This is a genomic window from Arthrobacter sp. 8AJ, assembly GCF_902506025.1.
GTDB lineage: Bacteria > Actinomycetota > Actinomycetes > Actinomycetales > Micrococcaceae > Arthrobacter.
This window is the reverse complement of sequence record NZ_LR733289.1, coordinates 1658573-1715012: the sequence shown is the minus strand read 5'-3', so window position 1 is coordinate 1715012 and position 56440 is coordinate 1658573. Positions and strand designations below refer to the sequence as shown.

Below are 56440 nucleotides of genomic sequence, written 5' to 3'. Positions count from 1 at the left end.
GCGTTCGGCGGCTGCGGCAAAATCGGCGATGACGCCGTGGATTTGTTCCACCGTCATGGCGGCTGGCGCCTCGTAGCCCTCGAACGAGGTGGTGGACGGACCAACGGTGTCCCACCCGCCTTCCGCGGCGGGAACACTGCCGTGCCGGCCGGAGAAAGGCCAGAACGTGGACGCTTTCCGGCCCGCGTGGGCCAGTTGCACGCCGATCTTGGTGCCGGCAGTACCGTTCCGGTGGACGAAGGAAATGATCCGCTGCCAGGCTTCCGCCTGCTCGTCGTTGTACAGGCCGGCATCCCGGGGGCTGATCCGGCCTTCGGCGTTCACGGCCGCGGCTTCCGTGAGGATCATCGCCGCGCCGCCCACGGCAAAGCCGCCCAGGTGCACCAGGTGCCAGTCGTTCGGAACCCCCGGGGCGTCGTCGGGATCGCAGCTGTACTGGCACATGGGCGACACCCAGCCCCGGTGCTGCAGCTCCATGGACCGCAGCGCCAGCGGCTGGAACAGGGCCGGCACTAGAACAGCACCCGGGCCAGCGCCTGGCGCGCCTTCGCCACGCGCCCGTCACCGGCGCCCACCACCTCGAACAGTTCCAGCAGCCGGACCCTTGCGGTCTCACGCTCCGGACCGAAATTCCTGCCGATGAAGGCCACCAGCCGGTTCAGTGCGTCCTCCACGTGGCCGCCGGCCACGTCCAGGTCCGCCACCCCAAGCTGGGCTTCCAGGTTGTCCGGCTCGTTCGCCGCCAGCGTGCGCAGCGCTTCGCTGTCCTGGGCCGACACGGACTGCAGCCGGTCCATCAGCTCCACCTGGGCCAGGCCGGCCTTGGCTTCATGGTCCGACGGCATTTCCTTCAGCGCCTGGCGGTAGGCCTCGGCCGCGGCGGCGTAATCCCCGGCTTCGATCGCGTCGTACGCCGCCTGGTGCAGCGGCGGCAGCGGTGCCGGCTCCTGCTCAGCGGCGCCGCCGGCGTCAAGGCTTCCGGAGACGCCGTTGGCTGCGGCCACCTTGAGGAGTTCGTCGAAGAGGCTGCGCACCTGCTGCTCCTCCGCAGACCCCTGGAAGAGCGGTACCGGCTGCCCCTTCAGGACGGCGACGGCGGTGGGGACGGCCTGCACCTGGAAGGCCTGGGCAAGCTGCGGGAAAGCTTCGATGTCGGCGGCCCCCAGGACCAGGCGGCCACCGTAGCTGGCCACGATGCGGTCGAGGGTCTCCACCATCCTGCCGGACTCCGGCGAGTATGAAGCCCACAGCGCGAACACCACGGGAACCTGTGCGGACAGTTCCACCAGCTGCTGGAAGTTTGCTTCGGTGACGTTGACCTTGAGCTCGGGTCCGCCTGCCGCCGCGCCCGGCTGCCCTTCCTGCGCCTCCCCTGCCGGCGGCCCTGACGGCGAGGTGCCGGAGGGGGCTGTACCGGCGGGAGCTGCGGGGCGCTTCAGTGAGGAAAGGTCGACGGCGCCGCGCAGGTTAAGCAGGTTGGCAGCGGCAGGAGGGACTGGGCGGGAAGCTGGCGAACTCATGTTTCCCACTCTAGCCACTCCGGCCGCTGCCGGTGGTAATGCAGTCAGGCGCTATTTGAAGCTGGCGCCCACCAGGCCGCGGGTGGCGGCAACGAGCTTCATCGGGTCCGTCGATCCTGCCGGCGGCACGTAGACAGCCATCGATTCGGCGAAGTTCAAGACCATGCCCGTGGTGGTTTCCTTGCCACCGGCCAGGGCTGCGGCATCGTCACCGATGCTGAGCTTGTCGCCGGCAGCCTTCGGGGTGCCTTCGAAGCCGAAGTTGATCCGGCCCAGGACCAGGGCCCCGCCGTCGGAGGTCCGGAACACCACGGTGCTCTCGGGGACCACCTTGTGGGTGAAGGAGAAGTTGCCGTTCTCGCCGGCCTTGACCACCTCTGCCTGGTAGGACAGGGTGTCGGCGATGTACGGCGAGGAGTCGCCCTCGACCAGCCTGTCCTTGAACGGCGAGTCCGCGGACGTGAGCCTGTCGGCCAGGCCGGACATTGCTTCCTCGCCGCTGTAGAGCAGCCCGGACTTGTCCGACGCGGCCAGGGTGTCGGTGCCGCCCCGGCTGATGTTCGGGAACGTGGTTCCCGGCTGCAGGGGCGTGGTTTCCATGAGCTTGTAGTTCTCGCGGGGCGACTGCTGGACCAGCGTCAGGATCTGCGGGACAACGTTGCCTTCGCCCTGGGTCACGGCCAGCACCGAACGCGGCCAGTCACGGTCGCTGGTGACCACCGTGGTCAGCAGCTTGGTGGAGCGCACGGGCATGCGCGGCTCATAGGAGCCCACCTGGGAGCGGATCTTGTAGTTCTGGGTGCGGATTTCCAGTTCGGGGCCGGCAACGCGGTCCGCGAGCTTGGCGGCGTCCTTGGCCGCGTCCCCTGCATCGGTGGCGCTGGAGACCTGCTCCAGGATCCGGCGGAATTGTGCGTCCAGCAGGACAGGCGATCCTGCTGCTTCCTTGGCCGGCGATGAGGCACTGCCGGAAGGCTGGGGGCTGGGGCTGGCAGCCTGGGCGGCCGTGCCCGATGCGGCCAGCACTGCTGCTGCCACACCGGCTGCCACCATGGTGACCTTGGAGGACGACGACGGGTCCTGGTTCTGCGTCTTGCGGGCACGGGCGCGGGCAGCGAAGCCGGAGTCGCCGCCGTTGTCGCCTTCACCGTTTTTCCGGCGGGCAGAGAGCAGCGCCAGGACGATTCCGCCCACGATCAGGAGGCTGCCCAGGACCATCAGCGGAACAGCCCAGGGAGTGGACGTGTCGTTCGGAAACGTCATGGACACTGTGGCCGGTGCCGGCTTGGTGCCGTCGGAGGCAAGCAGGAGGCTCCAGTCGCCGTCGGCGGGCGGTGTCCAGGTGTATTCAAGCTCGCCGCTGGCGTTCTCGTTGGACACCCAGAGGTCCGAACCGGCCGGGTTCGGTGCCGTGCCTTCACCGTCGGCGTGCTCAACCTGGAGCGACTTTTCGTCCTCGGACACCCCGGTGATGGTGTTGTGGGCTGTCTTGCCCACCCAGGCAGCCACGTCATCCGGCCGGCCGGAGGCCAGCATGAAATTTCCGTCGCCCTGGACGTTGATCTTGACCGTCCCGCCGTGCAGGGTGCGCAGCTTCTGGTCAATAACGGTCAGCGGCGCCGCTGCGGCATCGGCCGGCGCGGACGCGGTGAACGTCTCGGAGGGAGCCCAGATGGTTCTCTGGCCGATACCGGCCAAAAGTGTCAGGAGGCCGAGCAGCACAAGTGCGGCTGCAGTCTTTAAACGCAAGGGAAACACCTATCATCAGCGGGGGTTTGCCTTCTATAGTAACCTTTTTGTTACCAGAGCCCCCTTTTTTGCCCGTCCGCCCCGGCCCGGCTGGCCAGCGCACGGCGCCTTCGGCTCGTGGTGACAAGCCTGCTGATAGTGTTTGCGATGATCATCACACCGGCCCGCGCAGGCGGTGCCACGCACGGAACAGGCCCCCAAAACCATTGACTGACAAGACGGACCCGTCCTCGGCTGCAGCCGGAAATCCAGGGGATCCCAGGGGCCCGGTTCCTGCCGCCGTTCCTCCGCTCGGCATGGCAGCACGCCGCGGGGGTTCAGCCGCTGCGGCCCTTGGCCATGTGGTCCGCCGGCTTCGCCAGCCATTGCCCGGCGCCCAGCCCAGGCTTCGGTTCGAGATGCCACCGGAATACACCGGACAGGCCCCGGAAGCGGACCACGACGGCGACGAGGAGCCGCAGTTCGGCCACCCCGGACCGCGCATGTCCCCCCAGCATCCGCTCTACATGGGCTTCATGGGCACCGTGGGCGTGGGACTGGCGCTGCTGGTCTACTGGATCGGTTCCCACACCACGCAACTGCTGCTGTGGATCGTGGCCGCGCTGTTCATCGCCCTGGGCCTGGAACCGGTGGTGGGCTGGCTCGAAAACCGGAAGATCCCCCGGCCTGCCGGCATCCTGGTCTCCGTGGCAGTCCTGATGGGCGCTGTGGTCGGATTCTTTGCCACCCTCATTCCCACCATCGTTGAACAGGTCTCCGAAATCGTGCGGCAGGCGCCGGACTGGGTGCGCAACTTCATGGATTCGGATTTCTTCCGCAGCGTTGACGACCAGTTCGGCGTGCGCGACCGGATCACCGAGGAACTGAACAAGTTCGTCAACGACCCCGCCGCGATGGGCGGCATTTTCGGCGGTGTGCTGGGCTTCGGATCCACCGTGGCCAACAGCCTCTTCGGCGCCCTGATCGTCCTGGTCCTGAGCCTGTACTTCCTGGCAGCGCTGCCCGCCATGAAGAAGTGGGGCTACCGCCTGGCCCCGCGCTCCCGGCGGAAACGGGTGGCCGCCCTCTCGGAGGAGATCACGCGATCGGTGGGAAACTACGTGATCGGCCAGGCATGCGTGGCCCTGCTCAACGCCACCTTCGCGTTCGTGGTGATGTCCATCGTGGGCATTCCATTCGCCCTGCTCCTGGCATTCGTGGTGGTCCTGCTGGCCTTCATCCCCCTGGTGGGCGGAATGATCGCGGGCATCGTGGTCACCCTGGTGTCCCTCACCGAGGGCTGGCAGGCGGCGGCCATCTACGCCATCTGCTACTTCGCATACCTGCAGTTCGAGGCGTACTTCATTTCACCGCGCATCATGCAGAAGGCCGTTGCAGTGCCCGGTGCCGTGGCGGTGATTTCCGTCATCGCCGGCGGCAGCCTGCTGGGTGTCCTGGGGGCCTTGATCGCCATCCCCACGGCCGCCGCCGTGCTGCTGCTGGTCCGGGAGATCTACATCGTCCGGCAGGACCAGCACTAGCGCTGCGGGAAGCCTAGGCTCCGGCAGTCGCCGCCGGACCGTCCCATTCCTGCGGCAGCTCCGCACGGTCGGGGTCATGACTGACCTGGGCCGCAATGTCGTTCAGCACCCGGGCCGCGTACTTCTCCCCCACCCACAGGTGCTTGGCCCCGGCCACGCCCACCACGCGGGCCTGCGGCACCAGGCTGAAGCGTTCGGCGGCCTCGGCCGGCTGCAGGAAGTCGTCATGTTCCGGCACCAGGACGGTGAGGGGCTTGCCTGATTCCGCCCACATCTGCAGGTGCTTGTCCGTGGCGCGGTGCAGCGGGGGCGAGAGCAGCACCGCGCCCTCAATCTGTCCGGCCACCGGTTCCACGGCGCCGTACATCAGCGCCAGCTCGGTCCCGAACGACCAGCCCACCAGCCACCGGTTGGGCAGGCCCCGTTCCACGGCGAAGCGGACGGCTGCCTCCACGTCGTAGCGCTCGCCCACTCCCTCCTCGAAGGCGCCGCTGCTGGTGCCGCGCGGTGAGGCGGTGCCCCTGGTGTTGAAGCGCAGCACCGCGATGCCGGCCAGCGCCGGAAGCCGGTAGGAGGCCTTCCGGTAAACGTGGGAATCCATGAAGCCGCCGTGCGTGGGCAGCGGGTGGAGCGTGATCAGCGTGGCCTTGACCGGACCCGACTCGGGCAGCGCCAGCTCCCCCACCAGCGTGTGGCCGTCCTCTGTCTGCAGCTCGATGTTCTCGCGCCGGGCAGGCAGGACAGTGGAGGCACGGATGGGAGCGGGGCCCTGGGTCGGGCTGAATTCGTACGACGCCGGATCAAAAGTCATGCCTGCCAGCTTAGCGACAGCGGAGGTTCTTCTGCCGCGCCGGGGTCAGCGGTAGCGGTAGCTGCGCGTCATCCAGCAATTGGTGTGCCAGTGCCGACGTTCCGCCAGGCCGGCGGCAGCTCCAAAGAGATGGTCGTCCTTCCACACCACCAGGTGGGCGATCCCTGGCAGCACCGCGGTGGAGCATTCGGGGCAGATGTAGGTCTTCTCGGCATTTTTAGCGGTCATGGTGCGGACCATCCACTCGCCGTCGGGCGCGCTTTCCCGGCGGGCGATTCCGGCCCGGGCACGCTCAAGGTCCAGTTCGGGAACGTCCGCACTGCCCTTCCGGCCTGCGCCCCGGCCGGAAACAGGGCCCTTGCCGGAGGCGGGACGGCGGGGACGGTTGGAACGCGGCATGCCTCCATTCTGCCCCAGCCGGTTGCCGCGCCTTACCGTGGTGCCCCCGCCCGTGGCTTCCTGCCGTCCCGCCCGGCCGCCCGGCGTCGACCATGGCCTGCCGCAGCCCACGCGATAGTCTGTACGGCGTGCGACTCGTCATAGCCCATTGCTCCGTTGATTACGTTGGCCGCCTCAAGGCCCATCTCCCCCTCGCCACCCGGCTCCTGCTGGTGAAGGCGGACGGCTCCGTGCTGGTGCACTCCGACGGCGGTTCCTACAAGCCGCTGAACTGGATGAGCCCGCCGGCAACCCTGCGCGTTACGTCCCCGGACGAGGTGGACCTCGAGCTGGGCGTAGTGGAGCAGTGGACCGTGCAGTCGGCCAAGACCGATGACCGGCTCATCATCAACATCCACGAGAAGGTCAGCGAGTCCTCCCACGATCTGGGCGTGGACCCGGGGCTGATCAAGGACGGCGTGGAAGCGGACCTGCAGCGGTTGCTGGCCGACCAGATCGAAACGCTGGGCCAGGGCTACTCCCTGATCAGGCGCGAGTACTTCACGGCGATCGGACCCGTGGACATCCTGGCCCGGGACGCCGATGGTGCCACGGTGGCCATTGAACTCAAGCGCCGCGGGGACATCGACGGCGTGGAGCAGCTGACCAGGTACCTGGAACTGCTCAACCGCGATCCCCTGCTGGCGCCTGTCCGCGGGATCTTTGCAGCCCAGCAGATCAAGCCGCAGGCGAAGGTACTGGCCAACGACCGCGGGATCGACTGCGTCACCCTTGACTATGACGCCATGCGCGGGGTCGACGACAGCGAATCCCGGCTCTTCTAGAATTCCCTTTGTTGCTTCGGGCACCTAATTGGCGCCTTTCCAGATGGCCTTCCCTGTCACCTGTTTTTTACCTAAATTTTTTCCTTTTTACTGTTCGGGCCGTTGACCTGCGGGAACGGGCATGAAATTCTTATCTCAGTCTTTGTGTAGGTGTTTTTCATGCTCGCAAGACATGTTGCGAGCGCGAAGCTCCTGCAGCGCCGGACCTGTCCCAGGCAAGGCAATCCAGGATTCTTCTCGCGGAGTGACCAAGGTCGGCACGAGGTGTGCCGGGCTTAAAAAGTTCCACAATGAGGAGAAATAAATGGCACAGGGAACCGTCAAGTGGTTCAACGCTGAAAAGGGCTTCGGCTTCATCACCCCGGACGACTCGGATGGCGATGTCTTCGTTCACTACTCCGAGATCCAGACCGGTGGCTTCAAGACCCTCGACGAGAACCAGCGCGTTCAGTTCGAAATCGGCCAGGGTGCCAAGGGCCCCCAGGCCACCGGCGTAACGCTGGTCTAGTACCGCCCGGCCGCCTGGCGCGGCTGTCAGCAAAAACAAATGATCCCCGGCGCAATTGCCCGGGGATCATTTGTTTTTGAAAATATGCGCCGCAAATATGACTTTATCGTTGAGCGGCGTATGGCCGGTGTCAGGTCACTAATTTGCGGACCAGGCGGGCGCCCTGGGCAAGGGAAAGCCCCGGCAGGTAGGCGCGCGTCAGCGCCCTCCCGATGGCGGGCAGGTGCAGCGGGTCCTGGTAGTACAGGTACAGCGCCCGGTACTCGGGCTTGAACCGGGATTTGAAGGCTGCCAGGGAGCGGAAGCCATAGACGGGCTCAAGCGCGTGGCCCACCAGGTCCAGGATCCTCACGAGGTTCTGCGCGCCTTCATCGGTGGCGGCTGCGTCTTCCTCCCTTTCGGCGTCCCCTGCTGCGTCGCCCTGGGCTGCGTCCTCCGGACGGCTGGCCAGGGGCGAGCCTGACAGCGAGATCATGTCCACTGAATCGCGCAGCTCAAGGACGGCAGAAGCGATCAGGAACTCCATGACCCCGGGAAAGCCCTCACTGCCCCTGCGCATGACGTCCAGCGTCCGGCTGACCAGCCGCCCGCCGTCGTACACCGGAAGCCAACTGGTCACGCCGTGGACCGCACCGTTGCCGTCCACGGCCAGGCAGCAGAGGACTTCCTCGTCATCGAGTTCGTCCACTCCCCCAAGCGTGAAGCCCATTTCGGGAACGGATTTACCGGCCGCCCATTCCTCGGACACTTCGTTCAACCGCGACCTGAGTGCGGCCGGCAGCGAATGGTAGGAGCCCCAGACGGCGTGCACCCCCAGCTTGGCGGCGCGGTTCAGGGCCGTCCTGACGTTCTGCCATTCCTTTCCCTTGAACTCCAGCTGGTTCAGCGCCAGCCGCGTCTCCTGCGCCACCGCCACCCGGGAGAAGCCCCGTTCCCTGAGCGCCGGCCACAGCGTGTCGTCGCAGGAATACAGTGCGGGGATCAGCGCCTGGCTGCGGCAGTAGTCCAGGAACCCCTCCGTCACGCGCTGCTCCGCCTTGCGCTCACCAAAGGCGCCGCCCAGGGTCAGTGCCACCGTCCCGTGCTGCTGGAAGGCCATGGCACCGGCGCCGTCCGGGCTGAACCAGTACGTGTTGGGCTCCCACAGCGCCATCCAGGACAGCGGGCCGCCGCCCTGGTGGAGCAGTTGCCGGGCGCGGTCCCGGTCCTGCCGGCCGAAGTTCAGGCCATGGTGCCGGCCCACGAGGACCCACCACACGGCCACCAGGGCCACGAGCCAGAAGATTGGCCCCGAGTAGGCGAACAGGAGGGCTTCGGCGCTGTCCCGTTCCGGGAAGACCCGGCGGAAATGCTGGGGTATGGGCACCGGAACATACTGCCGGGCCAACTCCGCGAAAAGGCCCAGCAGGCCGCCGTCGCGGGCCAGGCCGCCGGACGAGAACCAGGCCACGGTGTAGGAACTGGCCAGGACAAGCCACGTTCCGCAGACCACGGCCCCGAGGGTGCGCCGGGCACCCGGCCGGGTCTGCACGCGGAACTGGCGGCGGTTCAGCCACAGGACCACCGCCAGCAGCAGGGGGACGACCACGAGTGGAAGCACGTGGGCGAAGGCCGAGGACAGCGGCGTGGCATGCGTGCCCTGAAGGCGTGAGGGAACCAGGGCGAACAGGGCCAGGTAGACCGCCGCCAGCGCCGTGACAGCCAGCTGGATGGCCAAGGCTATGTTGAGCGCCAGCCGGCGGCCCCGGCGCATGCCGTCCGCGCAGATCAGCAGCAGGATGACCGGCACCACTGCCAGCGCCAGGCCGAACGGCCCGGCGAATCCTGCCCTGCCTGTTTCCAGGCAGGAGGCATCAACGGTGGCGCCACAGTTGAACACGAGCTGGCTGAGCGTGGGCATCGGACTCAGCACGACGTCCCGCAGCAGGGCCAGCGGGCCGGTGGGCGCGCGCGTGATTCCCGTCAGGATGGGGCCCACGGCAAATACGGCAACGGTGAGGGCCAGGAGGTTCCTGGTCTCGCGGCCGGTGGACCGATGGCGATGGAGCCGGCCCTGGTCACCCTGGATCCACCACCCTGCCAGGAGGCCAAGCAGGGCACCGATGAGCCCAATGATGGTCTCGGCGTGCCCGACGTACAGAACCAGCAGGATCGAGATCGACAGCACCACGGTGCGGAGCCGGCGCTGCCACAGCAGCGTGATCCGCGCACTGGCGGCAAGGCCCGCCGTCAGGACCGGCGCATAGGGCCCGATGAGGCTGTCATCCACCATCCTGTCCAGCCAGCCGTCCCCCACGTACCCCGCCAGCTGGGTGACCAGGAGGAACACCGTGACGGCGGCAAACTGGCCGCCAAAGAAGAGTCCGACGGCGGCGCGCCGGCCCAGCTTGCGCTCGGCGAGTCCGAGCAGCAGGACAATCATCAGCGACGCGGTGAGGTAGGCCAGCGGGTTGGTGGCGAAGAACAGGCTGGTGAACAGCGACCACCACTGCCCCTCGCGCAGGCCGGGCCCGCTGACGGACGCCAGTCCAAGGAGTTGCTCCGGCGGTCCATCCAGGAAGCTCCCGGTCAATGCGGCAGCAGCCAGGAAGGCGACCAGCACACCAAGTGTGAAGGGCATCGATTTCAGTGTGCCCAGCGCCTGCCGGACGGCAGGGCGCCCGACGGCGGCCCACATCAGGACGACGGTACGGTCCGGTTTCCGGGTGCTCACCACTGCAGGCCCCATTGGCTGCCCAGGAACTGCAGTGCGTCCGCAAAGCGCTTGGACGAGGTATCCCAGGAGTGGCCTGTGTGTTCCACCTCGTGTGCCTGGACGGTGAAGCCCGCGTTCTCTGCCGCGGCGGCCAGTGTCCGGAGGTTCCCCACGAACTCCGGATCGTTTTGGCCTGCCGTAAGGTACATGCCGCTGGACTCGAACCGTTGGTGTTTCATGATCTCCAGTGGAGTCTGCTTGGTGAATTCTTCGGGGTTTCCAGGAAAGGCGGCGTCGATGGTCTTCTGCCGTTCCTTGGCAATGGCGGGTTCGGCCTCGCTGGAAAATGCCAGCACGTCCGCGTAGATGTCCGGATGCCGTGTTCCCATCTGCACTGCGCAGGTGCCGCCGAAGGAGAACCCGCCCACGGCCCAGTGGCGGTGGTTGGTGTCCACCGCCAGGGTGGAACTGATCCAGCGGGGCACGTCCTGGGACAGGTAGGTGTCTGCCTTGGCGATGCGGCTGTCCATGCACATGGTGTTTGCGGACTGCGACCCGTTCGGGTCCGGAATGACCACCACCGGGGCCACCCCGCCGTGTGCGGCGGCGAATGAATCCATATGGCCGCGGATTGCGCCGCCGGTGAGCCAGTCCGCCGGGCCGCCGGGCTGCCCGGCCACCAGAACCAGCACAGGCAGCGCCGGCCTGTTGGCAGCAAAATAGGCAGGGGGAAGGTAGATGAAGGCATCCCGGGTGGACATCCCGGACGCTGTTCCCGGGATAGCGGACTTCCGCAGTTCGCCTCCGGCCGGCAACTCGCCCTCGGGCTTCCAGCCCTGGAGCGGGACACCGTCAGATTCGCCGGCGTGCCGCATGACGTCCTGCTCGAGGACCGGTATCCGGGCCAGTGCCGTTCCCAAAAGGTCGCTTACCGTCCTGTTCAGGCCAAAGTAGGCGTTGATCTGGATTGCTGAGAGCAGTACCACCAGCAGCATGGCGAGGATTCCGGCACCGCGTCCGCCCCAGCCCGTCCTGGGCAGGCGGAGCAGGCCCAGGAGGACCGCCGCCACACCGGGCACCAGCCACAGCAGTACGGGATCCGGCAGGTCCTCCGGGAAGACAGTGAAGACATTGATGAGGGCCCAGTGCACCGTGGCCACCAGCGCAAACGCGGCGGCGGCAGCAAGGAGGATACGCAGCGCCCAGGTCCGGGCCCGGTGCACGGACGTCATGGAGGCACGCCGGGGCGGCACCAGGAGATAGGCTGCGCCGCCAACTCCCAATACCAGGACGGTTCCATACAGTGGACCGTCCGTGAGCCGGATGTCTGAAAACCAGTCCACGCCGGCTAGCGCCAGGTCCCCACGCCGATGACCGGACCCGCTTCCAGCCAGGAGGAAAGACCCGTATAGGCGTCGAATTTCATGGCGAAGTGCAGGTCCTGCCCCTCGTACCGGAGTTCGACGATCACCACGTCCGGCTGGACTTTGACGGCTTCAGCTTCGGTGGGTTTCCTGCGCCCCAGGAGCTCCAGGGAGCTCCGTTTGAAGGTGTACTTGGGGCGGACGCTCAGGGATATGAGCCTGAACCATTCAAGGTCGTTGTCCTGATAACGACAAACCCCCATCTGCCAGCTGTTTCCAGCTACGCAAATGGAGGCGTCCACCGTGCCGAGGGCACGCCGCAGGTTGAAGCGGCGCACCCCCGAAAGGCACAGTGCAAAGATCAGCAATCCGAACGCGATTGCCAGTGCGATGAACGAAATACCCGGTGCGTCCATCAAGGTCGTGCTAGCGGATCCCAGCGGTAGCCGAGCCGCCCAGCTGGGCGTTGTCAGCAACGATAACCACACGGTTGTTGTCGACGGAGAAGAATCCACCGTCCACATCTACCGCAATACGGTCCCCGGATACCGGCTGGATTGCCAGTTCACCCTCGGCCAGGATCGCCAGCAGGGGCGAGTGGCCGGGCAGGATTCCGATTTCACCATCGCTGGTGCGGGCCTTGACCATCTTGGCCGCTCCGGACCACACAAAGTGGTCCGCTGCGACAATCTCAACCTCAAGCTCAGCCATATTACTTGGTCTGTTCCTGGATCTTGGCCCACTGGCGCTCAACGTCATCGAGGCCGCCAACGTTGAAGAAGGCCTGCTCTGCGATGTGGTCGAGTTCGCCGTCGCAGATGGCTGCGAAGCCTTCAACGGTGTCCTTGATGGAAACCGTGGAGCCCTCGACGCCGGTGAACTGCTTGGCGGTGTAGGTGTTCTGCGACAGGAACTGCTGGATGCGGCGTGCACGCGACACGACGATCTTGTCTTCCTCGGAAAGTTCATCGACACCGAGGATGGCGATGATGTCCTGGAGTTCCTTGTTCTTCTGCAGGATCTGCTTCACACGGACAGCCGTGTTGTAGTGGTCCTTGCCGATGTACTGGGGATCCAGGATGCGGGAAGTCGACGTCAGCGGGTCAACGGCCGGGTACAGACCACGGGAGGCGATTTCACGGGAAAGTTCCGTGGTCGCGTCGAGGTGTGCGAAGGTCGTGGCCGGAGCCGGGTCGGTGTAGTCATCTGCGGGAACGTAGATGGCCTGCATCGAGGTGATGGAGTGGCCCTTGGTGGAGGTGATGCGCTCCTGCAGGAGGCCCATCTCGTCCGCCAGGTTGGGCTGGTAGCCCACGGCCGAAGGCATGCGGCCCAGCAGGGTGGAAACCTCGGAGCCTGCCTGGGTGAAGCGGAAGATGTTGTCGATGAAGAGCAGCACGTCCTGGTTCTGCACATCGCGGAAGTACTCCGCCATGGTCAGCGCGGACAGGGCCACGCGCAGGCGCGTTCCCGGCGGCTCATCCATCTGGCCGAAAACAAGGGCGGTGTCTTTGAGGACGCCTGCCTCTTCCATTTCCACCCAGAGGTCGTTGCCCTCACGGGTACGCTCGCCAACACCGGCGAACACCGAAGTACCACCGAAGTTGCGGGCAACACGGGTGATCATTTCCTGGATCAGAACGGTCTTGCCCACGCCGGCGCCGCCGAACAGGCCGATCTTTCCACCCTTGATGTACGGGGTGAGGAGGTCGATGACCTTGATGCCGGTCTCCAGCATCTCGGTGGAACCTTCGAGCGAAGCGAAGCTGGGAGCCTTGCGGTGGATGGGCCAGCGTTCGCTGACTTCCAGTTCCGACTCTGCAACGTCCAGGGGCTGGCCCAGCACGTTGAAGATGTGGCCCTTGACGCCGTCGCCGACGGGAACGGAGATCGGGGCACCGGTGTCAATGACGCCGGTGCCGCGGACCAGGCCGTCGGTCGCCTGCAGCGAGATGGCGCGGATGAGGTTGTCGCCGAGGTGCAGCGCAACTTCGAAGGTGATGGTCTTGGTCTCACCGTTGAGAGTGATCTCGGTGGTAAGGGCGTTATAGATCGACGGGATTGCGTCAGCCGGGAATTCGACGTCGACAACCGGGCCGATTACGCGCGCAATACGGCCGGTTGCACCGGACGTTGCGGCTACGTGTTCGGTAGCAGTGGCAGTCATCTCTCTCACTTCATTCAGTAGATGGCGTGGGGTTAAGTCTATCTGTGGTGGTGCTGGTTCCGCGGAACCGAGGGTCGGGAGGCTACGACGCGAGAGCGTCGGCACCTGCGACAATCTCGGAGAGCTCCTGCGTGATTTCGGCCTGGCGGGCCGTGTTGCGCAGTCGCGTGTACTTCTTGATCAGGTCCGTTGCGTTGTCGCCTGCGGACTTCATCGCCCGCTGGCGGGCCGCAAGCTCGGAAGCTGCCGCCTGCAACATGGCTGCGAAAATCCGCGATTCGATGTAGCGCGGCAGCAGGGCGTCAAGGACACGCTCGGTTTCCGGCTCGAACTCGTACAGCGGCAGGAGCTCCGACTCGGAAGCAGCCTGTTCTTCCACTACTTCCAGCGGGAGCAGGCGGATGACCGTCGGCTCCTGGGTAACCATGGACTTGAAGCGGGTGTAGACAACGTGGATTTCGTCCACGCCGCCCTCTTCGAAGTCAGTGGCGAAATCTGCCAGCAGCGCTTCGCCGATTTCACGGGCGGTGCCGAACTCTGGAGCGTCGGTTCCTCCGGTCCAGACCCGCGTGTACTCGCGGTTCCGGAATTCGAAGTACGCCTGGGCCTTGCGGCCCACGAGGTAGGTCTTGACTTCCTTGCCTTCGTCGTGGAGCAGCTCGAAGAGACCTTCCGCCTGCTTGAGCACGCTGGCCGAGTAGGATCCTGCCAGGCCACGGTCCGAGGTGATTACCAGGACGGCGGCACGGCGGATCTGCTCCGGCTCAGTGGTCAGCGGGTGGTCGATTTCGCTTTGGCTGGCGACGGCAGAAACGGCGCGCGTGATCGCGTTCGCGTAAGGCAGTGAAGCTGCTACGCGCGCACGGGCCTTCCCGATGCGCGAGGTAGCGATCAGTTCCATCGCCTTGAAGATCTTGCGCATCGACGTGGTCGAGCTGATCTTCTGGCGGTAGACCCGGATCTGGGCTCCCATACTTATCCTTTCCTAACATTCCGTAGCCGGGTGTGCCGGACCCTGGGGCCCGGCACACCCGGCAATGCGGAACTAGCGCTTCTGCTTGACGATCTTTTCCTGGTCGACTTCGCCCTCGGAGATAGCGTCATGCTCCTCGTGGCCGGCGCCTACCAGGTGGTTGTCACCCTCGCCGAAGAAGCCCTTCTTGAAGTCCACAATCGAGGACTTCAGAGCGGCAACGGTGTCATCGTCCAGCACGTTGGTCTGGGCCAGCGTGGTCAGGATCGAGGACTTGTGGCGCAGGTGCTCCAGGAACTCGGCCTCAAAGCGGCTGATGTCCTCGACGGGAACGTCATCCAGGTAGCCATTGGTGCCGGCCCAGATGGAGACAACCTGGTCCTCGACCGGGAACGGCGAGTACTGGCCCTGCTTGAGCAGTTCCATCAGGCGTGCACCGCGGGTCAGCTGCTGGCGGGACGCTGCGTCCAGGTCGGATGCGAACATCGCGAACGCCTGCATGTCGCGGTACTGGGCAAGGTCCAGCTTCAAGGTACCGGAGACCTTCTTCATGGACTTCACCTGGGCGGCACCGCCAACGCGGGACACCGAGACACCCACGTCAACAGCGGGGCGCTGGTTGGCGTTGAAGAGGTCCGACTGCAGGAAGATCTGGCCGTCGGTGATGGAGATGACGTTGGTCGGGATGTAGGCGGACACGTCGTTCGCCTTGGTCTCGATCAGCGGCAGGCCCGTCATGGAGCCGGCACCGAGCTCGTCGGAGAGCTTTGCACAACGCTCCAGCAGGCGGGAGTGCAGGTAGAACACGTCGCCCGGGTAGGCTTCGCGTCCCGGCGGGCGGCGGAGGAGCAGCGACACGGCGCGGTATGCCTCGGCCTGCTTGGACAGGTCATCAAACACGATGAGGACGTGCTTGCCGCCGTACATCCAGTGCTGGCCAATGGCCGAGCCCGCGTACGGTGCCAGGTACTTGAAGCCTGCGGGGTCGGACGCGGGAGAGGCCACAATGGTGGTGTACTCAAGCGCGCCGTTGTCCTCGAGGGTCTGGCGGATGGCGGCGATGGTGGACGCCTTCTGGCCAATGGCGACGTAGATGCAGCGGACCTGCTTGGTGACATCTCCCGAAGCCCAGTTGGCCTTCTGGTTGATGATGGTGTCGATCGCGATTGCGGACTTGCCGGTCTGGCGGTCGCCGATGATCAGCTGGCGCTGGCCGCGGCCGATCGGGATCATCGCGTCGATGGCCTTCAGGCCGGTCTGCATCGGTTCGTGGACCGACTTGCGCTGGGTCACGCCGGGCGCCTGGAGTTCCAGGGCACGGGTGGTCTCAGCCTTGATCTCGCCCAGGTCGTCCATGGGCTGGCCCAAGGGGTCAACCACGCGGCCGAGGAAGGCGTCGCCAACCGGAACGGACAAAACCTGCCCGGTGCGGTGCACTTCCTGGCCTTCCTCGATGCCCTGGAAGTCACCGAGGATAATGACACCGATCTCGCGGACGTCAAGGTTCTGGGCCAGGCCCAGCGTGCCGTCTTCGAAGCGAAGAAGCTCGTTCGCCATGACCGAGGGAAGGCCCTCAACACGGGCGATGCCGTCACCTGCGGTCGTTACACGGCCAACCTCTACGCGCTCTGCGTTTCCGGGTTCGTAGGACGCCGCGAACTCGTTCAACGCATTACGGACGTCGTCGGCGTTGATGGTCAATTCGGCCATCTGCAGTCCCTGCTCTCCTGTTTGTGATCACCGCAAACGGTGACCGGGTTTTCTATCAGTTTGGTTGTGCTTGTCCGGCTAGCCGGCCAGCTGGCGTTGCAGTTCGCCCAGCCGGGAGAGAACCGAAGCGTCAAGCACTTCGTCACCCACCTGGACGCGGATTCCGCCAATAAGCGAGGGGTCAACGTTGATGTTGACCTTCAGTTCCCGCCCGTACAGCGCATTCAGGCCCGCCTGGAGGCGTTCCATCTGCGTCTGCGACAAGGGCCGGGTTACGCTGACCGTTGCAATCCAGCGCTGCTGCCTCTTGGCCGCCAGTTCGGCGAACCGTTCCACAAGCCGGGTGGGCTTGATCCCGCGTGGCTCGCTGACAGCCTGCGTGATGAGGACTTTGGCTTCCTCACTGACGCCGGGTACCAGCTTCTCGGCAAGGCCAGCCTTAGCTGCGCCCGATGCCTGCGGTTCGGACAGAGCACGTTGTACCTCGTGGCTGGAGGCAACAGCCTGGTTGAAGGAAAACAGATCATTTTCCAGCTCTTCCAGGCCAGTGATTCCGGAGGCAGAAACGGCCGACTTGTTTTCAGCAACGGAAATGACCACCGTTGCGGCAAGAGTCTCGAGTGCATCGCCGATGTCACGCGCCGATGCCCAGCGTGAGCTGGCCAGTCCGGACGCGATCTCAGCAGCATCAGCGGAGACTTTTCCGCCAACCAGCTGCCGCACCAGCGCCGACTTTTCGTCACCGCTGCGGGAGGGGTCAGTCAGGGCACGGCGCAAGCCAGCCGAGCTGTCCACCATTCCCAGAATTCCGAAGAGTTCCTTTGCCAGCTGCAGCGACGCCGTGGGAAGCTTCGCTTCCAAACCGGCAAGGGCTGTTGCCAGCGATTCGCTCGATACGCCTGCCATTACTTAGCTGCACCTGCGTTCTGGGACTCCAGATCTGCCAGGAAACGGTCCACTACCCGTGCTGCGCGTGCGTCGTCGTCGAGGGACTCGCCCACGATGCGGCCGGCAAGGGTGGTGGCCAGGGTGCCTACCTCAGAGCGCAGGGACACAACGGCCGCCTGGCGCTCGGATTCGATCTGTACGTGGGCCTGTGCGGTGATGCGGGCAGACTCTGCTGCCGCCTTCTCCTTGAGATCCGCGAGGATCTGGGCACCTTCGGCGCGGGCTTCCTCACGGATGCGGTTGGCTTCGGTGCGGGCGTCGGTCAGCTGCTGCTTGTACTCTTCGAGTGCAGCAGACGCCTCAGCCTGGGCCTTTTCAGCCTTGGCGATACCGCCTTCGATGGCCTCGGCACGCTCTGCAAAGGTCTTCTCGAACATCGGGACAACAAACTTGACCACGATGAAGAAGAGGATGGCAAAGCCCACGAAGACAACCAGCATTTCCCAGCCATTGGGAACAAGGGGGTTGACGTCGCCTTCAGCGGCGGCTGAGATGATCAGCTGATGCATATTTCACCCGTCCTTATCTACTCGGTTCTGAATGTTCGCTAAGTTCTGAAGGGTTTACTTGAGAACGAAGGCGAAGACCAGGCCCAGGATGGCGAGTGCTTCGGTCAGGGCCAGGCCAAGGAATGCGATCGGCTGCAGGACGCGCTGGGCTTCCGGCTGGCGTGCAACGCCGTTGATGTAGGCAGCGAACACGAGACCCACACCGATACCACCGCCGATAGCCGAGAGGCCATAGCCGATGAGGTTGAGGGAGCCGTTGATGGAGCCTTCCATTTTTTTTCCTTTCAAGATGCCACTTATGTGGCAGGTTGTTTGGGTTGCTTCATCCCCGCTAGGGGAAGACTGTGGTGTGCCGCCGGTGCGTGTTGCCCCGGCCGGCGTGCCTAGTGGCTGTCGGCGTGCAGTGCGCCTTCGATGTAGATCGCGGTCAGCAGCGTAAAGACATAGGCCTGCAGGACCATGATCAGGGCTTCAAGCATGTACATGGCGATGGCACCGGCGAGAACCAGGATCGAGGTTCCCTTCAGCAGCACGTTCTCCTGCATGATGAGGTACTCGATGCCGGAACCGGCGATCATCACGATCAGGTGGCCGGCGAGCATGGTCGCGAACAGACGGAGGCTGTGCGTGACGGGCCGGACAACGAAGTTGGAGATGATTTCGATCGGGATGACGATCGGCAGGATGTACCACGGCACGCCCGAGGGGACCGTTGCAAGCTTGAAGTAGCGCAGGCCGTTCTTCTTGACGCCGATGGCGATCCAGGTGACGTACACCAGGCCGGCCAGCACATACGCTCCACCCACGTGCGAGAACGTGGGGAGCTGGAACACCGGGATGGCGCCGTAGATGTTGTTGACCAGGATGAAGAAGAACAGGCTGAACAGCAGGGGGACGTACTTGATGAAGTCCCTGCCGCCGATGATGTCCTTGGCAATGCCGTTGCGGACGAAGCCGTAAGCGGCTTCGCCGGCGAACTGGAGCTTGCCGGGTACCAGCTGCTGCTTGCGTGCGGCGAGCACGAAGAAGACGGCGATAAAGACGACAGAGAGGAGGACCAGCAGCATCTGCTTGGAGAATCCTTCTGCGGCACCCCACGGCAGGATTGCCGGCAAATGCATTTCGTTAATACCAGGAGGAGTGAACTCTCCTGAATCTTGGGCCGGGAGCGCAAGCGCGATCAACGCGTTTCCTCTCTGCAGTGTCCATCATTGGGCGTTGGGCGGGGTCCGGCAGCCTGACAGCCTGCTGTTCCCCCTGTGAAATTATTTGGCATTATCTTTTCCGTCCTGGGACGGTGCGCTGGGAGCATGGCGCCCATCAGCAATTTTTCGGGAACTGGTGAGGCCGTGCATGTGGGAAAGGTAGAAACCTCCGACGGCTCCAAGCAGAGCGCCTGCGAGCACAATCCAGCGCGTTCCCCACAGATAATCCAGTCCCCACCCTATCAAACTCCAGACGATGATTCCGCCAATGATGTAGCTGAATACAGCCATTCCAGCGTTGTAGCCGCCATCGGTGGACACGTCGGCAGGACACTGCGTCGAGTCGGCTGATCCGCGTTTGCCGTGTGCGGCGCCTGCGGTTTTTTTCCGATCACGCATTGGATGCTCCCTTGTCTTCTGGATCGTTGTAGATCTGGAGTCGCGCCCTGCTGAAGCCATGGATCTCCGCGGCCTGCCACAGGATGACGGCGACGATGGCGCCGATGATGAACCAGCGGCCGTGGAGCCATTCAGGAGCACCGATGACGAACAGGACAACGGCAAAGCCAACCACTTTGATGAAGTAGGTGGCGACGAACATTCCGATTGCACCCGATGGGTTGCTTCGTCCCACGAAGTGGCCCACCAGCAGGCTGATGCCGAAGAACAGCATCACCAGCAGGCCGCCCAGAACGCTGGACAGCGCCCCGGTTGCCCCGTTGAGGACGGCGGCCGGGATTGCGCACAGCACAAGTCCGGCAGCCGCAGCAATAGAGCTGCGCTTGAGCAGGTTCAGCCAGAGCGAACGGGTGGGACCAGACGTACCAACGGGTCCATTGCCGGAGGCAGGTCCGGACTCGGCGTTGGAGGTCATGAGATCCCAATCGTCGTCACCACATGGCGGATCGCCAGGAGGCAGGGGGTGGAGTGGCAGCTTGGGCTGCCCCTAAATTCTACACGAGATAGAAATAATTCAGAACTGCCGTTACGCCGCAGTTTCCCCGTTGCCGCGGGACAGGTACGGCCACGCTGTCACCAGTCCCATGACCAGCGTGGCGAAGATGTCCACGGCGAGCACGATGTGCCAGGGGAAGACAGCAAACGCCAGGCCGCCGAAGGAGAGTACGGCGGTCCACAGGTACATCAGGACCACAGCGGTACGGTGCGAATAGCCGATGTCCAGCAATTTATGGTGCAGGTGTCCGCGGTCCGCCGACCAGGGCGAACGCCCGCGTGCCGTCCGCCGGACGACCGCCAGCCCGAGGTCCAGCAGCGGCAGGAAGAGGACGGCGAAGGGAAGCAGGATGGGAATGATGGTGGAGATACCGTTGGCGCGGTCGTAGAGGCCCGAGGTGATCTGCCCCGTGGACACGACGCCGGCCGAGGCCATGAGGAGCCCGATCAGCATGGCGCCGGAGTCGCCCATGAAGATCTTCGAGGGAAAGAAGTTGTGCGGGAGGAACCCAAGGCACCCGCCCACGAGGACCGCGGTTATGAGGGTTGCCAGGTCCGAATAGTCCAGCAGTACCGCGTTGCGGTGGACCCAGTAGGCGGTAATGAAGAACGCCGTGCCGCCGATGATGGCCACTCCCGCGGCGAGGCCGTCCAGTCCGTCAATGAAGTTGAAGGCGTTCATGGTGGTGACGATCAGTCCGGCCGTCAGCACTATCCGCAGTGTTCCGTCGTGGAGGTAGATGGGTTCAGGTACCCAGGGGACGATGGTCATCTGCACACCCCAGATGGCCACGGTCAGTCCGGCCGCGCTCTGGCCGATCAGCTTCACCCACCAGCGGATGTCCAGCAGGTCATCCGCCACGCCCACCAGGACGATGACAGCTGCTCCTGCCAGGACACCCCACGGTGAAAAGTTGTTGCGGTAAATGTCCTTGACGAAGAAGGACTGGCTGGCAACGACCAGCGCCACCATGACGCCGAGGAAGATTGCCACCCCGCCCAGCCTGGACACCGGCGTGGAATGCATGTCCCGGCTGCGGATGGGCAGGTGCAGCTCAAGCCGGTGCCCCACCACGCGGGCGCCCCAGGTGGCCGCGTAGGAGACGATGGCGGCGGTGAGCCCCATAAGCAGGTACATGATCATGGGACGGCAACCGCTTCAAGGATGGTGGCGCCAAAACCGCTCGCCTGCGGTGGCAGCCGGTTGGGGGTGTGTGGGCTCACGGGCCGGGAATCTGTTCTTCGATAAATGAAACTTCTCCGTCGCCGAGCGCGCAGCAGGCGGTGCGCTCAGACATGCGCGCAGCGCCTTACAGGGCTGTATTACAGTGGACTCTAGTCAAAGATACTAGTGCCACCGGCACCATGGCTCCGCGCCACACGGGCGCACAACAGGCGGGGAACTCCCTTGCAGCCATGCTGAAAGGACCCCCATGACCCCCCGCATTGCGGTTGCCGCCGTGACTTTCGACCGGCCCAAGGAACTGTCCGTCCTGCTGGATTCGATCAACGCCCAGAGCCGGCACGTGGACACGATTTGCCTGGTGGACAGCGGCACCACCCCGGCCGCGGATGTGGCAGCGGCGCACCCCAACGTGGACTATGTGCGCTCCGAAGCGAACCTGGGCGGCGCCGGCGGGTTTGCGCTTGCCGCGCTGAAGGCCGTCGCCAGCGGGGCCCGCTGGATCTGGATGATGGACGACGACGCCGAGCCGGCAGATCCGGAATGCCTCGCCACGCTGCTTCGTGAGGCTGAGGCACGCGACCTGGAGGCGGTGGTCCCTTTGGTCACGGCGCCCGGCCATCCCGACCGGTTGTCCTTCTTCTTCCGGCTGGACGGCAAGGTCACGCACGACAGGGCCGAGGTGGAGAAACGTGGCTTCCTGCCGGACGATGGCCATTTCTTCAACGGGGCGCTGATCCGCTCCGACGTGTTCTTCAAGGTGGGCCTGCCGGACATGCGCCTGTTCATCCGGGGCGATGAGGTTGATTTCACCATCCGGCTGCGCAAGGCAGGGATCCGCTTTGGCACCGTCACCACCACGGCCATTACGCACCCGCACGCGTTCGGGGAAACGCAGCACGTCTACGGCGCCCGCTGGCACGTGATCGTCCCGGACTCCGCCTTCAAGCGCTTCTACTATTACCGGAACCGGGGCTACCTGATCCGCCGCTACTTCCGGGTGCGCTCGTTCGTCGCCGACGTCGGCGGGTACCTGGGCTACTTCCTGCAGCGCCGCGACCTTCCGGGCTTCCTGGGATGGGCACGTTCGTTCACCACCGGCCTGCGGGGCAAGGGCTTTGCTCCGTTGGAGGACCAGAAGTTCTAGGCGGGCCCTGCCGCCGTTTGCCGCGCTCCGCTGCGTACGGCCCCGGCTATTTGGTCAGCCCCGGTTTTCCGAGCCTCCGGGCGGCCAGGAGCCACAGCAGGACCCAGGGCTCCCCCAGCACGCGGTAGGCCACGCGGCGGGGATGCAGGAGCAGGCGCCAGGCCCACTCCAGGCCCATCCTGCCCAGCCACCGGGGGGCCAGCTTCTGGACGCCCGCCAACTGCTCGATGGCGCCGCCCACGGCGCAGTACACAGCAGGCGGCATCTCAGCCAGCCGCCGCTGCAGCACTTCCTCCTGGAGCGGCATGCCCAGGCCAAGCAGGACAAGCTGCGGCTGTTCACGGTGCAGCCAGGCAACGGCTGCCTCCTCCAGCTCAGGACCCCATCCTTCACCGGGAAAGCCTGAGACGCGGGCGCCCGGAACGATGTCCTTCAGCCTGCTGACTGCCCCGGCGTTCGCTTCCGCACCGGCACCGATCACGGCAATCCGGTCAAGGCCGCGCACCTGGTCCAGCGCCGGCAGCCAGTCCGTTGAACCCAGCCGGTAATCCATGACGGGGCCTTCGGCGTTGCCGGTCCTCCCCCACAGCCACAGCACGGGTGCCCCGTCCAGGAGCACGACGTCGCTGTCCTCATAGAGGCGCCGGAATCCGTCGTCGGACAACGCCAGCGTCACGCTGTGCAGGTTGTGGCCCAGGACGGTACGGGTAGCGCCATCCGCCACGAAGCTGCTCAGTTCCGCCACCAGTTCGGGGACGCGCAGCGGCGTGGCGTGGACGTCCAGGACAGGGATCTGCTGGCGGTCCAGCGCCATCAAGGCTGCTGGTTCCCGGCCGGCGTGGCGGATTCCGTGGCCGGGCCGGTCACGGCGGACGACCCGGGCGCCTCAGGTGCGGCCCCGCCGTCGTCCTGTACGCCGGCTGCGCTTGACTGGCCGGCTTCCTCTTCTGCCATGGGGATCTCTCCCAGGCCCAGGACGCCGGGGACGTGCCCGCGGAGCTGGTCCAGGCTCACTGCCCCGTTGCGCACCACGCGCAGGATGGGGCCGGTGGCATCCACAATGGTGGACGGCACGCCGGCCTCGCCCTCTACGGGGCGCTGGCCGCCCTCCAGGTACACCTCGACGGAATCAGCAAGCTGTTCCCGGGCGGCAGCAGCAGTCTGGGCCGGTGCGTGGCCGGTGCGGTTTGCCGAGGACACGGCAAGCGGGCCGGTCAAGGTCAGCAGTTCCAGGGCCACCTCGTCGGCAGGCATCCGCAGGGCCACGGTCCCCTTGGTTTCGCCCAGGTCCCAGTCCAGGGACGGCTGTGCGTGCAGGATCAGCGTCAGGCCTCCGGGCCAGAAGGCCTCGGCGAGTTTCCGTGCGTCGGCCGAGACCTCAGTGGCCAGGCCGTCCAGGGCGTTGATCCGCGGAATCAGGACGGGCGGCGGCATGGTGCGGCTGCGTCCCTTGGATACCAGCAGCATGGTGACGGCCTGCGGCGAGAACGCGTCCGCGCCGATCCCGTAGACGGTGTCCGTGGGGAGCACGACGCATTTCTTTTCACTGATGGCGCGCTGGGCGTGTTCCAGCCCCCGGGCCCGCTCGTCGTCGATGGTGCAGTCATAAGTTGTGGTCACTGGCCCATTCTTTCATTCCGTGCGGAGTCCTCCACGAGCACGGCGCTGGTGGCGCGCTCCTTGCCGTTGAGGTCCAGGTGCGTTGTGATGGCTGTCCAGGTTCCGGTCTTTGCGAGCATGGCGGCAATCCAGCCGGCCTGGACTTCTGCGTGTTCCATGACGAAGTAGCCCCCCGGCCGCAGCAGCCGGGCAGCGGAGGCCGCTGCCGCCGTCGGAAGTTCCATGCCGTCCGCTCCCCCGCCGTACAAAGCCTCCGGCGGATCGTGCAGGGCTACTTCGGGTTCATTGGGGATGGCTTCGGCGGGGATGTACGGAGGGTTGGAAACCACGACGTCGACGCTTCCGTTGAGCTCCATGAAGGCGTCGCGCAGGTCCCCCAGGACAAGGTTGACGCCCAGGGGCGCCAGGTTTTTCGCCGCCCAGGCGTGCGCGAACGGGCTGAATTCGACAGCATGCACCTCGGCTCCGGGAAGCTCGGAAGCGAGCGAACCGGCGATGGCGCCGGACCCCGTCCCAAGGTCCACAATGCGGGGACTGTCCATGCCACGGACATGGTCGACGGCCAGCTGGACCACCGATTCCGTCTCCGGACGCGGAATGAAAACCCCCGGCCCCACCGCCAGCTCCAGGTAGCGGAAATATGCCACTCCGGTGATGTGCTGCAGCGGGATCCGGCGCGCACGTTCGGCCACCAGCTCGGCATACCCCTCCGGTGCGGGAGTGTCGCCAAGCATCAGGGAGCGCAGGCGTCCCAGCCCGACGTTCAGGAGGTGGTCCGCCAGGAGCTCCGCGTCGGCGCGGGGGCTGGGGACCCCGGCCTCAGCCAGCAGTGCGGCAGCCTCACGGACAGCTGCAGCCAGTGTCTGGGTCTGGGCAGGCACCGCGGAGGTGGGCTCGGTCATGGGTGGCAGCTTCCGATCAGTCGCCGATGGCGTCCAGCCGCGCCTGCTCGTCCATTTCGATCGCCGACTGGATGACCGGTTCCAGGTCACCGTTCATGACCTGGTCCAGGTTGTAGGCCTTGTAGCCGGTGCGGTGGTCGGCGATCCGGTTTTCCGGGTAGTTGTACGTACGGATGCGCTCGGAGCGGTCCATGGTGCGGATCTGCGACTTGCGCTGTTCCGAGTTGGCGGCGTCGATCTGCTCCTGCTGGTGCGCCAGGATGCGGGCACGGAGGACGCGCATGCCGGCCTCACGGTTCTGCAGCTGCGATTTCTCGTTCTGCATGGCCACCACAATGCCGGTGGGAAGGTGCGTGATGCGCACAGCGGAGTCCGTGGTGTTCACGGACTGGCCACCCGGGCCCGAGGACCGGTACACGTCGATTTTGAGGTCGTTCTGGTTGATCTCGAGCTCTTCCGGCTCGTCCACTTCGGGCAGGACCAGCACGCCGGCAGCCGAGGTGTGGATGCGTCCCTGGGACTCGGTCACGGGCACGCGCTGGACGCGGTGCACGCCGCCTTCGAATTTAAGCCGGGCGTACACGCCCTCAGCGGGGTCGTTCGAGTTGCCTTTGACGGCCACCTGGACGTCCTTGTAGCCGCCCAGGTCCGATTCGGTGGCGGAGATGATTTCGGTCTTCCAGCCGCGGGACTCCGCGTAGCGGGTGTACATGCGCAGCAGGTCGCCGGCGAACAGGGCAGCCTCGTCGCCACCTTCGCCGCCCTTGACCTCGAGGATCACGTTGCGGGCGTCGTCCGGATCGCGCGGAATCAGCAGGCGCCGCAGCTTGGCGGCAGCCGTCTCCAGCGCGGCCTCAAGTTCAGGCACCTCGGCAGCGAACTCGGGATCCTCGGCAGCCATCTCCTTGGCGGCAGCAAGGTCATCCCGGATGCCTTCCCACTTGTGGTAGGCCTCAACAATGCCATTGAGCTGAGCCGACCGCCGCCCCAGCTTCCGGGCAAGCCGCTGGTCAGCATAAACAGCAGGATCCCCCAGCTGCGCCTGGATGGAGTCATGCTCATCAAGCAGGCCCTGTACGGACTCAAACATTTTTCAAAACCTTTCGTTCTGCACCTAGTTTAGTCAGGCACAGGAATCCAACCCCAAAGCATGCGGGGCACCCGGTGAGCTGGCGCCGGCCGCGTGGATTTTCCGCCCCGGGAGTGGCATCGGGCCTGCCGGAGCGTGGCGGCTCACGTCCGTCAGGACTGAGCCGCCACGCGAAGGGGCGGGGGCGGAAAATCCGCGCGGCCCCCAAGCCGCGGGATTTTCCGGCACCCCGCCCCTTTACTAAGCTATTTGTCGTTATCCGACTTCGCACCAAGCGTCGTCTTCTGGACCTGCATGAGGAACTCGACGTTGCTCTGGGTTTCCCGGATCTTGTTGGTGAGCAGTTCAAGGCTCTGCTGGGTCTCGAGTCCGGAGAGGACGCGGCGCAGCTTCCACATGATCTTGACTTCTTCGGGCGAGAGCAGGTTCTCTTCGCGGCGGGTACCGGATGCGTTGACATCCACGGCCGGGAAGATGCGCTTGTCTGCCAGCTGGCGGGACAGGCGGAGTTCCATGTTGCCGGTGCCCTTGAACTCTTCGAAGATGACCTCGTCCATCTTGGAGCCGGTCTCAACGAGGGCGGTGGCCAGGATGGTGAGCGAGCCGCCGTTTTCGATGTTGCGGGCGGCACCGAAGAAGCGCTTGGGCGGGTAGAGGGCTGCGGAGTCCACACCACCGGACAGGATGCGGCCGGAGGCCGGTGCTGCCAGGTTGTAGGCGCGGCCCAGGCGGGTCATGGAGTCCAGGAGGACCACCACGTCCATGCCCATTTCCACGAGGCGCTTGGCGCGTTCGATGGACAGTTCGGCCACAGTTGTGTGGTCGTCTGCGGGACGGTCGAAGGTGGAGGCAATGACTTCACCCTTGACGGTGCGCTGCATGTCCGTGACTTCTTCGGGCCGTTCGTCAACCAGCACCATCATGAGGTGGACCTCAGGGTTGTTGGTGGTGATCGCGTTGGCGATGGACTGCAGGATGAGCGTCTTGCCGGCCTTGGGCGGGGAGACGATCAGGCCACGCTGGCCCTTGCCGATCGGGGCGACGAGGTCGATGACGCGGGGGCCGATCTTCTTGGGATCGGTCTCGAGGCGCAGGCGCTCCGACGGGTACAGCGGAACCAGCTTGGCGAATTCGACGCGGTCCTTGAGTTCTTCCGGCGTCTTGCCGTTGACGGACGTGACGCGGACCAGGGCGTTGAACTTCTGGCGGTTGGACTGCTGGCTGCGGTCTTCGCCTTCGCGCGGTGCACGGATTGCGCCTACCACGGCGTCACCCTTGCGCAGGTTGTACTTCTTGACCTGGGCCAGGGAGACGTAGACGTCGTTGGGGCCGGGCAGGTAACCGGATGTGCGGATGAACGCGTAGTTCTCCAGGACGTCGAGGATGCCGGCGACCGGCAGCAGCACGTCGTCGTCGGTGACCTCGACGTCGTCTACGTCCGGGCCCTGGTTGCGGCCGCGGCGGCGGTCGTTGCGGTCGCGGAAGCGGTCATTGCGCGAGTTGTCCCGGTCCTGGCCGCCGGAACGGTCGTTGCGGTCATTCCGGTCGCGGCGGTTACGGCGGTTGCGGCGGCTTCCGCCGTCGGCGTCGTCGTTGTCGCGGTTGTCCCGGCCGCCATCGCGCTGGCCGGCTTCGCGGCTGCCGGCATTGTCGCGGCCGCCATCGGAATCGCGGGTGTTGTCACGGCCGCGGGTGCGGCCGCCGTCACGGCGTTCGGTGCGCTGGCCGGCGTCCCCTGCTTCTGCGGGGGTTTCGGTGCGCTGTTCGCCTGCACGCTGTTCCGCGGCCGGCTGCTCTGCCGGGGTTTCCACCGGGGCTTCCTGGACGGAGGCGGCAGCGGCTTCGCCGCGGCGGCGGTTGCGGGTGCGCGGCTGGCGGCGCTCGGGGGCGCCTTCCGTTGCCTCGGTGGTTTCCGCGGGGGCGGCCGACGGCGCCTCGACGGCTGCAGCGGCAGGTGCGGCAGCGGTTTCCACGACGGGAGCTTCGGTTGCCGGGGCAACCACGCCGTCACTGACAGCGCGGCGGTTGCGGCCGCGTCCGCGGGCACGGGTGCCTTCAGCGGCAGGAGCTTCCGCGGCAGCGGCCTCCGGAGCGGCTGCGGCAGGAGCCACGCTGCTTTCCGGAGCCTTTTCCGTTGCCTTCGCAGGAGTCTTGACGGTCAGGGTCCCTGCGCGGTGGGCGGAGATGGCCGAAACCAGGTCCCCCTTGCGCATGCGGGAGCCGCCGGAGATGCCGAGCTGGCTGGCGAGGGCCTGCAGCTGGGCGAGCTTCAGGCCGGCGAGGCCACTGCTCTTGGCGGGTGCGGCCGATGATTCGGCAGCAGAAGTTGTGTGTTCCACAGCTGGCGACAGCTCAGTGGTTTCGGTCACGAAGGATCCTTCCCCCTCGACGGCGTCCAGACTGGGAGCTGGACGCGATGATTTGATCTGGGCTGCAGTTCAGATCTGCAGCCGGATTTCAGCCTTGCCGGTTGGATTTCGGCCAGCAGGGCCGGATACTGATTCACCTTGCGCTGCGCCCACGGCGCAACGCCTGACTGACGCTTCAGGGGCAGTTGGATGCTGCAGTTCCTGCGACAGACCAAGCAGGTGGCACCGGAATACATTCACAGTGGTAGATCAAACAGCAACTGAATGCAGGAGCAGATCAGATAGGCGGAATTACCGCCGGTGCACGTCCACCTTAGCACCTTCAACGTCCACTGCGAGCTTCAGAACGCGCCAGCCAATGTCCGGCGTGTTCTCCGATGTAAAGGCCTCAATGAAGGCCAGTGCATCACTGGCCTGCGCTTCCCCGTTGGCCAGCACCAGGACGGTTGGCCCGGCGCCGGAAACCACTGCTGCGTAGCCTGCTTTACGGAGGGCGCCGATGAGCGCCGCACTGGGCCGCATGGCTTCCGCCCGGTAGCTCTGGTGCAGGTAGTCCTCGGTGCCCGGCAGGAGAAACTCAGGCTTTTGCGTCAATGCATGGATCAGCAGCGCCGCACGGCCCGAATTCATGGCCGCCGCATGGTGTCCCACTGATGCGGGCAGCAGGGCGCGGGCGGCTTCGGTGGACAGTTCGAAGTCGGGTACCGCCACGATGGGGATGATCGAACCGGTCACGGTGGCAGTGGTGCTGCTGTACTGCTCACTGTCCTGCCATGACAGCGCCAGTCCGCCGAAAATCGCGGGTGCGACGTTGTCCGGGTGGCCTTCCATTTCGCTGGTGAGCTGCAGGATCCAGTCGCGGCCGCGCTGGTTTTCCGCTGGAACCATGGCATTGGCGGCAGACACAGCCGCCACGACCGCCGAGGCGGACGAGCCCAGCCCCCTGCCGTGCGGGTTGACGTTTTCGGCAGTCACCTTCAGGCCGCCGTGGCGGAATCCCAGCCGTTCAAAGGCCGCATCCATGGCCCGGACCACCAGGTGGCTGGCATCCCGGGGAAGGGTTTCCGCCCCTTCGCCGCGCAGGTCAAAGACGAGTTCGTCCGTGTCCAGGCTTTCCACGGTCAGGGTGTCGTGCAGGGCCAGGGCAAGCCCCAGGCTGTCGTAGCCGGGACCAAGGTTGGCCGTGGTGGCGGGGACGCGGACGGTGACGCGCTGGCCCGGCTCAATCAGTTGCAGTCCGACGGCGGCCTGCGAGGTGGTGTCCAAGGTTATCTTTCTTCCAGTCCCAGCTCAGCGGCTACGGTGACGACGTCGTTGGGGACCTTGACCGGCTGGACATCGCTGCCGTCCTCGGTGCGCAGGGCCCACTGGGGATCCTTGAGTCCGTGGCCTGTGACGGTGATGACGATGGTTTTTCCGCTGGGGACCTCGCCGGCGGCGTGCTTCTTGAGCAGTCCGGCCACGCCTGCGGCGGAACCGGGCTCCACGAAGACGCCTTCCTTGGACGACAGCCAGCGGTGGGCGTTCAGGATCTCCTCATCGGTGACGGCCTCGATGAGCCCGCCGGATTCGTCACGGGCGCCGACGGCACCGTCCCAGGACGCCGGGTTTCCAATGCGGATGGCAGTGGCGATGGTGTCCGGTTCTGTGATGGGGTGGCCTGCGACGAAGGGGGCGGCACCGGCGGCCTGGAAGCCCCACATGGCAGGTGTCCTGGTGGATACGGCGGGAAGGGTACCGGCCGTCTCCGATTCGAAGGGAGCGGAGTACTCTTTGTAGCCCTTCCAGTAGGCCGTGATGTTGCCGGCGTTGCCCACGGGCAGAACGTGGATGTCCGGTGCGTCACCCAGGGAATCGACCACTTCGAAGGCGCCGGTCTTCTGGCCCTGGATGCGGGCGGGGTTTACCGAGTTCACCAGGAAGACGGGGTAGGACTCCCCCAGCTTGCGGGCTATGTCCAGGCAGTTGTCGAAGTTGCCGTCCACCTGGAGCAGGGTGGCCCCGTGGGCGATCGCCTGGCTGAGCTTGCCCATGGAGATCTTGCCTTCGGGCACCAGGACCGCGCACTTAAGGCCGGCGGCCGTAGCGTAGGCAGCAGCAGAGGCGGACGTGTTGCCGGTGGAAGCGCACACAACGGCCTTCGCGCCGGAGGCAACTGCTGCCGTCATCGCCATGGTCATGCCACGGTCCTTGAAGGAGCCGGTGGGGTTCATGCCTTCCACCTTGAGGTAGACCTCGGAACCGGTGAGTTCGGAGAGCTTCTGCGCGTGCACCAGCGGGGTGCCGCCCTCGCCCAGGGTGATGACCCTGGTGGACTCCGTCACGGGCAGACGGTCAGCGTATTCGCGGATGACACCGCGCCATTGGTGAGCCACTTAGACTCCTTCTACCCGCAAAACGGATGTAACTGAATTGATGACGTCCAGGCCCTTCACGGCCTCGACGGTGGCTGCAAGGGCAGCCTCTGACGCACGGTGGGTGACGATCCGCAGTTCGGCAGACTCCACGTTGGAAGCTGAATCGCGGTGGATGGTCTGCCGCATGATTTCGATGGAAACGCCGTGCTCGGCGAAGAGCTGGGCGATCTTTGCCAGGACGCCGGGCTGGTCGGCGACGTCCAGGCCAATGTAGTAACTCGTGGTGGCCGCGTCGATGGGCAGCGCGGGAACGTGGCCCGTGGTGGTTTCGGTGCGGCCGGGACCGCCCAGGACCAGGCGCCTGGCTGCTGACACGAGGTCGCCCAGGACAGCGGATGCCGTCGGGGTGCCCCCGGCGCCCTGGCCGTAGAACATCAGCTCTCCGGCGTTTTCGGCCTCGATGAATACCGCGTTGAAGGCACCGCGGACGGCGGCCAGCGGGTGTTCGCGCGGCAGCAGGGTGGGGTGTACGCGGACGGACACGCCTTCCTTGCCGTCGGCGTCGGTCAGTTTCTCCGCGATGGCCAGCAGCTTGATGACGAAGCCGGCGTCCTTTGCGGCGGCGATGTCCGAAGCACTGACGGACGTGATTCCCTCGCAGTGGACATCGTCCAGCGCAAAGCGGGTGTGGAAGGACAGTGACGCGAGGATGGCGGCTTTCGCCGCGGCGTCGTGGCCTTCGACGTCGGCAGTGGGGTCCGCTTCGGCGTAGCCAAGGCGCTGGGCTTCGGCGAGGGCGTCGGCGAACTGGGCGCCGGTGGTGTCCATCTGGTCAAGGATGAAGTTGGTGGTGCCGTTGACGATGCCCAGCACCCGGGTGATGCGGTCGCCCGAGAGGCTGTCGCGGATGGGGCGCAGGATCGGGATGGCGCCGGCCACGGCGGCCTCGTAGGACAGCTGGACGCCGGCTTTGTCCGCTTCTTCGTAGAGCGTGGGGCCGTCCTGGGCCAGGAGTGCCTTGTTGCCGGTGACCACGCAGGCGCCGTTGCGCAGCGCGGAGAGGATCAGGGTGCGGGCAGGCTCGATGCCGCCCATCAGTTCGATCACCAGGTCCGCGTCCTTGACGAGGGTTTCGGCGTCGGTGGTGAAGAGCTCCTGCGGCAGGTCCACGTCGCGGGCGGCGTTGACGTTGCGCACGGCGATGCCGCTGAGCTGCAGGCGGGCACCGGTGCGGGCAGCGAGGGCGTCGGCGTCCTCAATGAGGATCCGCGCAACCTGGGCTCCAACGTTGCCACAGCCCAGCAGGGCTACTTTCAGCGTTCGCATTTCCGTCATTCAGGCTCCCATGTCGCGGTTCAGCAGATCTTCTTCGGTTTCCCCGCGGACAATCAGCCGGGAAGATCCGTCGCGCACCGCGACAACGCCCGGCCGGGCCAGATAGTTGTAGTTGCTCGAGAGGGCCCAGCAGTAGGCGCCGGTTCCCGGTACAGCAAGCAGATCACCGGCTGCCACGTCCTCGGGCAGATATACATCTCTAACAACTATGTCGCCGCTCTCGCAATGTTTGCCCACTACGCGGGACAGCTGCGGGGCGGCGCTGGAGGTGCGGGAGGCCAGGACTGCCGAATAATCCGCGTCGTACAGCACCGGGCGGGCGTTGTCGCTCATGCCGCCGTCCACCGAAACATACCGGCGGGGATACGTAACGTTGTTGCCCGCGTCACCGTCACCGGACGTGCCGGGTGCGTCCACGCGGACCGTCTTCAGCGTGCCCACTTCGTACAGGGTGAAGGTAGTGCTGCCAACGATCGCGCGTCCCGGTTCAATGGAGATGCGCGGCGCGTCGATGCCCAGTTCGGCGCACGTGGAACGCACGACGGCGGCCATCGCGTTGGCGATCTCCGCGGCAGGGCGCGGGGTGTCCACCGGCGTGTAGGCGATCCCGTAGCCGCCGCCAAGGTCCAGTTCCGGCAGGATGATGGAGTACTTTTCCTGCATGGCGGCCAGGAACCGCAGCAGCTTCTCGGCGGCCAGCGCAAAGCCGTCCGGCTCGAAGATCTGGGAGCCGATGTGGCAGTGCAGGCCCAGCAGCTCGATGCCGGGATCCGCTGATGCAGCGGCCACCGCTTCCTCGGCAGCGGAGATCCCGGCTTCATCGGTGGTGTCGGCCGCCATGGAGAGGCCGAACTTCTGGTCCTCGTGGGCGGTGGCGATGAATTCGTGCGTGTGGGCATGCACGCCGGGGGTGAGCCGCAGCATGACCTTCGCCTGCTCCCCGCGCCCCTGCGCGATCGCACCGACGCGCACGAGCTCATCGAGGCTGTCCACCACGATCCGCCCCAGGCCCATGTCAAGCGCCCTGTGGATCTCGCCGTCGGACTTGTTGTTGCCGTGCAGGGCGACGTCCGCCCCGGGAATTCCGGCCCGGTAGGCCACGGCGAGTTCCCCGCCCGAGGCCGTGTCCAGCCGCAGCCCCTCTTCCTCCACCCAGCGGACCACCGCGGTGCAGAGGAACGACTTGCCGGCGTAGTAGACGTCCACTCCCCCGCAGATATCCGCGAAGGCGTTGTTGAACGCGTCGCTGAATGCCCTGGCCCGGGCACGGAAGTCGTTCTCGCTCATCACGAACAGCGGGGTCCCGTATTGCCGCTGCAACTCGCTGACGGGGATGCCGCCAATGGCGAGTTCACCGTCGGCGTTGCGCGCTGCGTCGCCGGCCCACATCGGTTCGTGGAGGGCATTGAGGTCATCCGGAACGGCAAGCCACTCCGGGGCAAGCGGAGAGCCCTGTGCTGCTGTGTGCGTCATGGGTCCTACATCCGTTCCGGCGCGGAAACGCCCAGCAGGTCAAGGCCGTTCGCCAACACCTGGCTGGTGGCGTCATTAAGCCAGAGCCGGGTGCGGTTGAGGTCCGTGACGGGTTCTTCACCCATGGGGGCAATACGGCAGGCGTCGTACCAGCGGTGGTACGCCCCTGCGATGGCCTCCAGGTGGCGCGCCACGCGGTGCGGTTCGCGCAGTTCGGCAGCCTTGGCCACGATGGACGGGTAGCTGCCCAGGTAGGACAGCAGCTCGTTTTCCGTGGCGTGGTCCAGGAGCGACGCATCGAAGCTGTCCTGGCCGTCCACCTGGCGTTCGACGCCGGCGGCCACAGCGTTGCGCGCGGCGCCCCGGGAGCGGGCGTGGGCGTACTGGACGTAGAACACCGGATTCTCGTTGCTGTGCTTCTTCAGCAGTTCCGGATCAAGGGTCAGCGGCGAGTCGGCGGGGAACCGTGCCAGGGAGTAGCGGACGGCGTCCTTGCCCAGCCAGTCGATCAGGTCCTTGAGTTCGATGATGTTGCCGGCGCGCTTGGACAGCTTAGCGCCGTTGACGGACACCAGCTGGCCGATCAGGACTTCGATGTTCACCTCGGGATCGTCACCGGCAGCGGCGGCGATGGCCTTGAGCCGGTTGATGTAGCCGTGGTGGTCGGCGCCCAGGAGGTAGATCTTCTCCGTGAAGCCACGGTCCTTCTTGGACAGGTAGTAGGCAGCGTCCGCGGCGAAGTACGTGGGCTCGCCGTTGGCGCGGATCATGACGCGGTCCTTGTCGTCGCCAAAGTCCGTGGTCCGCAGCCACACCGCACCACCGTCGTCGAACACGTGGCCCTGCTCGCGAAGGCGCGCCACGGCACTCTCAATGGCGCCGGCGTCGTGCAGCTCCTGCTCGGAGAAGAAGACGTCGAACTCGACGCCGAAGTCCGCCAGGGTGGCCTTGATGTCCTTCATCTGGGCCTCGTAGGCGGCGGCCCGGATGACCGGCAGGGCGGCCACTTCGGTGAGCTCACGGATGTCCGGGTGCGCGGTGAGGACTTCATGGCCAAGCTCGGCGATGTACTGCCCGGGGTAGCCGCCGTCCGGCACCGGAAGGCCGTGCAGGCGGGAGTAGACGGAGTTGGCGAAGGTGTTCATCTGCGAGCCGGCGTCGTTGATGTAGTACTCCGCGGTGACATCAGCGCCCGAAGCGCGCAGCACGCGGGCGATCGAGTCGCCCAGGGCGGCCCAGCGGGTGTGCCCGATGTGCAGCGGCCCGGTGGGGTTGGCGGAGACGAACTCCATGTTGACGGTGCGTCCGGCGAGCGCAGTGTTGGTGCCGTAGTCCTTGCCGGCCTCGACGATGGCCTTGGCCAGGGCACCGGCGGCTGCGGCGTCCACGGTGATGTTCAGGAATCCGGGCCCGGCGATATCCACGGCGGAGACGCCGTCGATGGACTTGAGCCGGCTGCTGAGGACGGCGGCGAATTCGCGCGGGTTGGTGCCGGCCTGCTTGGCGAGCTGGAGGGCGATGTTGGTGGCCCAGTCGCCGTGGTCCCGGTTCTTGGGTCGCTCCACGCGCACCTCAGCCGGAATGGCTGATGCCGCAAGGTCGATATCGCCGGCGGCGACGGCGTCCTTGAGGCAGGCGGATATGGCGAGGGAAAGTTCTTCGGGAGTCACCCCTCTAGCGTACCGGGGGCCAGTGACAGCAAAGAATTTGGGCTGTGCACGCCCCCCGCGGCGTGGAAAAGGAATCTTCCGGGCCGGTTCCGTGAACCATTCGGGCGGATCCGGCGTTGACTCAACCGTAGCCACTGCCGCACGGCGCCGCCCCACAGCAGGTGGCAGCCCCACGGAAGTGAACAGCCCACAGAGAAACGAGAGCCTTCATGAGACCCTCCATCCCTAAAAGCCCCATCACTCCCGGGAGTGATTTGTCCTTGAAAGGCCCTTCTGTTTCCACAGTCCTGCTCCGGAGAAGCCTCTTCGCCGGTATCGCAGGGCTGTCCCTGGCGGGAACCGTGGCGGGCTGCGCGCCGTCCACCGCCGACAGCACCCCCGGTACTGCCGCGGCACCGGGCGCCCCCACTGCCGGATCCTCCGCCCTGGCCGGCAGCGGCGGCACCTACAAAGACGGCACCTACAGTGCGGACGGCAACTACGTCTCGCCCAACGGCACGGAAACGGTGGGTGTTCAGCTGACGCTGGCAGCGGGAAAAGTCACGGACGTCCAGATCACCCAGCACCCGTCCAACCCCAACACCCGCAAATTCCAGGGCCAGTTCGCCGGGGGCATCGCAGCCCAGGTGGTGGGCAGGAACATCGATGAACTCAACGTTTCCAAGGTGTCCGGGTCCTCACTGACCAGCGGAGGGTTCAACCAGGCGCTGGAGAAGATCAAGGCGGAGGCGCACTAGGCGGTGTCCGCGACGGACCGGGAAGACTTTTCGTTCCAGGCGATCGGCACCGGCTGGCACATCACCACTCCCCTGCCCTTGCCCGCAGCCGTGCGGACACGGGTCCTGGGCAGGGTGGAAAAGTTCGACGGCGAGTGGTCCCGTTTCCGCGCCGACTCCCGCGTTGCAGCCATGGCCCGGCGGCCCGGACGCTACTCCTTCCCGGAGGAGGCCGCGCCACTGGGTGAGCTGTACCGGCAGCTTTACGACCTGACGAACGGCGCCATGACACCCCTCATAGGCGGGAGCCTGGAGCGACTGGGGTATGACGCAGCGTACTCCCTCCGGGCAGCAGGGCCGCCGCTCCCGGCACCGGACTGGGAATCGGTCCTCACGTGGTCCGGAACGGTCCTGACTGCCGGCGCCCCTGTGGTCCTGGACATTGGCGCCGCCGGCAAGGGCCTGCTGGTGGACCTGCTGGCGCAGGAGCTGGCGGCCGCCGGTGTGGGCGGGTTCGTCATTGATGCCGGCGGGGACCTGCTGGCCCGCGGAACCGGACCCGTCAGCGTGGCGCTTGAACACCCCTACAACCCGGCACAGGCGATTGGCGTGGTGGACCTGGAGGGCCGGGCCCTGTGTGCCTCGGCCGCCAACCGGCGCGCCTGGGGCGACGGACTGCACCACGTCCTGGACGGAACCACCGGGCAGCCGGTCCGGACCGCCGTCGCCACCTGGGCACTGGCGGAGACGGCCATGGTTGCCGATGCCCTCGCCACCGCCCTCTTCTTCGTTCCGGGCGCCCTGCTCCAGGAGGCGTTCGACTTTTCCTGGCTGACGGTCTTTTCCGACGGCAGCGCAGCCTATTCCACCGAATTCGAAGGGAAGCTGTTCGCATGAGCCCCGTGGACACACCACAAACCGGTCCGGCACCCTCCCTGACGGGCCGGATAGGCACCGCCGTGGGCAGGTTCACCATGTACCGGCTCATCCTTGTGGTCCTGGCAGTACTCGCCGCCTACAGCCTGCTGCTGAATGTGCTGGGCTGGCTGACGTTCGGAATCCCGGAAATGCTGGCACACCTGGCGCTGTGCCTGGGCTTGACCTACGCCGCCAACCGGGCCCTGGCGGCACTCTTCCGGGTCAACCCCCATACCGAGTCCTCGCTGATCACCGGCCTGCTGCTCTATTTCCTGTTCTGGCCGTCCCTGCAACCGAGGGACCTGGCGGGGGTGGCGCTGGCGTGCGTGCTGGCGTCGGCGTCCAAATACGCACTGGCGTGGCGCGGACGGCACATATTCAATCCCGCCGCGGCCGGCGCGTTTGCCACCGGACTCACCGGGCTGAACATCGCCACGTGGTGGGCCGCGACGCCGGCCATGCTCTGGGTGCTGGTCCCGGGCGTGCTGGTGGTCCTGCACCGGACACGCAAGGTGCTGATGGCATCCGTGTTCACGGGGGCAGCCACCGCGATCATTACCCTTGAACTGCTTCGCTCGGGGATGACGGCCGGGATGGGCGTCTGGCAGGCCCTCGCCCAGCGTCCTGTGCTCTTCTTTGTGGGCTTCATGCTGACCGAGCCCCTGACATTGCCGCCGCGGCGGCCCCAGCAGCTGGCACTTGCAGCTGTGGTTGGGGTGCTCTTCGCGGTGCCGTGGAAGTTGGGCATTGTGGCCAACTCCCCGGAGGCGGCGCTGCTGGCGGGCAACCTGCTGGCTTTCCTGGCGGGCCAGCGCGGGGCCGTAAAGCTCCGGTTCGCAGGGACCCGCCCGCTGACGCCCACCACCGCCGAGTTCTCGTTCGAGCCCGCCCGCCCGGTACGTTTCCTCCCCGGACAGTACATGGAGCTGGACCTGCCGCAGGCCAGGCCGGATGGAAAAGGCCGGCGCCGGGTGTTCAGCCTGACCGGCTCCCCTGGCGATCGCCTGGTGAAGTTCGGCGTCCGGACGGCGGGCCCTCTGTCGGCGGCAAAGGCGGCGCTCCTGGCGCTGCAGCCGGGTGACGAAGTGACAGCCACGGCGGTGGGCGGCGACTTCGTCCTGCCGCGGGATCCCCGCCGGCCGGTGCTGCTCATCGCGGCGGGCATCGGCATCACGCCATTTGTGTCGCACCTGTCTTCCGGGGCCCTGCGGCAGCGGGACGCTGTGCTCCTGCTCCTGGCCAGGAGCGCTGATGAGGTGGCCTACGCGGAAGAACTCCGGACGTCCGGCATGCGTGTACTGGTGCGGCTGGCGGATGGCTCCGACCCGCCTGCCGGCTTGGCCTCCGCGTCCGCCGCCACCCCCGGCGCGTCCGGCCGGCTGGATGGAACGGCGCTTGCGGCGCTTGTCCCGGATATCGACCGCCGGGAGGTTTACGTTTCCGGCTCGCCCGCAAGCGTCGCATCCCTCCGCCGCGCGGCCAGGCGGGCCGGGGCGCGGCGGGTCCGGACGGACTCTTTCTCGGGCTACTGAGGCTGCTTCGGCAACCACCCCGGACTGGTCCGGGCGGCGGTTTTCCCTTGCGGGCCACCTTCCTGCTAAGCTCTAGGACGTCCCGCCGGGAACGGCAGGATATCCGGAAATTGCCCTCGTAGCTCAGGGGATAGAGCGTCTGCCTCCGGAGCAGAAGGCCGTAGGTTCGAATCCTACCGAGGGCACATGGAAACCCCGCCGCTTCTTGAAGCGGCGGGGTTTTTTCGTTCCCGTGCGTCCTGCCCCCTGCCGGTCCGGGCCGCCGGAAGGCGCTGGCTCAGAAACGCAGGGCTGCCTCGTCAAGGGTTGCCAGGGTCAGGACGGCTTCCTCTACCGTTTCGTGGTCCTCCAGCTCACGCTCAATCCGGCGCAGGGCCACCGCCACCTCGTGCTCCGGGTGGTCCCCCTCCAGATCCACCGCCGCCACCAGGTACAGCTTGCGCGGGCCGACGAATTCCAGGTGCAGGTAGGTGAGCCGGGCGATGTCGCGGTGCTCCAGCACCCGCCGGGCCATGGAGCGCTCGATGTCCGGGGTGACGCCCTGGCCCACCAGGAAGCGCCTGTTGCGGTCGATCAGGACAACCGCGACGACGGCGAGCAACACGCCGACGACGATCGAACCGATCGCGTCCGGCAGGGGCGAGCCGGTGACCTGGTGCAGGAATACGCCCACGAACGCCACCACGAGGCCGATCAGCGCGGCGGCATCCTCGGCGAAGACCGCGCGCAGGGTGGGATCGGAGCTGATCAGGACCTGTTCAAGGGTGTGCCGTTCCAGCTCGTGGGCCGCCTTCCGGGTCTGGCGGAACGCCTGGACGAAGGAGACTCCCTCGAAGACGAAGGCCACGGCAAGGACGATGTACGCCACGGTGAAGTCCGCAGCCGGTTCAGGGGCAATGATCTCCTGGATGCCGTGCATGATGGACACCACTGCCCCGGCGGTAAAAAGGCCGAACGCGGCGAACATCGACCAGACATAGGCTTCCCGGCCGTATCCCATGGGGTGGCTCTTGTCCCGGGGCCGGGCAGAGCGGCGCTCCGCGAAGAACAGGAACACCTGGTTTCCGGTATCCGCCCAGGAATGCGCTGCCTCCGCGGCCATCGAGGCCGAGCCGGAAAGGACAGCGGCCACTGACTTTGCCGCCGCCACGAGCACATTCGCCACGAAGGCGATGATGACAGTCAGCAGGGTGGAGCTGGATTTTGTTCGCTTTTCGGTTTCAGCCATGCGCCTACCGTACCCAGCCCTGCCCGCTCCAGCGCCCGGCGGCTGCTGAATTCGTGCCGGTGGCGTCCCTGTCATTGTCGGTGGCTCCTCTTAGGCTGATTTCACCGAGTTGAGGGGGTACGCCATGCACGTTCCATTCTGTTCAATCATTCCGCCGTACATGCTGCGGCGGCTGGCGCAGCAGGATGCGCCGGAGTTCTCGTCCGCGGCAAGCGCCGCCAGGAAGGCGCTGGGCCACGTCGAATCGTTCCAGGCTGCGCGTTCGCAGGCTGTTCCGGCCCTTCCGCCGGGCCTGCGGCCGGAAAAGCCAGGACCCGTCAACCGCGCCGTCTACGACGCCGGCGGGGACGAAACCCTCCCGGGCAGGCCTGTCCGCGAAGAAGGCGGACCCGCCACCGGCGATGCCGCTACGGACGAGGCCTATGACGGGCTGGGGAACACGCACAGGCTGTATGCCGACGCCTTCGGGCGGGATTCGGTGGACGGCCGAGGGCTGAAGCTGGACGCCACGGTGCACTTCGGCAAGCTGTACGACAATGCCTTCTGGAACGGCAGCCAGATGGTCTTCGGCGACGGCGACGGCGACGTCTTCGAGCGCTTCACCAAATCCGTCAGCGTCATCGGTCACGAGCTGGCACACGGGGTCACCCAGTACTCGGCGGGGCTTGTGTACCGCAACCAGGCGGGTGCCCTGAACGAATCCATGTCCGACGTCTTCGGCGCGCTCGTTGAGCAGTACGTCAAGAACCAGACCACCGCGCAGGCAAGCTGGCTGATCGGGGAAGGGCTCTTTACGTCCAAGGTCCAGGGGCGGGCCCTGCGGTCCATGAAGGCGCCGGGGACCGCGTACGACGACGACGTGCTGGGCAAGGACCCCCAGCCTGACTCCATGGACTCCTACGTCCGGACCAGCGCGGACAATGGCGGCGTGCATATCAACTCCGGCATCCCCAACCGCGCCTTCTACCTGGTGGCGGAGGCACTGGGCGGCTGCGCGTGGGAGGCTCCGGGCCGGATCTGGTATGAGACCCTGACCAACGGTTCCCTGCCGCCCGCCGCCACGTTCACCGTCTTTGCCCGTGCCACGGTCCGCGCTGCCGCCGACCTTTTTGGTGCGGAGTCCCCGGAGCATGACGCCGTGGGGGCGGCGTGGGAAACTGTGAAGGTCAAGGTTTAACCACTGCCCGGCGGCCCGCTCACTGGCCCCGGGCCGTATGGAAGCCCAGGGGCCAGGCCATGAAGATCAAGGTGGAGCGCACCGGCGGGATCGCGGCGATCACGCGCGTGTGGACGGTGGACGCCCGGACGGACAGCGACCTCAGCCAGTGGCAGCCCATTGTCGAGGCCTGCCCGTGGGATGCGGTTCCCAGCACTCCACGGGCGGCCGCGGCGGCCTTCGAGGCGCCCCGGCCGGACCGCTTCATCTACTCCATCACGGCCGGGCAGCGCAGGGCTGCCCTGCCCGAGCATGCCCTCACCGGTCCATGGCGCATCCTGGTTGATACCGCGCGGGCCGCCGCGGAGGAAGCCGGCGGACCACTTCCCGGCGCGGACACCGGCGGGCCCGGCTGAGGGCGGCCGACGGCCGGCGGCCGGCGGCCGGGAAACGACGAAGGGGCGGTTCCCTACGGCAGTAGACTGTCTGCAGCCATGACTTTTCATATCTCCTATCCCGCCGAGCTGCCGGTTTCCGAGCGCCGCGAGGACCTGATGGCCGCCATCGCCGCCAACCAGGTGACCATCATCGCCGGCGAGACCGGCTCCGGAAAGACCACCCAGATCCCCAAAATGTGCCTGGAACTGGGACTGGGCGAGAAAGGCCTCATCGGGCACACCCAGCCCCGCCGGCTGGCAGCGCGGACCGTGGCGGAGCGCATCGCAGAGGAGCTCGGTGTCGAGATCGGGCAGGAAGTAGGCTTCCAGGTCCGGTTCACGGGTGAGGTCAGCAAGGCGACCAAGGTCAAACTCATGACCGACGGCATCCTGCTCGCCGAGATCCAGCGGGACAAACTGCTGCGCAAGTACAGCACCATCATCATTGACGAGGCGCACGAACGCAGCCTCAACATCGACTTCATCCTGGGCTACCTCAAGCGGGTCCTCCCCCAGCGGCCGGACCTGAAGGTCATCATCACCTCGGCCACCATTGATCCCGAACGGTTCGCCAAGCACTTCGGTACCCCGGAAGACCCGGCCCCCATTGTGGAGGTGTCCGGCCGGACCTACCCGGTGGAAATCCGCTACCGCCCCCTCTCGCAGCCGAAAGCGGACGAAGAAGACGCCTCGGACGATGAACTTGAGGAGGACCGGGATCCGCTGGACGCCGTCTGCGATGCCGTGGACGAGCTTGCCGCCGAAGCCCCTGGGGACATCCTGGTCTTCTTCTCCGGCGAGCGCGAAATCCGGGACGCCGCGGAAGCGTTGCAGGCCCGCATCCAGTCCAACCGCAGGCTGGCCAACACCGAGATCCTTCCCCTCTTTGCGCGCCTGAGCCTGCAGGAGCAGCACAAGGTGTTCCATCCGGGCAGCAAGCGACGGATCGTGCTGGCCACCAACGTGGCGGAAACGTCACTGACAGTTCCGGGCATCAAATACGTCATCGATACCGGCACCGCCCGCATTTCCCGGTACTCGCACCGCACCAAGGTCCAGCGCCTGCCCATCGAGCGCGTCTCGCAGGCCTCGGCCAACCAGCGCTCGGGCCGCTGCGGCCGCGTGTCCGACGGCATCGCCATCCGGCTGTACTCCGAGGACGACTTCAAATCCCGGCCCCGGTTCACCGATCCTGAGATCCTGCGGACCAACCTCGCCGCCGTCATCCTCCAGATGACGGCCATGGGCGTGGCTAGGGGGCCCAAGGATGTGGAGGACTTCCCCTTCGTCGAACCGCCGGAAACCCGGGCCATCAACGACGGCGTCACCCTCCTTCGCGAGCTCGGCGCCCTGGCTCCCCCGCGCGCCCAGGGTACCGGGACCAAGGCTGAAGCAGCCGGCGGCAGGGGCGGGCCGCAGGGCGGCGGCCTCACCGCCGTCGGGCAGAAACTTGCCCAGCTGCCCGTGGATCCGCGCCTGGGCCGCATGATCGTGGAAGCGGGAAAGCGCGGCTGCGTCCGCGAGGTCATGGTGCTGGCTGCCGCGCTCACCATCCAGGACCCGCGCGAACGGCCCACCGACAAGCAGCAACTTGCCGCGGAAAAGCACAACCGCTTCCGGGACGAAAACTCGGACTTCACCGGCTACCTCAACCTCTGGAACTACCTGCAGGAGAAGCAGCAGGAGCTCTCGTCCTCGGCCTTCCGGCGGCTGTGCCGCGCCGAGTTCATCAACTACCTGCGGGTGCGGGAATGGCAGGACCTCTTCGCCCAACTGCGCCAGCTCGCACGGCCGCTGGGGATCACGCTGGACAACAAGCGCCTGGCGGATCCCGTGGGCAACCACGACGGCATCCATATCAGCCTGCTCTCCGGACTCCTGAGCCACATCGGCATCCTGGACGAGCGCAAGCGCGAATACGCCGGCGCCCGGGGCAGCCGCTTCGCGATCTTCCCCGGATCGGCGCTGTTCAAGAAGTCCCCCACGTTTGTCATGGCGGCCGAGCTGGTGGAGACCAGCCGGCTGTGGGCCAGGGTGGCCGCCAAATTCGATCCGGTATGGGCTGAGCAGGTGGCCCCGGACCTGGTGAAGCGCAGCTACAGCGAACCCCATTGGTCCACCAGGCAGGGCGCGGTCATGGCCTACGAAAAGGTCACCCTCTACGGTGTTCCGATCATTGCCCAGCGGCGGATCAACTACGGCCGGGTGGATCCGGTGGTGGCCCGTGAGCTGTTTATCCGGCATGCCCTGGTGGAGGGCGACTGGCGTACCCACCACAAGTTCTTCCACCGCAACCGGGCGCTCCTGCACGAGGTGGAGGAACTCGAGGCCCGCATGCGCCGCCGCGACCTGCTGGTGGATGACGAAACGCTGTTCGAGTTCTACGACGCCAGGATCGGCCCTGACGTGGTGTCCGAGCGGCACTTCGACAAGTGGTGGAAGGATGCCCGCCGGGAGAACCCGGACCTCCTGGATTACGACAAGTCGCTGCTCCTCAGCGATGACGCCGACGACCTGGACGTCTCCGCCTACCCGAAGACCTGGCTGCACAAGGGCTTCGAGCTTCCGCTGACGTACGAATTCCATCCGGTGGCACCGGGCTCAGCCCCCGACCCGTCCGACGGCGTCACTGCCGAAGTGCCGGTCCTGTTCCTGAACCAGCTCGACGACGCCCCGTTCCGGTGGCTGATCCCCGGCCAGCGGGTGGAGCTGGTGACCGCCCTGATCAAGTCGTTGCCCAAGCAGATCCGGAAGAACTTCGTCCCCGCCCCCGATGTCGCCCGGCAGGCAGTTGCCGTCCTCGAGTCCGACTTCGATCCCGCCACGGACGATCTGGAGCCCTCGCTGGAGCTTGCGCTGCGGCGGATCCGCGGCGTGGTCATCCCGCCCGGCTCCTGGAACTGGGACGCGGTCCCCCCGCACCTGCGCGTCAGTTTCAAGGTGGTGGACAGCAAGGGCAAAGTCCTGGGCGAGGGCAAGGACCTCGCCGGGCTTCAGGAGCAGCTTGCCCCCGCCACCCGGCGTGCCATCGCCGAATCGCTTGGCGCCACCCCGGCCTCCACTGCGCCCGGAGCCGCCCCTAACGGGCAGCGCCGGAAGGGAAAGGCGTCCGACGGCGGCCCACCGGCCCGTCAGCAGGGCGCCGGGGTGCCGGGAGCCCCGGCCACGGCAGGGTTCGTGGAGCAGGAAGGCCTGACCGAATGGACCTTCGGCACCATCAAACGCCAGGTGAGCAGCATGGTCAAGGGCCACACAGTTACCGGTTATCCGGCGCTGGTGGACCAGGGCAAGACGGTAGCCTTGCGCGTGTTCCAGACGTCAGAAGAACAGCTCGACGCCATGCGCGGCGGGGTGATCCGGCTGCTGGCACTGCGCGTTCCGGCGCCGGACCGCTACGTCCTGGAGCACCTGAGCAACACCGAGAAACTCACGTTCAGCCAGAACCCGCACGGCTCGGTGTCGGCCCTGATCGCGGACTGTGCGCTGGCGGCCATCGACAAGCTCACGCCACCGGAACTGCCCTGGGACCGCCAGGCCTTTGACGCCCTGTATGAGCTGGTGCGCGCTGAACTGATTGACACCGTCTTCACGGTCACGGCCGTCGTCGAGCGCATCCTGGCCAGCACCCGGCGGATCGAAAAGCAGCTCAAGGGCACCACCAGCCTGGCCCTGATCAGTGCGCTGAACGACGTCAGGAGCCAGCTGGAGCAACTGGTGTACCCGGGTTTTGTGGCACGCACGGGCTACGCCCAGCTCAGCCAGCTTCCGCGGTACCTTGCGGCCATCGAGAAGCGGCTGGAGCGCCTGCCCGGGAACGTGCAGCGGGATGCCCTGAACATGGCAGTGGTGCAACGGCTGGAAGACGACTACGACGACGCCGTGTCGGCGCTGCTGCCGGGGCGGCGTGCCGGACGGGAGTTAACCCAGGTGCGCTGGATGATCGAGGAACTCCGGGTGAGCCTGTTCGCCGTCGAGCTCGGAACTGCCTACTCCGTGTCCGAGAAGCGCATCCGAACAGTGCTGAACAAGGCCCTCGCCCCGGCCTGAACACCTTCTGCTGCTCAGCGCGTCCTGCGTGCCCGGCCGGCAAAAGCCGGGCACGCAGGACGATGACGGGACGTCAGGCCGCAGGTACGAAGTCCCCGTAGCCGGCCGTCCGGAGGCCCTCGCGGAGCTTTTCGGCGTTGGCATCCAGTACTGCGGGATCGGGATTCTGGTCCGCTGAGCCGAAGTCGAAGTCGGCCATGCTTTGCGACGGCCACACGTGCACATGCAGGTGGTTGACCTCGTAGCCGGCCACGATCAGCCCGGCCCGCCGGGCGCGGAAGATGTCCACCTGGACCGCACCGATCCGCCGTGCCACTTCCATGACCCTGGCCAGGGTCTCCGGCGTGGCGTCAGTCCACCGGTCCACTTCTTCGGTGGGGACCACCAGTGTGTGGCCGTCGGCAAGCGGTCCGGTGGTAAGGAACGCCGCGACGTCGTCCTCGCGCCAGACGAACCGGCCGGGAATCTCGCCCTTCAGGATCTTTGTGAACAGGGTGCTCATGCGTCTGCCTCCTCGGCTGCTGCCTGCAGCGTGCTGGTGTCCAGCACGAACCGGTACTTTACGTCTCCAGCGACCATCCGGTCGTAGGCTTCATTCAGCTGTCCGGCGGCCACCATCTCGATATCGGCAGCCACGCCGTGCTCGGCGCAGAAGTCGAGCATCTCCTGCGTTTCGGCAATGCCGCCGATCAGTGAGCCTGCATAGGCGATCCTGCGACGGATCAGGGCACCCGGATTGACCGGCGGCATGGCTTCGGAGGGCAGCCCCAGCTGGAAGAGCGCGCCATCCACGCGCAGGGTGCGGAAGAAGGGGTTCAGGTCGTGGGGGGCCGCAACAGTATCGATGATGAGGTCGATGCTGCGGTTCGCGGCGGCCATCGCGGCCTCATCGCGGGACAGGACAACCTCATCCGCGTCCAGTTCCAGGGCGGCCGCAACCTTGGATTCGGATGTAGTGAACACCACCACCTTCGCGCCCATGGCCTTGGCCAGCTTGACCGCCATGTGGCCCAGGCCGCCAAGCCCCACGACGCCCACCACGTCGCCTTCCTCCACGTCGAAGTGGCGCAGCGGCGAAAATGTGGTGACGCCGGCACACAACAGTGGCGCGGCGGCTGCCGGATCCAGCGATTCCGGTACGCGCAGGACGTAGCGGCGGTCCACCACGATGGACGACGCATAACCGCCCTGGGTGATGGCGTCCCCGTTCCGCCGGTCCTTTGCGCCGTAGGTGCCGGTCATCCCCTTTTCGCAGTATTGCTCAAGGCCGTCCAGGCAGCTTTCGCATTCGCGGCAGGAGTCCACCATGCAGCCAACGCCCACGCGGTCGCCCACTGCGAAATCGGTGACGTTCGAACCGGTCCTGCTGACCGTTCCCACGATTTCGTGGCCGGGGACCAGGGGGTATGTCTGGCCGCCCCATTCTCCGCGGGTGGCGTGCACGTCGGAGTGGCAGAGCCCGCAGAACTCGATGGCGATTTCCACATCGTCCGGTTTTGGGGCGCGTCTGGCGACCGTCAGCGGCACCAGCCCGCTGGCTCCGGACACGGCGCCGTACGCTGCGGCGCGCACGCCGGAGTCCGGGGCTGCCACTGCTGGGGCTCCGGCGGCTGCGGGCGCGGCTCCGGCCACGGGCGGAATGGGATGGGCAAGGGGCGGTGGTACGGGACGTCCTGGTGTCATAGTGCGACGCTACCCCCGGCTCCGCCGGAGATTCCACCCGGAGCCGCGCCGTCCCCAGGTTCCGCGCCGGTGGCGACCGGCAGGTCCGGGCGGTTGGACCACTCCGAGAAGGAGCCAGGGTAGAGCACAGCGGAGAACCCGGCCAGTTCCAGTGCGGCCACCTCATGCGCCGCCGTGACGCCGGAACCGCAGTAGACGGCCAACGGCCGGCCGTCCTGCACGCCCAGGGATTCGAACCTCCGCCGCAGCTCGGCCGGGGCAAGGAACCGCCCGGCCTGGTCCAGGTTCGCAGCGGTGGGGGCGCTGACTGCTCCGGGAATGTGGCCGGCACGTGGATCCACCGGTTCAATCTCGCCCCGGTACCGCTCCCCCGCCCTCGCGTCGAGCAACAGGCCGCTCTGCGGCCAGGTGGCGGCAGCACCGGCGTCGGCCACGGGCATCTGCCCGGTGCCCAGCTCAACATCGCCGGGGACGGGATGGACCGGGCCCGCCTCACGCGGCAGGCCGGCGGCACGCCAGGCGCCCAAACCGCCGTCGAGCAGGTAGACCTCGCGGACGCCGGCGTCGCGCAGCATCCACCACAGCCTGGCCGCCGCCATGTTCCCGCTGTCATCGTAGGCAACCACCACGTCACCGTTCCGCAGGCCCCACCGGCGGGCCGACTCCTGGAAACGGTCGCGGGACGGCAGCGGATGCCGGCCCCGGTCCGGCACGGCCGGATCAGCAAGCTCCGTGGCCAGGTCAACGAACACCGCGCCCGGCAGGTGCTCCGCCAGGTAGTGGTCCTGGCCATGCGGATCGCCCAGCACCCACCGCACGTCCAGCAGTACCGTCCGGAGCCCGGAAGCAAGCCTGGCTTCAAGGCCAGGGACGTCGATCAATGGCTCCATGGTGCTCCTTCTGCGGAATACGGGCCATGTGCTGGCGCCGGCAACGGTCCAACTTTAGACGGGCAGTCCGGCTGCCGCGGGTAGGCTGGTGCGGTGAAGATCGAGGGCAGCACCGGCACGGGCAGCGGCGGAACGGACCGGGACTGGGCGGACCAGGCCATCCGCACCATCACGGCGGAGAACAACCGTTCGGCAGACACCCACCTCTACTCGGTGGCCCTGCCGGAGCACTGGGGCATCCAGCTGTACCTCAAGGACGAGTCCACCCACCGGTCCGGCAGCCTCAAGCACCGGCTGGCCAGGTCGCTGTTCCTGTTCGGCCTGGTCAACGGCTGGATCCGGGAGGACACCACCATCGTCGAGGCCTCCAGCGGAAGCACCGCTGTTTCGGAGGCGTACTTCGCCCAGCTGCTGGGTCTGCCCTTCGTCGCCGTCATGGCACGCACCACCAGCCCGGAGAAGATCGCGCTGATCGAGAAGTTCGGCGGTTCATGCCTGCTGGTGGAAAACGCCTCTGACGTCTACGCGGCGGCGGAAGAGGTGGCTGCCACCTGCAACGGGCACTATATGGACCAGTTCACCTATGCGGAACGGGCCACGGACTGGCGCGGCAACAACAACATCGCCGAATCGATCTTTGGCCAGCTCAGCCTGGAGCCGCACCCGGTGCCGGACTGGATCGTGGTGGGCGCCGGCACCGGCGGAACCAGCGCCACGATCGGCCGGTACCTGCGGTACCACAGCCATCCCACCAGGCTGCTGGTGGTGGACCCGGAAAACTCCGCGTTCTACCCCGGCTGGCTGGGGGAATCAGCCGCACAGCCCACGGGCCTGCCTTCGCGGATCGAAGGCATTGGCCGGGCGCGGATGGAGCCCAGCTTCATTCCCACGGTGATCGACAGGATGGTCCAGGTCCCCGATGCGGCGTCCGTTGCTGCGATGCGCCACCTGCACTCCTTCGCGGGCCTGCACGCCGGTCCGTCCACCGGCACCAACCTGTGGGGCGTCTGGCAGACAATTGCCGGCCTGCTGGCGGAGGGACGCCGGGGCAGCATCGTGTCCTTGATGTGCGACGGCGGCGAACGCTATGCGGGCAACTACTGGAACCGGGACTGGCTGGCCGGCCAGGGACTGGACCCGGCGCCGTACGAAGCGGTGATTGCGCGCTTCCTGGACACCGGGGAGTGGACCGGCTAGACCTCCACCGACTCGCGCGGTGCCAGGTGCCGGTACTCCGTGCCGTACTTGGCCCCGATCCGTTTGACGTGCCCTTCGACGATTCCCAGGCCGTTGTCGTTGAGCAGCCCGTCGTGGATCTGGAACGCACGCGGTGCCCGCACCCCGATCACAAAGTCCACTACCTCGGCGGACTTGCTCCAGGGGGCGTGCAGCGGAACCAGGAGTGTCTGGACCGTGATGCCATCCGGAATGATGAAGGAATCCCCCGGGTGGTACACGTTCTGGTCCACCAGGAAGCCGATGTTGGCCACCATGGGAATCTGGGGGTGGATCAGGGCATGCTGGCCGCCAAAGCTGCGGATGTCGAAGCCCGCCGCCTGGAACGAGGACCCCGGATCCACCGCGTGGATGCGGTCCGCGGCACCCGGAGCCTCCTGGCGCAGCTGCTCCGCCACGCCGGCGGGAGCGTGGAGCTCAAGGTGCTGGCTGCCCTGGAGGGCCTCCACCACGGCCTTGGTGTCCAAATGGTCAGCGTGTTCGTGCGTCACCAGTACGGCGTGGGCCCCGGACAGCGCCTCCGCTGATTCGGAAAAGGTTCCGGGATCCAGGACCAGGACCCCGCCTTCCTTCTCGAGCCGGACACAGGCATGGGTGTATTTGGTCAGCTTCATAAGCGCCAGCCTAGGGTCCGTTCCGGAACGCTGTCCACGAACGCCGTCCAGGAAGATCCGGCTGGTAATCTTGATGTTTGCCCCCCACGGAAGCGAGTTCGTCCATGCCTACCGGCGTCAAGGCTGATTCCGCCGCCCCGTCCCCGGCTGGAGGCGGCAAGGAACAGCGCGTTACCAAGCAGCGCAAAGCCGTCAGTGCTGCCCTTGACCGGCTGGACGACTTCGTCAGCACCCAGGAGCTCTACCGGATCCTGCAAAACCAGGGTGTGTCGGTGTCGCTTGCCACCGCCTACCGCATCCTGCAGTCACTCGCCGATGAGGGCCTGGTTGACGTGCTGCGCAACGGCGATGGCGAGGCGGTGTACCGGCGGTGCGCGGTGACCGGCCACCATCACCACCTGTTGTGCAGGAACTGCGGGAAGGCCGTGGAGGTGGAAGCCCCCGCCGTGGAGACGTGGGCCGTGCGCACCGCGTCCGAGCATGGGTTCACCGAGGTGGACCACACGGTGGAAATCTTCGGGCTGTGCCCGGACTGCACCGCCCTTAAGGCTGCCGGGAAGCTGTAAGGACCCGCCCGTTGAGGCCACGGGCCTCCCGTACCGAGCCGATGGTACGGCACACCACGTAGATCAGGAACGACAACGTGGTGACATAGGGGCTGATGGGGATACGGCCGCCCAGGGCCAGCAGTATCCCGCCCACCGTGGCCGTCACGGCGAAGACCACGCTGAGCACCACCGCCGCCACCGGCGATGAGGTGACCCGCAAGGCCGCGGCAGCGGGCGTGATCAGCAGGGCGAGGACCAGCAGGGCGCCCACCACCTGGATGGACAGGGCCACGCTGACGCCCAGGACAATCATGAACACGATGCCCAGGCTGCGGACGGGCACTCCCCGCGCCTCAGCGAGTTCCGGGTCGACGCTGGCGAAGTTGAGCGGCCGCCAGATGGCAAGCAGCACGAGCATCACGACGACGGCAGTCCCGGCGAGTGCCTGGAGCTGGACTGTGTCCACGGAAACGATCTGCCCGGTCAGCAGCCCGAACTTGTTCGCCGCGCGGCCTTGGTAAAGCGAAAGGAACAGGATGCCCAGTCCCAGCCCGAACGGCATGATGACCCCGATGATCGAGTTCTTGTCCCGCGCGCGGACTCCCATCAGGCCCAGCAGCAGTGCGGCCGCCACCGATCCAACCAGCGAGCCGAAGACCACATCCGCCCCGACCAGGAGTGCGAAAGCGGCTCCCGCGAAGGACAGCTCGGAGATGCCGTGGACTGCGAAGGCAAGATCGCGCTTCATGACGAAAGTGCCCACCAGGCCGCCAAGCAGCCCCAGGATGGCACCCGCCCAGATGGAGTTCTGGACCAGGACCAGCAGCTCGCCGTAGTTGTCGAAATTGAAGATGGCGCCCAGGATGCTGTCGGCGTCCATTACAGCACCTCCCCTGCCATCGTGTCCGCACCGGCATGGTGGTGGGTGGTGGCGTCGGGAAGGCCGACCACCACGAGCCGGCCGTTGGCGCGGATCACCTCCACATGGCTGCCGTAAAGGTCGGACAGCACGTCGGTGGTCATGACCTCATCGGGCGCTCCGACGCGGAAACGTCCCCCGGCCAGGTAGAGGACCCGGTCCACGTACTCGATGATCGGGTTGATTTCGTGGGTCACAAAGACCCCGGCACTGTTGTGCTCGCGGCTCTGCTTGCTGATCAGGGCACTCACCGCCTGCTGGTGGTGCAGGTCCAGGGACAACAGGGGCTCGTCGCAGAGCAGGACCTGGGGATCGGTCGCCAGGGCCTGGGCCACCCGAAGCCGCTGCTGCTCGCCGCCGGAGAGCTGCCCCACCGGGACGCTGGCGTAGTCGGATGCACCCACGAGTTCCAGGAGCTGGTCAACTTTCCGGTTTGTCCTGCCCTGCGAGAGCCGGATTCCCCAGCGGTGGCCGTCCACTCCCAGCCCCACCAGGTCGCGGGCACGCATGGGCGTGTCCGGCGCAAAGGACTTCTGCTGGGGTATGTACCCGATCAGGTTGCTGCCGCGTTCCACGGGGCGCCCGCCAAGCATCGCTTCTCCGGCGTGCAGTTTCTGCAGGCCCAGCAGGACCTTCAGGAAACTGGTCTTGCCACTGCCGTTGGGACCCAGCACGGCGAAGAACTCGCCGGGCCTGATGTCCAGGTCAAGGCCGTCCCAGAGCGTGCGCTGGCCGAACCTGAGGCACGCCCCTTTGAGGCTGACGACGGAATTCACCTGTTTGTCTCCAGAACCTTGCTGATGTTGTTCACATTGTCCGTCATCCACTGCAGGTAGGTCTTGCCTTCGGGCAGTGTCTCGGTGAAGTCCACAACGGGCACTCCGGCGGTTTCCGCCGCCTTCTTCAGTGCCTCGGTCTGGGGTCCTTCCGTCTGGGCGTTGTAGCCCAGCAGGCGGACTGCCTTGGAGCCGACCAGGTCCGTGGCTTCCTTCAGGACGGCGGGAGGAACGTCAGCGCCCTCTTCGATGGCGGCCGTGTACTGCTCCGGCGTCGCGTTCGCCAGCCCGGCATCTTCCAGCATGTAGAGCGGGACCGGCTCCGTGACTGCCACCCGGCCCCCGCCCCCGGCGGCTTTCATGGCATCCAGGTGGCCGTGGAGGGAGGACAGGGAGGACTTGAAGGAATCAGCGTTGGCGGAGAAGGTAGCCGCAGCGCCGGGGTCCAGCGCGGCGAGCTTGTCCGCTATGCCGTCAGCCATCCGCTCCATGGCAGGCAGGCTGTACCAGACGTGCTCGTTAAGGCCGCCGTGGTCGTGACCGTCATGGCCAGCTGCTGCCTCGGGGGTGGTGGATGGCGCTGCACTGGCAGCTTCGTCCGGGTGGGCCAGGCCGGAAACCTCGACGGCGGTCAGCACGGAGGCGCTGTCGAGCTTACTGCTCTCCACCAGGGTGTGGATGAAGTCGTCGTAGCCGCCCCCGTTTTCGATGACGAGCTGGGCCTTGGACACAGCCAGCCGGTCTTGCGCGGTCGCCTCGTAGGAGTGCGGATCCTGCCCGGCACTGTTGATGATGGCCGTCACGTTGACCTTGTCCCCGCCGATGGTGCGGGCGATGTCACCGTAGACGTTTGTTGAGGCCACAACGTTGATCCCCTGCGCCTGGTCCGCGGTCTGCGACGGCTGGGGGCTGCAGGCGCTGAGCAGGAGGCCGACACCGGCGAGGGCGGCAAGGAAAGAGCTGGCAGCGGCTGGACGGCGCACGGAAAACCTCAGTTCACACAGGATGGGGAGGACAACAGTGCCCAGCCTATACCTAAATGCGAATGATTCCTATTTAGGTGGATGCGCCGCTTTCCAAGGCCCACCCCGGACGCGCCCCTGCGAACAGCCAGGGGCGCGTCCGGGGTCTCAGCTGCCGTTCGGCTGGCCCAGCCTGCGGATTCCTGTGGCCTGGGTTGCGTCCCTGATTTCGCCGACCAGCTGTTCGATGACGTCCTCGAGGAAGAGCACCCCGCGCGTAGTGCCGTCCGGGCCAATCACGCGCGCCAGGTGGGATCCGGTGCGCTGCATGACGGACATGGCCTTTTCGATCTCGTCACCCAGGGCCAGGTTTGCCAGTGACCGGACCCGGCTTTCGGCGATGGGCAGTTCATAGGCGGACTCCGGTATGGACAGCACGTCCTTTACATGGAGGTAGCCGTAGAGCATGTCCTCGTCGTCCAGCATGGGGAACCGGGAGAAACCAGTGCGGCTGACGGCTTTCTCGAACTCCACGGGGGTGGTGGATGCCCCCAGCATGACCAGGTTTCCGATCGGGACCATGATGTCCTCAGCCGTGTGCTCCGAAAACTCCAGCGCACCCGTAATGAGCCCGGCGTCGTCATCCACCAAGCCGTGGCGCGTGGACTCCTGCACAATCGACTGCACCTCCTCCAGGGTGAAGGAGGACGTGACCTCGTCCTTGGGCTCGATCCGCATCAGCTTGAGGATGTGGTTGGCGGACCAGTTGAGGACTGAGATCACCGGATGGACCAGCCGCGAGATGAACAGCAGCGGCGGGGCCAGGAACAGTGCTGCCTTGTCCGCCACGGACACCGAGATGTTCTTGGGCACCATCTCGCCGAATGTCACGTGCAGGAAGGTCACCAGCATCAGGGCCACAGCGAAGGCTGCCACGTCAGCCACTTCCGCCGGGAGGCCCACCGTCTCGATGGGGACCGCGAGCAGGTGGTGGATTGCCGGCTCGGCCACCAGCAGGATCAACAGCGAACAGACCGTGATGCCCAGCTGCGCACATGCCAGCATCAGGGAGACGTTTTCCATGGCGCGCAGGGTGGTGTGGGCGCGCTTTGAGCCGGCGTCCGCCAGGGGTTCAATCTGGCTGCGGCGCGCGGACATGATGGCGAACTCAGCGGCCACGAAGAAGGCGTTGCCCAGCAGGAGGACGCCCAGCCACAGTATTCCGGCCCAGTCACTCATGGCTTGCTCCTGTGGTTGGCGTCCTGCGCAGCCGGCTCCGCCGCGGGGTGGAAGCAGATACGGTCGATCCTGCGGCCGTCCATCCGGGTCACGCTGAGTGTCCCGCCATTGACCGGAACGGTGTCACCCACGGCCGCGATCCTGCCGAGCTTGCTCATGACATAGCCGCCCACGGTTTCATAGGCCGCTTCATCCGGAACGCTCAGGCCGGGAATCTGCTCGGACAGCTCATCGGGACGGAGGAGCCCAGGGAAGTACCAGTCGCCGGAGGCGCTTTGCAGCAGCCCAGGCCGGACCTTGTCGTGCTCATCCGCCACCTCGCCCACGATTTCCTCCACCAGGTCTTCCAGGGTGGCAATGCCGGCGGTTCCGCCGTATTCATCCAGCACGACGGCCAGCTGAAGGTTTCCCTCCCGGAGCTCGGCCAGCAGGGCATCCAGGTGGATGGTTTCGGGCACGCGCAGCACCTCGGTCATGATGGCGCCCGCTTCGAGGTTCTGCCGGCGTTCCCACGGAACGGCCACGGCCTTCTTGACGTGCACCAGGCCACGGATGTCATCGGCCGAATCACCGATGACCGGGAAGCGTGAGTAGCCGGTCCTGCGTGCCGCATCCACGACGTCGGAGACCGGCTGGTCTGCGTCGATCGTCTCCAGCCTGATGCGCGGTGTCATCACGTCCGCCGCTGTCCTGGTGGAGAAGTTCAGGGTGCGGGCAATGAAGTTGGCAGTCCCGGCGTCAAGGGTTCCCATCGCAGCGGACCTGCGGACCAGCGAAGCGAGCTCCGCCGGCGTCCGGGCTCCCGAAATCTCCTCCTTGGCTTCCAGCCCAAATACGTGCAGGACCTTGTTGGAAAATCCGTTGAGGACCAGGATGGCCGGCTTGAAGATGGTGGTGAAGACGAGCTGGGGGCCGGCCAGGGCGCGGCCCACGGGAAAAGCGAGTGCGATGGCCATGTTTTTCGGCACCAGCTCACCCAGGAGCATGGACAGCAGTGTCGCCACCACCATCGCCAGGACCAGGGACACGGACTCCACCGCCACGTCGGGAAGTCCGACGGCGCCCAGCGGCGCCTTGAGGAGGCGGCCCACCGAGGGTTCCATAACGTAACCGGTGAGCAAGGTGGTCAGCGTGATGCCGAGCTGGCAGCTGGACAGTTGCGTTGACAACGACTTGAGGCAGGTGAGCAAGGGCACCGCGCCCGTGTCGCCGTCGTCGATTGCGCGCTGGACGGTGGCCTGGTCCAGGGCGATGAGGGAGAACTCGACGGCCACGAAGAACCCGGTGCCGGCGATCAGCAGCAAGCCTGCTGCGAGGAGGAGCCACTCCATTCAGCATCCCGCCCGGAGCGCGGGCTGCGCCGGAAGGGTAGTCGGCCGTGGTGTGGAAAAGCTGTTTCGTCCCGGCGGAGGATGATCGGCGGATACCGACGCCTGGTCCGTGCGGGTTGCGGCAAGCTGGGCCGTGGGCTGGTGATGGGCGCGTTGTCGGGGTTTGCCGGCTCTGGGGGCGGACTGCGCGGCGCTGCTCTTCGAGCTCCGCTGACAGCGCCCAGGCCGGCACCTAGATTTACTGTCCATAAGAATTTCAGTCTACAGGAGCAGCCCCGCGCCGGACGCTCGGCCGGGCGGCCGGAAGTGGCCTGCTGGCCCGCCTGCGCGCCTGCCGCACTGGGCTGATGACGGCCCCCGGCGGCAGGCCGGTGGCCGCCATATTCGGGCCCGGGTTCGTCACTTCATGATTTGAGTCACCCTTATTGGCAGTTAACACAGGATGCTCACTAGACTTGCAAAGGTCCGGGTTCAGAGGACGCAGAGACTGGTTCGAACGTAGTGCTGAAGCACCGGGGGGCCAAAGAGAAATCAAACTCATGGAAGAGGCGTATTTCAAGTGCCAGAGCAGCCAAGCCACCGTCTACCAGAGGAATTTGGCGGAAACGAGTGGCTCGTTGACGAACTGTACGAGCAGTACCAGCAGGACAAGAACGCCGTGGATGCCAAGTGGTGGCCCCTGTTCGAATCCTTCGACTCGGGCAACGGTTCTTCTTCCAACGGAAATTCCGCACAGGCCGCCAACCCTCCCACCCGGGAACGGCAGCCCCCGCACCCGTCAAGAAGGCCCCGGCCACGGAAGCCCGCGACGGCGGCAAGAAGACCGAGGCCGGCACCGGCTCGCAGCCCATCCCGGCGCAGCTGCCCAAGAACGTCAAGGCACCCACCGCACCCGAGGAAGACGTCGTCTCCGTCCTCCGCGGACCGGCGAAGGCCATCGCCACCAACATGGTCACCAGCCTCCAGGTGCCCACTGCCACCAGCGTCCGTGCCATTCCGGCCAAGCTGCTCATCGACAACCGTGTGGTCATCAACTCAAACCTGGCCCGCGCACGCGGCGGCAAGGTTTCCTTCACGCACCTCATCGGCTACGCCGTGATCCGCGCCCTGTCCCAGTTCCCCTCCATGAACGTGTACTACGACGAGGTGGACGGCAAGCCCGTTGCCGTCCAGCCGGCGCACGTCAACTTCGGCATCGCCATCGAC

52 protein-coding genes, 1 tRNA gene and 1 pseudogene (2 of these 54 cut by a window edge) are annotated in these 56440 nt (G+C 66.3%); 15 read left to right on the top strand and 39 right to left on the bottom strand.

Translation table 11 applies throughout. The annotated features are described in order from the left end of the window. The 3 genes in view from BACI349Y_RS07955 to BACI349Y_RS07945 are tightly spaced (at most 51 nt apart) and all read right to left on the bottom strand, a layout consistent with a single transcriptional unit that may run on beyond the window. On the bottom strand, positions 1–513 hold the start of the coding sequence (locus BACI349Y_RS07955; RefSeq protein ID WP_159631658.1) for an NADH:flavin oxidoreductase/NADH oxidase. 585 nt of this gene lie to the left of the window's left edge; 513 of the gene's 1098 nt are visible here — the first part of the coding sequence; it begins with the start codon at positions 511–513; the stop codon falls past the left edge of the window. Continuing rightward, on the bottom strand, positions 513–1520 hold the full coding sequence (locus BACI349Y_RS07950) for a tetratricopeptide repeat protein (RefSeq protein ID WP_159631657.1): 1008 nt from the start codon (positions 1518–1520) through the stop codon (positions 513–515). The genes BACI349Y_RS07955 and BACI349Y_RS07950 overlap by 1 nt, the downstream gene beginning before the upstream one ends. Before the next feature lie 51 nt (positions 1521–1571). Beyond that, a complete protein-coding gene (locus BACI349Y_RS07945) occupies positions 1572–3242 on the bottom strand; it encodes a hypothetical protein (RefSeq protein ID WP_159635370.1) in 1671 nt (556 codons plus the stop codon). Between the two features lie 323 nt (positions 3243–3565). Between BACI349Y_RS07945 and BACI349Y_RS07940 the strand changes: the two genes are divergently transcribed. Further along, the gene (locus tag BACI349Y_RS07940) at positions 3566–4789 is read left to right on the top strand and encodes an AI-2E family transporter (protein WP_236560764.1); all 1224 of its coding nucleotides are present in this window, start codon (positions 3566–3568) and stop codon (positions 4787–4789) included. A 13-nt stretch (positions 4790–4802) separates the two neighbouring features. Here BACI349Y_RS07940 and BACI349Y_RS07935 read toward each other — a convergent pair whose 3' ends face one another. Continuing rightward, the gene (locus BACI349Y_RS07935; protein WP_159631655.1) at positions 4803–5600 is read right to left on the bottom strand and encodes an alpha/beta hydrolase; all 798 of its coding nucleotides are present in this window, start codon (positions 5598–5600) and stop codon (positions 4803–4805) included. A gap of 45 nt (positions 5601–5645) precedes the next feature. After that, entirely contained in the window at positions 5646–5999 is a 354-nt protein-coding gene (locus BACI349Y_RS07930; protein ID WP_159631654.1) for an ATP/GTP-binding protein, read from the bottom strand. Positions 6000–6127: 128 nt separating this feature from the next. Between BACI349Y_RS07930 and nucS the strand changes: the two genes are divergently transcribed. Together nucS and BACI349Y_RS07920 are read left to right on the top strand one after the other, a co-directional pair. Then, positions 6128–6823, top strand: a complete 696-nt coding sequence (gene nucS, locus BACI349Y_RS07925; RefSeq protein WP_159631653.1) for an endonuclease NucS — start codon at positions 6128–6130, stop codon at positions 6821–6823. A 304-nt stretch (positions 6824–7127) separates the two neighbouring features. Beyond that, the gene (locus BACI349Y_RS07920) at positions 7128–7331 is read left to right on the top strand and encodes a cold-shock protein (protein ID WP_011692441.1); all 204 of its coding nucleotides are present in this window, start codon (positions 7128–7130) and stop codon (positions 7329–7331) included. A 130-nt stretch (positions 7332–7461) separates the two neighbouring features. On the opposite strand, the gene BACI349Y_RS07915 is transcribed toward BACI349Y_RS07920, so the two are convergent. The 14 genes from BACI349Y_RS07915 to BACI349Y_RS07850 all read right to left on the bottom strand — a co-directional run bounded on the left by BACI349Y_RS07915 (position 7462) and on the right by BACI349Y_RS07850 (position 21000). Beyond that, entirely contained in the window at positions 7462–10059 is a 2598-nt protein-coding gene (locus BACI349Y_RS07915) for a bifunctional lysylphosphatidylglycerol flippase/synthetase MprF (RefSeq protein WP_201302406.1), read from the bottom strand. Next, the gene (locus BACI349Y_RS07910) at positions 10041–11369 is read right to left on the bottom strand and encodes an alpha/beta hydrolase-fold protein (RefSeq protein WP_159631652.1); all 1329 of its coding nucleotides are present in this window, start codon (positions 11367–11369) and stop codon (positions 10041–10043) included. Before BACI349Y_RS07910 ends, BACI349Y_RS07915 begins: the two co-directional genes overlap by 19 nt. A 5-nt stretch (positions 11370–11374) precedes the next feature. Then, positions 11375–11806: a DUF2550 domain-containing protein gene (locus BACI349Y_RS07905; protein WP_159631651.1), complete on the bottom strand. Its 432-nt coding sequence runs from the start codon at positions 11804–11806 to the stop codon at positions 11375–11377. Between the two features lie 10 nt (positions 11807–11816). After that, positions 11817–12101, bottom strand: coding sequence for a F0F1 ATP synthase subunit epsilon (locus tag BACI349Y_RS07900; protein ID WP_018760117.1), 285 nt, complete (start codon positions 12099–12101; stop codon positions 11817–11819). Position 12102: 1 nt separating this feature from the next. Next, the gene (gene atpD, locus BACI349Y_RS07895; RefSeq protein WP_159631650.1) at positions 12103–13557 is read right to left on the bottom strand and encodes a F0F1 ATP synthase subunit beta; all 1455 of its coding nucleotides are present in this window, start codon (positions 13555–13557) and stop codon (positions 12103–12105) included. Between the two features lie 82 nt (positions 13558–13639). Beyond that, on the bottom strand, positions 13640–14530 hold the full coding sequence (locus BACI349Y_RS07890) for a F0F1 ATP synthase subunit gamma (RefSeq protein WP_159631649.1): 891 nt from the start codon (positions 14528–14530) through the stop codon (positions 13640–13642). A 72-nt stretch (positions 14531–14602) separates the two neighbouring features. Next, entirely contained in the window at positions 14603–16240 is a 1638-nt protein-coding gene (gene atpA, locus BACI349Y_RS07885; protein ID WP_141160059.1) for a F0F1 ATP synthase subunit alpha, read from the bottom strand. Between the two features lie 78 nt (positions 16241–16318). Then, positions 16319–17146: a F0F1 ATP synthase subunit delta gene (locus BACI349Y_RS07880; protein ID WP_159631648.1), complete on the bottom strand. Its 828-nt coding sequence runs from the start codon at positions 17144–17146 to the stop codon at positions 16319–16321. Then, entirely contained in the window at positions 17146–17697 is a 552-nt protein-coding gene (locus tag BACI349Y_RS07875; RefSeq protein WP_159631647.1) for a F0F1 ATP synthase subunit B, read from the bottom strand. Before BACI349Y_RS07875 ends, BACI349Y_RS07880 begins: the two co-directional genes overlap by 1 nt. Before the next feature lie 54 nt (positions 17698–17751). Continuing rightward, entirely contained in the window at positions 17752–17970 is a 219-nt protein-coding gene (atpE, locus tag BACI349Y_RS07870; protein ID WP_003804776.1) for an ATP synthase F0 subunit C, read from the bottom strand. A 110-nt stretch (positions 17971–18080) separates the two neighbouring features. Next, complete coding sequence (gene atpB / locus BACI349Y_RS07865) at positions 18081–18881, bottom strand: F0F1 ATP synthase subunit A (RefSeq protein ID WP_159631646.1); 801 nt, start codon at positions 18879–18881, stop codon at positions 18081–18083. Between the two features lie 81 nt (positions 18882–18962). Next, complete coding sequence (locus BACI349Y_RS07860; protein ID WP_159631645.1) at positions 18963–19301, bottom strand: AtpZ/AtpI family protein; 339 nt, start codon at positions 19299–19301, stop codon at positions 18963–18965. Continuing rightward, positions 19294–19776 (bottom strand): hypothetical protein, encoded by a 483-nt coding sequence (locus BACI349Y_RS07855; protein WP_159631644.1) that lies wholly within the window; start codon positions 19774–19776, stop codon positions 19294–19296. Before BACI349Y_RS07855 ends, BACI349Y_RS07860 begins: the two co-directional genes overlap by 8 nt. Positions 19777–19887: 111 nt before the next feature. After that, complete coding sequence (locus BACI349Y_RS07850) at positions 19888–21000, bottom strand: MraY family glycosyltransferase (protein WP_159631643.1); 1113 nt, start codon at positions 20998–21000, stop codon at positions 19888–19890. A 289-nt stretch (positions 21001–21289) separates the two neighbouring features. Here BACI349Y_RS07850 and BACI349Y_RS07845 point away from each other — a divergent pair, with 289 nt between their 5' ends. Further along, complete coding sequence (locus tag BACI349Y_RS07845; RefSeq protein ID WP_159631642.1) at positions 21290–22186, top strand: glycosyltransferase; 897 nt, start codon at positions 21290–21292, stop codon at positions 22184–22186. Between the two features lie 46 nt (positions 22187–22232). Here the strand turns inward: BACI349Y_RS07845 and BACI349Y_RS07840 are convergent, their stop codons facing one another. The 10 genes from BACI349Y_RS07840 to argS form a co-directional block, all read right to left on the bottom strand. Continuing rightward, on the bottom strand, positions 22233–23000 hold the full coding sequence (locus tag BACI349Y_RS07840) for a WecB/TagA/CpsF family glycosyltransferase (RefSeq protein WP_159631641.1): 768 nt from the start codon (positions 22998–23000) through the stop codon (positions 22233–22235). Continuing rightward, complete coding sequence (locus BACI349Y_RS07835) at positions 23000–23806, bottom strand: L-threonylcarbamoyladenylate synthase (protein WP_159631640.1); 807 nt, start codon at positions 23804–23806, stop codon at positions 23000–23002. The genes BACI349Y_RS07840 and BACI349Y_RS07835 overlap by 1 nt, the downstream gene beginning before the upstream one ends. Then, positions 23803–24708 carry a peptide chain release factor N(5)-glutamine methyltransferase gene (prmC, locus tag BACI349Y_RS07830; protein WP_159631639.1) on the bottom strand — a complete coding sequence of 302 codons (906 nt, stop codon included), beginning with the start codon at positions 24706–24708 and terminating at the stop codon, positions 23803–23805. The genes BACI349Y_RS07835 and prmC overlap by 4 nt, the downstream gene beginning before the upstream one ends. Before the next feature lie 16 nt (positions 24709–24724). Further along, positions 24725–25798, bottom strand: coding sequence for a peptide chain release factor 1 (gene prfA / locus BACI349Y_RS07825; RefSeq protein ID WP_159631638.1), 1074 nt, complete (start codon positions 25796–25798; stop codon positions 24725–24727). 245 nt (positions 25799–26043) lie between these two features. Further along, positions 26044–28167, bottom strand: a complete 2124-nt coding sequence (gene rho, locus BACI349Y_RS07820) for a transcription termination factor Rho (protein WP_159631637.1) — start codon at positions 28165–28167, stop codon at positions 26044–26046. A gap of 291 nt (positions 28168–28458) precedes the next feature. After that, complete coding sequence (gene thrB / locus BACI349Y_RS07815) at positions 28459–29433, bottom strand: homoserine kinase (protein ID WP_159631636.1); 975 nt, start codon at positions 29431–29433, stop codon at positions 28459–28461. Between the two features lie 2 nt (positions 29434–29435). Next, the gene (gene thrC, locus BACI349Y_RS07810; protein ID WP_159631635.1) at positions 29436–30542 is read right to left on the bottom strand and encodes a threonine synthase; all 1107 of its coding nucleotides are present in this window, start codon (positions 30540–30542) and stop codon (positions 29436–29438) included. Beyond that, positions 30543–31859: a homoserine dehydrogenase gene (locus tag BACI349Y_RS07805; RefSeq protein WP_159631634.1), complete on the bottom strand. Its 1317-nt coding sequence runs from the start codon at positions 31857–31859 to the stop codon at positions 30543–30545. Continuing rightward, a complete protein-coding gene (gene lysA, locus BACI349Y_RS07800; protein WP_159631633.1) occupies positions 31860–33332 on the bottom strand; it encodes a diaminopimelate decarboxylase in 1473 nt (490 codons plus the stop codon). Positions 33333–33337: 5 nt separating this feature from the next. Beyond that, positions 33338–35002 carry an arginine--tRNA ligase gene (gene argS / locus BACI349Y_RS07795; RefSeq protein WP_159631632.1) on the bottom strand — a complete coding sequence of 555 codons (1665 nt, stop codon included), beginning with the start codon at positions 35000–35002 and terminating at the stop codon, positions 33338–33340. A gap of 323 nt (positions 35003–35325) precedes the next feature. Here argS and BACI349Y_RS07790 point away from each other — a divergent pair, with 323 nt between their 5' ends. From BACI349Y_RS07790 to BACI349Y_RS07775, 4 genes are all read left to right on the top strand, one after another. After that, positions 35326–35739, top strand: a complete 414-nt coding sequence (locus BACI349Y_RS07790) for an FMN-binding protein (RefSeq protein WP_236560997.1) — start codon at positions 35326–35328, stop codon at positions 35737–35739. Positions 35740–35742: 3 nt separating this feature from the next. After that, positions 35743–36615 carry an FAD:protein FMN transferase gene (locus BACI349Y_RS07785; protein ID WP_159631631.1) on the top strand — a complete coding sequence of 291 codons (873 nt, stop codon included), beginning with the start codon at positions 35743–35745 and terminating at the stop codon, positions 36613–36615. Then, positions 36612–38168, top strand: a complete 1557-nt coding sequence (locus BACI349Y_RS07780) for a ferredoxin--NADP reductase (RefSeq protein ID WP_159631630.1) — start codon at positions 36612–36614, stop codon at positions 38166–38168. Before BACI349Y_RS07785 ends, BACI349Y_RS07780 begins: the two co-directional genes overlap by 4 nt. A 112-nt stretch (positions 38169–38280) precedes the next feature. Next, positions 38281–38353, top strand: a tRNA-Arg gene (locus tag BACI349Y_RS07775). Between the two features lie 92 nt (positions 38354–38445). On the opposite strand, the gene BACI349Y_RS07770 is transcribed toward BACI349Y_RS07775, so the two are convergent. After that, entirely contained in the window at positions 38446–39396 is a 951-nt protein-coding gene (locus BACI349Y_RS07770) for a cation diffusion facilitator family transporter (protein ID WP_159631629.1), read from the bottom strand. A 124-nt stretch (positions 39397–39520) separates the two neighbouring features. Here BACI349Y_RS07770 and BACI349Y_RS07765 point away from each other — a divergent pair, with 124 nt between their 5' ends. From BACI349Y_RS07765 to hrpA, 3 genes are all read left to right on the top strand, one after another. Further along, a complete protein-coding gene (locus tag BACI349Y_RS07765) occupies positions 39521–40573 on the top strand; it encodes a M4 family metallopeptidase (RefSeq protein ID WP_159631628.1) in 1053 nt (350 codons plus the stop codon). Between the two features lie 59 nt (positions 40574–40632). Continuing rightward, positions 40633–40968 carry a protealysin inhibitor emfourin gene (locus BACI349Y_RS07760; RefSeq protein ID WP_159631627.1) on the top strand — a complete coding sequence of 112 codons (336 nt, stop codon included), beginning with the start codon at positions 40633–40635 and terminating at the stop codon, positions 40966–40968. Between the two features lie 78 nt (positions 40969–41046). Continuing rightward, complete coding sequence (gene hrpA, locus BACI349Y_RS07755) at positions 41047–45036, top strand: ATP-dependent RNA helicase HrpA (protein WP_159631626.1); 3990 nt, start codon at positions 41047–41049, stop codon at positions 45034–45036. Positions 45037–45109: 73 nt separating this feature from the next. On the opposite strand, the gene BACI349Y_RS07750 is transcribed toward hrpA, so the two are convergent. The 3 genes from BACI349Y_RS07750 to BACI349Y_RS07740 are packed head-to-tail and all read right to left on the bottom strand — an operon-like array spanning position 45110 to position 47609. Next, positions 45110–45538: an HIT family protein gene (locus BACI349Y_RS07750; RefSeq protein ID WP_159631625.1), complete on the bottom strand. Its 429-nt coding sequence runs from the start codon at positions 45536–45538 to the stop codon at positions 45110–45112. Continuing rightward, a complete protein-coding gene (locus tag BACI349Y_RS07745) occupies positions 45535–46719 on the bottom strand; it encodes an NAD(P)-dependent alcohol dehydrogenase (protein WP_159631624.1) in 1185 nt (394 codons plus the stop codon). The genes BACI349Y_RS07750 and BACI349Y_RS07745 overlap by 4 nt, the downstream gene beginning before the upstream one ends. Beyond that, positions 46716–47609, bottom strand: coding sequence for a sulfurtransferase (locus BACI349Y_RS07740; RefSeq protein WP_159631623.1), 894 nt, complete (start codon positions 47607–47609; stop codon positions 46716–46718). Before BACI349Y_RS07740 ends, BACI349Y_RS07745 begins: the two co-directional genes overlap by 4 nt. A 93-nt stretch (positions 47610–47702) precedes the next feature. Here BACI349Y_RS07740 and BACI349Y_RS07735 point away from each other — a divergent pair, with 93 nt between their 5' ends. Then, positions 47703–48806: a PLP-dependent cysteine synthase family protein gene (locus BACI349Y_RS07735; protein WP_159631622.1), complete on the top strand. Its 1104-nt coding sequence runs from the start codon at positions 47703–47705 to the stop codon at positions 48804–48806. Here BACI349Y_RS07735 and BACI349Y_RS07730 read toward each other — a convergent pair. Next, positions 48803–49459 (bottom strand): MBL fold metallo-hydrolase, encoded by a 657-nt coding sequence (locus BACI349Y_RS07730; protein ID WP_159631621.1) that lies wholly within the window; start codon positions 49457–49459, stop codon positions 48803–48805. The two genes, BACI349Y_RS07735 and BACI349Y_RS07730, sit on opposite strands and share 4 nt — an antisense overlap. A 104-nt stretch (positions 49460–49563) precedes the next feature. Between BACI349Y_RS07730 and BACI349Y_RS07725 the strand changes: the two genes are divergently transcribed. After that, positions 49564–50025, top strand: a complete 462-nt coding sequence (locus BACI349Y_RS07725; protein ID WP_159631620.1) for a Fur family transcriptional regulator — start codon at positions 49564–49566, stop codon at positions 50023–50025. On the opposite strand, the gene BACI349Y_RS07720 is transcribed toward BACI349Y_RS07725, so the two are convergent. The 5 genes from BACI349Y_RS07720 to BACI349Y_RS07700 form a co-directional block, all read right to left on the bottom strand. Further along, entirely contained in the window at positions 50003–50887 is an 885-nt protein-coding gene (locus BACI349Y_RS07720) for a metal ABC transporter permease (RefSeq protein ID WP_159631619.1), read from the bottom strand. The two genes, BACI349Y_RS07725 and BACI349Y_RS07720, sit on opposite strands and share 23 nt — an antisense overlap. Beyond that, positions 50887–51702, bottom strand: coding sequence for a metal ABC transporter ATP-binding protein (locus BACI349Y_RS07715; protein WP_159631618.1), 816 nt, complete (start codon positions 51700–51702; stop codon positions 50887–50889). The genes BACI349Y_RS07720 and BACI349Y_RS07715 overlap by 1 nt, the downstream gene beginning before the upstream one ends. Then, complete coding sequence (locus tag BACI349Y_RS07710) at positions 51699–52685, bottom strand: metal ABC transporter solute-binding protein, Zn/Mn family (protein WP_159631617.1); 987 nt, start codon at positions 52683–52685, stop codon at positions 51699–51701. The genes BACI349Y_RS07715 and BACI349Y_RS07710 overlap by 4 nt, the downstream gene beginning before the upstream one ends. A 147-nt stretch (positions 52686–52832) precedes the next feature. Further along, complete coding sequence (locus BACI349Y_RS07705) at positions 52833–53903, bottom strand: hemolysin family protein (RefSeq protein WP_159631616.1); 1071 nt, start codon at positions 53901–53903, stop codon at positions 52833–52835. Further along, positions 53900–55234 (bottom strand): hemolysin family protein, encoded by a 1335-nt coding sequence (locus BACI349Y_RS07700; RefSeq protein ID WP_159631615.1) that lies wholly within the window; start codon positions 55232–55234, stop codon positions 53900–53902. The genes BACI349Y_RS07705 and BACI349Y_RS07700 overlap by 4 nt, the downstream gene beginning before the upstream one ends. A gap of 559 nt (positions 55235–55793) precedes the next feature. Between BACI349Y_RS07700 and BACI349Y_RS20525 the strand changes: the two are divergent. Both BACI349Y_RS20525 and BACI349Y_RS07695 read left to right on the top strand, forming a co-directional pair. After that, positions 55794–55991, top strand: a pseudogene (locus BACI349Y_RS20525) (2-oxoglutarate dehydrogenase E1 subunit family protein); the annotation flags it as partial. Beyond that, positions 55904–56440, top strand: the beginning of a protein-coding gene (locus BACI349Y_RS07695) for a multifunctional oxoglutarate decarboxylase/oxoglutarate dehydrogenase thiamine pyrophosphate-binding subunit/dihydrolipoyllysine-residue succinyltransferase subunit (protein ID WP_442858401.1). 3069 nt of this gene lie beyond the right edge of the window; the window shows 537 of its 3606 coding nt (coding positions 1–537); its start codon is at positions 55904–55906; its stop codon lies beyond the right edge, outside the window. The pseudogene BACI349Y_RS20525 and the gene BACI349Y_RS07695, both read left to right, overlap by 88 nt.

Bases quoted from the DNA above. Each gene is read 5' to 3' on its own strand.
- BACI349Y_RS07950 (WP_159631657.1), bottom strand. From the start codon at position 1,520: ATGAGTTCGCCAGCTTCCCGCCCAGTCCCTCCTGCCGCTGCCAACCTG.
- BACI349Y_RS07940 (WP_236560764.1), top strand. From the start codon at position 3,566: ATGGCAGCACGCCGCGGGGGTTCAGCCGCTGCGGCCCTTGGCCATGTG.
- BACI349Y_RS07935 (WP_159631655.1), bottom strand. From the start codon at position 5,600: ATGACTTTTGATCCGGCGTCGTACGAATTCAGCCCGACCCAGGGCCCC.
- BACI349Y_RS07930 (WP_159631654.1), bottom strand. From the start codon at position 5,999: ATGCCGCGTTCCAACCGTCCCCGCCGTCCCGCCTCCGGCAAGGGCCCT.
- BACI349Y_RS07920 (WP_011692441.1), top strand. From the start codon at position 7,128: ATGGCACAGGGAACCGTCAAGTGGTTCAACGCTGAAAAGGGCTTCGGC.
- BACI349Y_RS07915 (WP_201302406.1), bottom strand. From the start codon at position 10,059: ATGGGGCCTGCAGTGGTGAGCACCCGGAAACCGGACCGTACCGTCGTC.
- BACI349Y_RS07905 (WP_159631651.1), bottom strand. From the start codon at position 11,806: ATGGACGCACCGGGTATTTCGTTCATCGCACTGGCAATCGCGTTCGGA.
- BACI349Y_RS07900 (WP_018760117.1), bottom strand. From the start codon at position 12,101: ATGGCTGAGCTTGAGGTTGAGATTGTCGCAGCGGACCACTTTGTGTGG.
- atpD (WP_159631650.1), bottom strand. From the start codon at position 13,557: ATGACTGCCACTGCTACCGAACACGTAGCCGCAACGTCCGGTGCAACC.
- BACI349Y_RS07890 (WP_159631649.1), bottom strand. From the start codon at position 14,530: ATGGGAGCCCAGATCCGGGTCTACCGCCAGAAGATCAGCTCGACCACG.
- atpA (WP_141160059.1), bottom strand. From the start codon at position 16,240: ATGGCCGAATTGACCATCAACGCCGACGACGTCCGTAATGCGTTGAAC.
- BACI349Y_RS07880 (WP_159631648.1), bottom strand. From the start codon at position 17,146: ATGGCAGGCGTATCGAGCGAATCGCTGGCAACAGCCCTTGCCGGTTTG.
- BACI349Y_RS07875 (WP_159631647.1), bottom strand. From the start codon at position 17,697: ATGCATCAGCTGATCATCTCAGCCGCCGCTGAAGGCGACGTCAACCCC.
- atpE (WP_003804776.1), bottom strand. From the start codon at position 17,970: ATGGAAGGCTCCATCAACGGCTCCCTCAACCTCATCGGCTATGGCCTC.
- BACI349Y_RS07860 (WP_159631645.1), bottom strand. From the start codon at position 19,301: ATGCGTGATCGGAAAAAAACCGCAGGCGCCGCACACGGCAAACGCGGA.
- BACI349Y_RS07855 (WP_159631644.1), bottom strand. From the start codon at position 19,776: ATGACCTCCAACGCCGAGTCCGGACCTGCCTCCGGCAATGGACCCGTT.
- BACI349Y_RS07850 (WP_159631643.1), bottom strand. From the start codon at position 21,000: ATGATCATGTACCTGCTTATGGGGCTCACCGCCGCCATCGTCTCCTAC.
- BACI349Y_RS07845 (WP_159631642.1), top strand. From the start codon at position 21,290: ATGACCCCCCGCATTGCGGTTGCCGCCGTGACTTTCGACCGGCCCAAG.
- BACI349Y_RS07840 (WP_159631641.1), bottom strand. From the start codon at position 23,000: ATGGCGCTGGACCGCCAGCAGATCCCTGTCCTGGACGTCCACGCCACG.
- prmC (WP_159631639.1), bottom strand. From the start codon at position 24,708: ATGACCGAGCCCACCTCCGCGGTGCCTGCCCAGACCCAGACACTGGCT.
- prfA (WP_159631638.1), bottom strand. From the start codon at position 25,798: ATGTTTGAGTCCGTACAGGGCCTGCTTGATGAGCATGACTCCATCCAG.
- BACI349Y_RS07805 (WP_159631634.1), bottom strand. From the start codon at position 31,859: ATGACGGAAATGCGAACGCTGAAAGTAGCCCTGCTGGGCTGTGGCAAC.
- lysA (WP_159631633.1), bottom strand. From the start codon at position 33,332: ATGACGCACACAGCAGCACAGGGCTCTCCGCTTGCCCCGGAGTGGCTT.
- BACI349Y_RS07780 (WP_159631630.1), top strand. From the start codon at position 36,612: ATGAGCCCCGTGGACACACCACAAACCGGTCCGGCACCCTCCCTGACG.
- BACI349Y_RS07770 (WP_159631629.1), bottom strand. From the start codon at position 39,396: ATGGCTGAAACCGAAAAGCGAACAAAATCCAGCTCCACCCTGCTGACT.
- BACI349Y_RS07765 (WP_159631628.1), top strand. From the start codon at position 39,521: ATGCACGTTCCATTCTGTTCAATCATTCCGCCGTACATGCTGCGGCGG.
- BACI349Y_RS07760 (WP_159631627.1), top strand. From the start codon at position 40,633: ATGAAGATCAAGGTGGAGCGCACCGGCGGGATCGCGGCGATCACGCGC.
- hrpA (WP_159631626.1), top strand. From the start codon at position 41,047: ATGACTTTTCATATCTCCTATCCCGCCGAGCTGCCGGTTTCCGAGCGC.
- BACI349Y_RS07750 (WP_159631625.1), bottom strand. From the start codon at position 45,538: ATGAGCACCCTGTTCACAAAGATCCTGAAGGGCGAGATTCCCGGCCGG.
- BACI349Y_RS07745 (WP_159631624.1), bottom strand. From the start codon at position 46,719: ATGACACCAGGACGTCCCGTACCACCGCCCCTTGCCCATCCCATTCCG.
- BACI349Y_RS07740 (WP_159631623.1), bottom strand. From the start codon at position 47,609: ATGGAGCCATTGATCGACGTCCCTGGCCTTGAAGCCAGGCTTGCTTCC.
- BACI349Y_RS07730 (WP_159631621.1), bottom strand. From the start codon at position 49,459: ATGAAGCTGACCAAATACACCCATGCCTGTGTCCGGCTCGAGAAGGAA.
- BACI349Y_RS07725 (WP_159631620.1), top strand. From the start codon at position 49,564: ATGCCTACCGGCGTCAAGGCTGATTCCGCCGCCCCGTCCCCGGCTGGA.
- BACI349Y_RS07720 (WP_159631619.1), bottom strand. From the start codon at position 50,887: ATGGACGCCGACAGCATCCTGGGCGCCATCTTCAATTTCGACAACTAC.
- BACI349Y_RS07705 (WP_159631616.1), bottom strand. From the start codon at position 53,903: ATGAGTGACTGGGCCGGAATACTGTGGCTGGGCGTCCTCCTGCTGGGC.
- BACI349Y_RS07700 (WP_159631615.1), bottom strand. From the start codon at position 55,234: ATGGAGTGGCTCCTCCTCGCAGCAGGCTTGCTGCTGATCGCCGGCACC.